The organism is Streptomyces sp. NPDC059443, assembly GCF_042750105.1.
Classification (GTDB): domain Bacteria; phylum Actinomycetota; class Actinomycetes; order Streptomycetales; family Streptomycetaceae; genus Streptomyces.
Window position 1 is genome coordinate 3,153 of the sequence record NZ_JBHYVM010000053.1, and the last position, 43,383, is coordinate 46,535.

At 69.9% G+C, this 43,383-nt stretch carries 30 protein-coding genes and 1 pseudogene; 15 read left to right on the forward strand and 16 right to left on the reverse strand.

Going from position 1 to position 43,383, the window contains the following annotated elements:
• Both ACFXDJ_RS34065 and ACFXDJ_RS34070 read right to left on the reverse strand, forming a co-directional pair.
• Positions 1 to 390 (reverse strand): annotated as a pseudogene (locus ACFXDJ_RS34065) (hypothetical protein); the annotation flags it as partial.
• 126 nt (positions 391 to 516) lie between these two features.
• Complete coding sequence (locus ACFXDJ_RS34070; RefSeq protein ID WP_384649870.1) at positions 517 to 2,430, reverse strand: amidohydrolase; 1,914 nt, start codon at positions 2,428 to 2,430, stop codon at positions 517 to 519.
• Between the two features lie 92 nt (positions 2,431 to 2,522).
• Here ACFXDJ_RS34070 and ACFXDJ_RS34075 point away from each other — a divergent pair, with 92 nt between their 5' ends.
• The 5 genes from ACFXDJ_RS34075 to ACFXDJ_RS34095 all read left to right on the forward strand — a co-directional run bounded on the left by ACFXDJ_RS34075 (position 2,523) and on the right by ACFXDJ_RS34095 (position 10,218).
• Entirely contained in the window at positions 2,523 to 3,644 is a 1,122-nt protein-coding gene (locus ACFXDJ_RS34075) for a LacI family DNA-binding transcriptional regulator (protein WP_384649868.1), read from the forward strand.
• Between the two features lie 154 nt (positions 3,645 to 3,798).
• Positions 3,799 to 6,513: an aconitate hydratase AcnA gene (acnA, locus tag ACFXDJ_RS34080; RefSeq protein WP_384649866.1), complete on the forward strand. Its 2,715-nt coding sequence runs from the start codon at positions 3,799 to 3,801 to the stop codon at positions 6,511 to 6,513.
• A gap of 322 nt (positions 6,514 to 6,835) precedes the next feature.
• The gene (gene ngcE / locus ACFXDJ_RS34085; protein ID WP_384649864.1) at positions 6,836 to 8,287 is read left to right on the forward strand and encodes an N-acetylglucosamine/diacetylchitobiose ABC transporter substrate-binding protein; all 1,452 of its coding nucleotides are present in this window, start codon (positions 6,836 to 6,838) and stop codon (positions 8,285 to 8,287) included.
• A gap of 44 nt (positions 8,288 to 8,331) precedes the next feature.
• Positions 8,332 to 9,276 (forward strand): carbohydrate ABC transporter permease, encoded by a 945-nt coding sequence (locus tag ACFXDJ_RS34090; RefSeq protein ID WP_384649862.1) that lies wholly within the window; start codon positions 8,332 to 8,334, stop codon positions 9,274 to 9,276.
• Between the two features lie 12 nt (positions 9,277 to 9,288).
• A complete protein-coding gene (locus ACFXDJ_RS34095) occupies positions 9,289 to 10,218 on the forward strand; it encodes a carbohydrate ABC transporter permease (protein ID WP_384649860.1) in 930 nt (309 codons plus the stop codon).
• On the opposite strand, the gene ACFXDJ_RS34100 is transcribed toward ACFXDJ_RS34095, so the two are convergent.
• Positions 10,211 to 10,948, reverse strand: a complete 738-nt coding sequence (locus ACFXDJ_RS34100) for an MgtC/SapB family protein (RefSeq protein ID WP_384649858.1) — start codon at positions 10,946 to 10,948, stop codon at positions 10,211 to 10,213. The genes ACFXDJ_RS34095 and ACFXDJ_RS34100 overlap by 8 nt on opposite strands.
• A gap of 30 nt (positions 10,949 to 10,978) precedes the next feature.
• Positions 10,979 to 13,699 (reverse strand): magnesium-translocating P-type ATPase, encoded by a 2,721-nt coding sequence (gene mgtA / locus ACFXDJ_RS34105; RefSeq protein WP_384649856.1) that lies wholly within the window; start codon positions 13,697 to 13,699, stop codon positions 10,979 to 10,981.
• Between the two features lie 619 nt (positions 13,700 to 14,318).
• Here mgtA and ACFXDJ_RS34110 point away from each other — a divergent pair.
• The 7 genes from ACFXDJ_RS34110 (at position 14,319) to ACFXDJ_RS34140 (ending at position 23,426) form a co-directional block, all read left to right on the forward strand.
• Positions 14,319 to 15,533, forward strand: a complete 1,215-nt coding sequence (locus ACFXDJ_RS34110; protein WP_384649854.1) for an ROK family protein — start codon at positions 14,319 to 14,321, stop codon at positions 15,531 to 15,533.
• A 118-nt stretch (positions 15,534 to 15,651) separates the two neighbouring features.
• Positions 15,652 to 16,764, forward strand: a complete 1,113-nt coding sequence (locus ACFXDJ_RS34115) for a sugar ABC transporter substrate-binding protein (protein ID WP_384649852.1) — start codon at positions 15,652 to 15,654, stop codon at positions 16,762 to 16,764.
• Positions 16,765 to 16,953: 189 nt separating this feature from the next.
• Complete coding sequence (locus ACFXDJ_RS34120) at positions 16,954 to 17,742, forward strand: ATP-binding cassette domain-containing protein (protein WP_112447331.1); 789 nt, start codon at positions 16,954 to 16,956, stop codon at positions 17,740 to 17,742.
• A gap of 26 nt (positions 17,743 to 17,768) precedes the next feature.
• Entirely contained in the window at positions 17,769 to 19,058 is a 1,290-nt protein-coding gene (locus tag ACFXDJ_RS34125; protein WP_384851206.1) for a sugar ABC transporter permease, read from the forward strand.
• Positions 19,059 to 19,344: 286 nt separating this feature from the next.
• Complete coding sequence (dxs, locus tag ACFXDJ_RS34130) at positions 19,345 to 21,261, forward strand: 1-deoxy-D-xylulose-5-phosphate synthase (protein ID WP_384652250.1); 1,917 nt, start codon at positions 19,345 to 19,347, stop codon at positions 21,259 to 21,261.
• Between the two features lie 106 nt (positions 21,262 to 21,367).
• Positions 21,368 to 22,882 carry an amino acid permease gene (locus ACFXDJ_RS34135; RefSeq protein WP_384652248.1) on the forward strand — a complete coding sequence of 505 codons (1,515 nt, stop codon included), beginning with the start codon at positions 21,368 to 21,370 and terminating at the stop codon, positions 22,880 to 22,882.
• Between the two features lie 25 nt (positions 22,883 to 22,907).
• On the forward strand, positions 22,908 to 23,426 hold the full coding sequence (locus tag ACFXDJ_RS34140; RefSeq protein ID WP_384652246.1) for a GNAT family N-acetyltransferase: 519 nt from the start codon (positions 22,908 to 22,910) through the stop codon (positions 23,424 to 23,426).
• Between the two features lie 64 nt (positions 23,427 to 23,490).
• On the opposite strand, the gene ACFXDJ_RS34145 is transcribed toward ACFXDJ_RS34140, so the two are convergent.
• Positions 23,491 to 24,558, reverse strand: a complete 1,068-nt coding sequence (locus tag ACFXDJ_RS34145) for an LCP family protein (protein WP_384652244.1) — start codon at positions 24,556 to 24,558, stop codon at positions 23,491 to 23,493.
• Positions 24,559 to 24,686: 128 nt separating this feature from the next.
• Between ACFXDJ_RS34145 and ACFXDJ_RS34150 the strand changes: the two genes are divergently transcribed.
• On the forward strand, positions 24,687 to 25,847 hold the full coding sequence (locus tag ACFXDJ_RS34150; protein WP_384652242.1) for a hypothetical protein: 1,161 nt from the start codon (positions 24,687 to 24,689) through the stop codon (positions 25,845 to 25,847).
• Positions 25,848 to 25,860: 13 nt separating this feature from the next.
• On the opposite strand, the gene ACFXDJ_RS34155 is transcribed toward ACFXDJ_RS34150, so the two are convergent.
• From ACFXDJ_RS34155 to ACFXDJ_RS34190, 8 genes are all read right to left on the reverse strand, one after another.
• Complete coding sequence (locus ACFXDJ_RS34155; RefSeq protein WP_384851200.1) at positions 25,861 to 27,462, reverse strand: glycosyltransferase family 2 protein; 1,602 nt, start codon at positions 27,460 to 27,462, stop codon at positions 25,861 to 25,863.
• A 13-nt stretch (positions 27,463 to 27,475) separates the two neighbouring features.
• Positions 27,476 to 28,282, reverse strand: a complete 807-nt coding sequence (locus ACFXDJ_RS34160) for an Ig-like domain-containing protein (RefSeq protein WP_384652238.1) — start codon at positions 28,280 to 28,282, stop codon at positions 27,476 to 27,478.
• Complete coding sequence (locus tag ACFXDJ_RS34165; protein ID WP_384851202.1) at positions 28,279 to 29,094, reverse strand: rhamnogalacturonan acetylesterase; 816 nt, start codon at positions 29,092 to 29,094, stop codon at positions 28,279 to 28,281. Before ACFXDJ_RS34165 ends, ACFXDJ_RS34160 begins: the two co-directional genes overlap by 4 nt.
• 2 nt (positions 29,095 to 29,096) lie before the next feature.
• The gene (locus ACFXDJ_RS34170; RefSeq protein ID WP_384660116.1) at positions 29,097 to 30,602 is read right to left on the reverse strand and encodes an SDR family NAD(P)-dependent oxidoreductase; all 1,506 of its coding nucleotides are present in this window, start codon (positions 30,600 to 30,602) and stop codon (positions 29,097 to 29,099) included.
• Positions 30,603 to 30,671: 69 nt separating this feature from the next.
• On the reverse strand, positions 30,672 to 32,666 hold the full coding sequence (locus ACFXDJ_RS34175) for a hypothetical protein (protein ID WP_384660114.1): 1,995 nt from the start codon (positions 32,664 to 32,666) through the stop codon (positions 30,672 to 30,674).
• Between the two features lie 159 nt (positions 32,667 to 32,825).
• A complete protein-coding gene (locus ACFXDJ_RS34180; protein WP_384660111.1) occupies positions 32,826 to 33,869 on the reverse strand; it encodes a signaling protein in 1,044 nt (347 codons plus the stop codon).
• A gap of 149 nt (positions 33,870 to 34,018) precedes the next feature.
• Complete coding sequence (locus ACFXDJ_RS34185; protein ID WP_384660108.1) at positions 34,019 to 36,157, reverse strand: 3-hydroxyacyl-CoA dehydrogenase NAD-binding domain-containing protein; 2,139 nt, start codon at positions 36,155 to 36,157, stop codon at positions 34,019 to 34,021.
• Positions 36,154 to 37,377, reverse strand: coding sequence for an acetyl-CoA C-acyltransferase (locus ACFXDJ_RS34190; protein ID WP_330299160.1), 1,224 nt, complete (start codon positions 37,375 to 37,377; stop codon positions 36,154 to 36,156). The genes ACFXDJ_RS34185 and ACFXDJ_RS34190 overlap by 4 nt, the downstream gene beginning before the upstream one ends.
• 326 nt (positions 37,378 to 37,703) lie before the next feature.
• Between ACFXDJ_RS34190 and ACFXDJ_RS34195 the strand changes: the two genes are divergently transcribed.
• Entirely contained in the window at positions 37,704 to 38,879 is a 1,176-nt protein-coding gene (locus ACFXDJ_RS34195; protein WP_384660105.1) for an alpha/beta fold hydrolase, read from the forward strand.
• Positions 38,880 to 38,913: 34 nt separating this feature from the next.
• Here the strand turns inward: ACFXDJ_RS34195 and ACFXDJ_RS34200 are convergent, their stop codons facing one another.
• The 3 genes from ACFXDJ_RS34200 to ACFXDJ_RS34210 form a co-directional block, all read right to left on the reverse strand.
• A complete protein-coding gene (locus ACFXDJ_RS34200) occupies positions 38,914 to 40,230 on the reverse strand; it encodes an HRDC domain-containing protein (RefSeq protein ID WP_384660102.1) in 1,317 nt (438 codons plus the stop codon).
• 285 nt (positions 40,231 to 40,515) lie between these two features.
• Positions 40,516 to 41,178, reverse strand: coding sequence for a response regulator transcription factor (locus ACFXDJ_RS34205; RefSeq protein WP_214956508.1), 663 nt, complete (start codon positions 41,176 to 41,178; stop codon positions 40,516 to 40,518).
• A gap of 328 nt (positions 41,179 to 41,506) precedes the next feature.
• Positions 41,507 to 42,169: a DUF3000 domain-containing protein gene (locus tag ACFXDJ_RS34210; RefSeq protein WP_384664147.1), complete on the reverse strand. Its 663-nt coding sequence runs from the start codon at positions 42,167 to 42,169 to the stop codon at positions 41,507 to 41,509.
• A 91-nt stretch (positions 42,170 to 42,260) separates the two neighbouring features.
• Here ACFXDJ_RS34210 and hemE point away from each other — a divergent pair, with 91 nt between their 5' ends.
• On the forward strand, positions 42,261 to 43,325 hold the full coding sequence (gene hemE / locus ACFXDJ_RS34215) for a uroporphyrinogen decarboxylase (protein WP_384851204.1): 1,065 nt from the start codon (positions 42,261 to 42,263) through the stop codon (positions 43,323 to 43,325).
• Positions 43,326 to 43,383: the final 58 nt, after the last annotated feature.

Here is a 43,383-nt window from a genome sequence, read left to right on the forward strand (position 1 = left end):
GCGCGGTATGAGATCCCCGCCCCCCCCCCCCCCGGGGTGGGGGGGGCCCCCCCCCCCGCGCCGCCCCCCGGCTACGGGGCGGGCGGCGCCCCGCGCCCCCCCCGGCCCGGTGGCGGCCGAGTCCGCCACCGGGCCTGCCAGGGAGTCCAGGGCGGCGGAGAAGGCGGCGCTCGCCCCGGCGAGCGGGGTCTTGGCCGGATCCCCCACGAACCGGGCCGAGGCGACGAACGCGCCCGCGACCGCGCGGACCGCGGCCCGGGGATCGGGTGCGGACGAGGCCGTCGCCAACGCGGTCTGGAAGTCCGAGGACTGGGCCAGTGCGATGCTCGGACTGACCGGGTCCTGGCTCATCGGCGGACGCATGAGCGAGATGCGGAAAAGCGGTTCCATGGTGGCCCCCCATTGCCGGTTCCTTCACTTTCTGTCACCGGCAATGTGCTCAGACCCCAGAGTGGTTACTCTCCGCTACCGCAATCTCCACCTCAAAGGGTGAGCGTATTAAGTGGAATTGACGCCTCAGTGCCCACAGGCGTGGTGGCGACCTCCGCCGTGCACCGACGCGTACGCGGCCGGGCGCGGCCCCGAAGCGGCGCCCGCCACCCGTGCCGAAGCCGCCCGTCCCGACGCCGAATCCGCGTCGTGCACCACGCGGCCACCGACCAGGGTCAGCCGGACCCCCGTCCCGCTGATGTCGGCCACCGGGCAGCGCGTCACGTCCCGGTCCAGCACCACCAGGTCCGCCGCCTTCCCTGCCTCCACCGTGCCCGTCAGCTCCTCCTGGCGCAGCTGCCAGGCCGTTCCCGAAGTGTGCATCCGCAACGTGGTGTCACGGCTCAGCGCCTCCTTCTCCCGGTACAGGGCGCCCGAACCGAAGGCGCCCTGCCGGTCGATCGCCGTCCGCAGCTGGTTCCACACCTGAAGGGCGTCCACCGGCCAGTCGGAGCCGCCCGTCAGCCGCGCCCCCGCCTTCTCCAGGCTGCGCGCCGGGTACATCCACCGGTGCCGCTCGGGCCCGATGTACGGGAGCAGCGCCTCCATCGTCCAGGTGTCCTCCGTGGCCCACTGGAGCTGCATGCACGCCGCGACACCCAGCTGCGCGAAGCGCCGTAGATCCGCCGGGTCCACGATCTGCAGGTGCGCCACCGCGTTGCGGGCGTCCTTGCGGCCCGTCACCCGCCGGGCGTACGCGTACCCGTCCAGAGCGGTGCGCACCGCCCGGTCCCCGAGCCCGTGGGCGTGCATCTGCCAGCCCGCCTGGTTGAAGGCGGCGCTGAGCCGGCCGTAGTCCGCCGCCGAGGTGTACAGCTCGCCCCGGTTCGCGGTGGGCTTGCCGTGCCCGTCGAGGTACGGCTCCAGCAGCGCGGCCGTCTGCGCCGGGTACTCGATGACCCCGTCGAGGAACACCTTGATCATCCCGAACCGGAGTCCCCGCACGCCCTCGAACTCCCGCCGCAGGCCCCGCGCGTAGGCCAGCGAGGCGGCCGGGTCCTTGGCCTGCTCCGCGTCCAGCCGGATCGCCGGCACGATCCGCTGCGGCAGCTTCCCCGCCGCCGAGAGGGCCTGGTACAGCTCCAGCTCGTGCCGTCCCACCAGGGCGTCCATCATCGTCGTGACCCCGGACGCGGCGGCCAGCTCCAGCACCTTGGCGCAGGCCGCGACCAGCTCGGCCCGGGTGGGCTCCGGTACGTGCCGCTTGACCAGGCCCTGCGCGTCGTCCTTGAGGACGCCGGTGGGCTTGCCGTCCGCGCCCTTGACCACCTTGCCGCCGACCGGGTCGGGGGTGGCCGCCGTGATCCCGGCGATGTCCAGGGCCCGCTGGTTGGCCCACAGGTTGTGCCCGTCGCCGCCGACGAGGACGACCGGCCGCCGGGTCGGGAGCGCGTCCAGCATCGAGTGGTGCGGGCTGGTGCCCGTGGGGAGCAGCCCGACCGGGTTCCAGTCCTCGACCACCAGCCAGCCGTCGGGTTCGGCGCCCGCGCCGCCGGTGTCGGCGAGGAAGCCGGTCAGGATCGCCTGGAGGTCGGCCAGGGTGGTCTCGGCGCTGTCCAGCGAGGGGGACAGCGAGCGTTCACCGGCGCCGAGCGGGTGGACGTGGCCGTCGTGGATGCCGCTCATGACGGTGTTGCCGCGGGCGTCGACGACCTCGGTGTCCCGGCCCACGTGGCGGCGGACCGCCGCGTTCGTCCCGGTGGCGAGGATCTTGCCGTCCCGGCCGACCGCGACGGCCTCGACGGGCGCCCGGCCGCCGGTCCCGGTGAACACCGAGGCGTGGTGGACCACCAGGGCGGCCGAACCCCGCCCGCCGGAAGGCGCGGCGGAGGCGGGGGCCGCGCCCAACAGACCCGCGGCGCCGGCGGCCCCGGTGGCGACCCCGGCGGCGAGGACCCTCCGGCGGGACAAGGGGGAGGAAGGGGAGGAAGAAGACTGCATGCCCACTCCAAACGTTGGTGTGGGCAGGACGCTGTTTGATTAAGGGCTTAACCAGAACCCGCCGCCGACGACGAAATCCGTACGATGACGGCGTGCCCGCCCCCGCGCCCGTCCCCACCCCCGGCCCCGTGCCCACCCCCATGCCCGCCCCCGCGCCCGTGCCCGGTCCGACGCTGGCCGACATCGCGCGCGCCGCCGAGGTCTCCACCGCGACCGTCTCGCACGCGCTCAACGGCACCGGCCGCCTCGGCGAGTCGACCCGCCGCAGGGTGCGGGAGGTGGCCGGGGCCCTCGGCTACGGAGCCCGGCGCGGCCCGCACAACCGCAGCCTCGGCGTCGCGGTGACCACGTACGCCGGGTTCGCCTGGGACTTCGCGCGGATCGCCTACTTCTCCCGGTGGCTCACCGCCGCCACCTCGGCCGCGCACGCCCACGGCTACGCCCTGACCACGCTCCCCGCCGACCGGGGCGCCGAGCCGCTGTGGCACAACCTCGCGGTGGACGGGATGCTGCTGCTCGACAGCCCGGCCGACGACCCGGTGCTGCGCGCGCTGCGGGCGCGCGGTCTGCCGGTGGTCTTCGACGGGCGCCCGCCCGATCCCCGGCCGCAGGACGTGTGGGTGGACAACGACCACGCGGCCACCACCCGCGAGGTGCTGGACCACCTCGCGGAATCCGGCGCCCGGCGGATCGCCCTGCACTCGGGGTACGGCCGGGAGTTCTACACGGAGGCCGTCACCTCAGCCTATGAACACTGGTGCGCCCTGCACGGCCAGGCTCCGCGCGTGGTCCCCTTCGACCCGAACGACGCGGCCGGGCACGCCTTCGACTCCGCCCTCGCCGGACCGGACCGGCCGGACGCCGTCTACTGCGTGTACGACCCGGGGGGCCGCCAGGTGCTGGCCGCCGCCGCGCGCCACGGCATCCCCGTACCCGGCCCGATGGACGGCGTCGCACCGGGGGGCGGAGGGATTCGGGACGAGGGGACGCGGGAGAAGGGGCTGCTGCTGGTCTGTGCCAGCGAGGACCCGGCGTACGCCGAGAACGAACCCTCCGTGACCACCGTCACCTTCGATCCGGACCGGATCGCCGTCACGGCGGTCGCAGTGCTGGTCAAGCTCGTCGAATCCGGACATGCGGAATCGACCGGCCAGCTGACGGTACCGGCGGGGCTGCGGGTGCGTGCCTCGTCCCGGGCCCCTCGCATGTACTAGAGTTATCTCGACATCGAGATATCTGCCCCGGACGTACCGCAGCCGTCCCGCTGGTAAGGGTTACCTAACTTAGCCTCACCTTAGCGGATTGGCCCGAGTGCCGCGCGGCAGGATTGCGGTAATACGCGCGAATTCATGCATGAAGGAGACTGTCGTGTCGGCGAACAGCTTCGACGCCCGCAGCACGCTGCAGGTGGGCGACGAGTCGTACGAGATCTTCAAGCTGGACAAGGTCGAGGGCTCTGCCCGCCTTCCCTACAGCCTGAAGGTCCTGCTGGAGAACCTGCTCCGTACCGAGGACGGCGCGAACATCACCGCCGACCACATCCGGTCGCTCGGAAACTGGGACTCGCAGGCCCAGCCCAGCGAGGAAATCCAGTTCACGCCGGCCCGCGTGATCATGCAGGACTTCACCGGCGTCCCCTGCGTCGTCGACCTCGCCACCATGCGCGAGGCCGTCAAGGCCCTCGGCGGCGACCCGGCGAAGATCAACCCGCTCTCGCCCGCCGAGATGGTCATCGACCACTCGGTCATCGCCGACAAGTTCGGCACGAAGGACGCCTTCGCGCAGAACGTCGAGCTGGAGTACGGCCGCAACAAGGAGCGCTACCAGTTCCTGCGCTGGGGCCAGACCGCCTTCGACGACTTCAAGGTCGTCCCCCCGGGCACCGGCATCGTCCACCAGGTCAACATCGAGCACCTGGCCCGCACCGTCATGGTCCGCAACGGCCAGGCGTACCCCGACACCCTCGTCGGCACCGACTCGCACACCACCATGGTCAACGGCCTGGGCGTACTGGGCTGGGGCGTCGGCGGCATCGAGGCCGAGGCCGCGATGCTCGGCCAGCCGGTCTCCATGCTGATCCCGCGCGTCGTCGGCTTCAAGCTGACCGGCGAGCTGCCGGCCGGCACCACCGCCACCGACCTCGTGCTGACCATCACCGAGATGCTCCGCAAGCACGGCGTCGTCGGCAAGTTCGTCGAGTTCTACGGTGAGGGCGTCGCCGCCACCTCGCTCGCGAACCGCGCCACCATCGGCAACATGTCGCCGGAGTTCGGCTCCACCGCCGCCATCTTCCCGATCGACGACGAGACGCTGAAGTACCTGCGCCTGACGGGCCGCGACGCCCAGCAGGTCGCCCTGGTCGAGGCGTACGCCAAGGCCCAGGGCCTGTGGCTGGACCCGGCCGCCGAGCCGGACTTCTCCGAGAAGCTGGAGCTCGACCTCTCCACGGTCGTCCCCTCCATCGCCGGCCCGAAGCGCCCGCAGGACCGCATCGTCCTCGCCAACGCCTCGCAGCAGTTCGCCCAGGACGTGCGCAACTACGTCGAGGACGACGACGAGGCGGGCAAGGAGTCCTTCCCGGCCTCCGACGCCCCGGCCGCCACCAACGGCGTGCCGACCCGCCCGACGCTGGTCACCCTGGCCGACGGCACCTCCTTCGAGATCGACCACGGCGCCGTCACCGTCGCCGCGATCACCTCGTGCACCAACACCTCGAACCCCTACGTCATGGTCGCCGCGGCGCTCGTGGCCAAGAAGGCGACCGAGAAGGGCCTGACCCGCAAGCCCTGGGTCAAGACCACCCTGGCCCCGGGTTCGAAGGTCGTCACCGACTACTTCGACAAGGCCGGCCTGACCCCGTACCTCGACAAGATGGGCTTCAACCTCGTCGGGTACGGCTGCACCACCTGCATCGGCAACTCCGGTCCGCTGGACGAGGAGATCTCGAAGGCGATCAACGAGCACGACCTCGCGGTCACCTCGGTCCTCTCGGGCAACCGCAACTTCGAGGGCCGCATCAACCCCGACGTCAAGATGAACTACCTGGCCTCCCCGCCGCTGGTCGTCGCGTACGCCATCGCGGGCTCCATGAAGGTGGACATCACCAAGGACGCCATCGGCACCGACACCGAGGGCAAGCCGGTCTTCCTGAAGGACATCTGGCCCTCCGAGGCCGAGGTCAACGACGTCGTGGCGAGCGCCATCGGCGAGGACATGTTCAGCAAGTCCTACCAGGACGTCTTCGCGGGCGACGCCCAGTGGCAGGCGCTGTCGATCCCGACCGGCAACACCTTCGAGTGGGACCCGCAGTCCACCTACGTCCGCAAGCCCCCTTACTTCGAGGGCATGACGATGGAGACCACCCCGGTCTCCGACATCGCCGGCGCCCGCGTGCTGGCGAAGCTGGGCGACTCGGTCACCACCGACCACATCTCCCCGGCCGGTGCGATCAAGGCCGACACCCCGGCCGGCAAGTACCTGACGGAGCACGGCGTGGAGCGCCGCGACTTCAACTCGTACGGTTCCCGCCGCGGCAACCACGAGGTCATGATCCGCGGTACGTTCGCCAACATTCGCCTCCGCAACCAGATCGCGGCGGGCACCGAGGGCGGCTTCACCCGCGACTTCACCGTCGAGGGCGCCCCCGTCGCCTTCATCTACGACGCTTCGCAGAACTACCAGGCCGCCGGCATCCCGCTGGTCATCCTGGCGGGCAAGGAGTACGGCTCCGGTTCGTCCCGCGACTGGGCGGCCAAGGGCACCGCGCTGCTCGGCGTCAAGGCCGTCATCGCGGAGTCCTACGAGCGCATCCACCGCTCCAACCTGATCGGCATGGGTGTCCTCCCGCTGCAGTTCCCCGAGGGCGCCACGGCGGCCTCCTTGGGCCTCACGGGCGAGGAGACCTTCTCGTTCACCGGTGTGGAGGAGCTGAACAACGGCACCACCCCGCGCACGGTCAAGGTCACCACCGAGACCGGCGTGGAGTTCGACGCGGTCGTCCGCATCGACACCCCCGGTGAGGCGGACTACTACCGCAACGGCGGCATCATGCAGTACGTGCTCCGCAACCTCATCCGTGGCTAAGCACCGCCGCGGCTAAGCGCATACCGGCACCAAAGGGCCGTACCTCCGTTAAGGGGGTACGGCCCTTCCGTTTCTGCGGGCGGCTCCGACGGTCCTGGTCAGGTGACGGTGAGGTCTCAACTCGGAAAAGCCGGGGCTCATACCGGTACATGATCTTGCTCACAGGAGCGGAAGTGGACTATACCTGTGCCCGTCCGGATCACCGCGAAATGAGCGGCCCCGGACGGGGGGACGGCGGGGACCTGCGGTGATGTCCGCATGCGCGGCAACAGCCGTACTTTCCTTCCTCCTTCACACTCCTGACGAAGGCGAGGACTTGAGCATGGGATCCACCTCCGCCCACGGCGAGAACAGCAACGGTGAGGGCCTCGGCCGCCGGGACCTGATCAAGCGCTCCGCGGCACTCGGCCTGATCGCCGTACCGACGATGAGCTTCCTGTCCGCGTGCGCATCCGGCTCGGACACGACGACCAAGGGCAATGAGTCCAAGACGGCCGTCACCAAGGAGAACCCGTTCGGCGTCGCCAAGGGCGGCAAGCTCGACGTGGTCGTCTTCAAGGGCGGTTACGGCGACGACTACGCCAAGGCCTGGGAGGCGGCGTTCGACAAGAAGTGGGGCACCACCACCTCCCACCTCTCCACCCAGGAGATCACCTCCAAGCTGCAGCCGCGCTTCAACGGCGGCAACCCGCCGGACGTCGTCGACGACTCCGGCGCCCAGCAGATCAAGCTGGACGTGCTCGTCAAGGGCGGTCAGGTCGCCGACCTCACCGCGGTGCTCGACGCCCCCTCGCTCGACGACCCGACCAAGAAGGTCCGGGACACGCTGATGCCCGGGGCCGTCGAAGGCGGCATGGTCGGCGGCAAGTTCGTCGCCCTGCAGTACGTCTACACCGTCTGGGGCCTGTGGTACTCCGGCAAGCTCTTCAAGGAGAAGGGCTGGACCCCGCCGAAGACCTGGCCCGAGTTCATCGAGATCTGCAAGAAGGCCAAGGAAGCCGGCATCGGCGGCCTCGCCCACCAGGGCAAGTACCCGTACTACATCAACGTCGCCATCATGGACCTGATCGCCAAGAAGGGCGGCCTGGATGCCATGAAGGCGATCGACAACCTGGAGCCGAACGCCTTCGCGGACAACCCGGTGGCGCTGGAGGCCGTCGAGGCGATCTACGACGTCGTCGAGAAGGACCTGCTGATGCCGGGCACCAACGGCCTGACGCACACCGAGTCCCAGACCCAGTGGAACCAGTACAAGGCCGCCTTCATCACCTCGGGCTCCTGGCTGGAGAACGAGCAGCTCAAGCAGACCCCGGAAGACTTCGACATGCAGTTCCTGCCGATGCCGGTGCTGCCCGGGAGCAAGCTGCCCTTCGAGGCCATCCGCGCCGGCGCCGGCGAGCCCTTCATCGTCCCGGAGAAGGCCGCCAACAAGGCCGCCGGCCTGGAGTTCCTCCGCTCGATGCTGTCGCGCGAGTGGTCGACCCTGTTCGCCCAGCAGGCCAACTCCCTCACCATCCTCAAGGACGGCGTGGACCCGGCCGTCAAGCTCCGCTCCGGTACGCAGTCGGCCGTAGCGGCGCTCAAGGCCGCCGGGGACAATACCTTCAACTACCGCTACGCGGACTGGTACAGCGAGATGGGCACGGAGATCGAGAACGCGTCCAATGAGCTGATGGCCAAGCGCATCCAGCCCAAGGAATGGATCAAGCGGGCCCAGGCTGCGGTAGACAAGGCCACCAAGGACCCGAACGCCAAGAACAACAAGCGCACCTGACACCCGCGTCCACCGGTCACCCGGAACCACCAGGGACGGACACCATGAGCCACGTAGCAAACAGCAAGGGGCGGGGCGGCTTCATCGCCGGCTTCCTCATCCTGCCCCTCGCGTTGTACCTGACCTTTGTCATCTGGCCGTACATTCAGACGTTCGGCTATTCCTTCACCAACTGGACGGGTCAGTCACCGACTTTCGACTTCGTCGGACTGGACAACTACTCGGCCCTGCTGAAGGACGAGGTCTTCCGCGGCGCGCTGCTGCACAATCTGCTGCTCCTGGTGTTCGTCCCGACGGTCACCATCCTGATCTCCCTGTTCTTCGCCTTCATGCTGAACGCCGGAGGGCGCGGCGGAGCCGGCGGGGTCCAGGGGGTGGCGGGCTCCGCCCTCTACAAGGTGATCTACTTCTTCCCGCAGGTCCTCTCCCTCGCGATCCTCGCGGTGCTCTTCGGAGCCGTGTACCGCAGTGACGAGGGAGGGCTGCTGAATGGATTCCTCAGCAAACTGAACCTGGTCGACCCCGCGCACCCGATCGAATGGCTCAACCAGCCGAACTTCGTCCTCTGGTGCCTGCTGCTCGTCGTCGTCTGGCACGGGGTCGGTTTCTACCTCGTCCTCTTCTCGGCCGCCATGCAGTCGGTGCCCAGGGACATCTACGAAGCCGCACTGCTCGACGGCGCGGGGCGCGCCCAGACCTTCTTCAAGGTCACGCTGCCCCTGCTGTGGGATTCTGTGCAGACCTCCGCGGTCTATCTGGGCATCGCCGCGATGGACATGTTCGTCCTCGTGTCGACCATGACCTCGGGCCAGTTCGGCGGCGGACCGGACCACCACAGCGAGGTCATGGCGACGGTGCTGATGCGTAACTTCCTCTACTTCGGCAAGGCCGGCTACGCCTGCGCCATGGGGGTCGTCATGCTCGTCCTGACCCTGATCCTCTCCGCCATCACGCTGCGGGCCACTCGCCGCGAGCACGTCGAGTTCTAGCGGGAGACCACGATGACCACTGTGATCAAAGCACCGGGCGAGGCGGCGGCCGAGAAGCGCTCCGCCGCCTCCGGGCAGCCCCGCGGCCGCAAGAAGAGCGGTTCCGACGGGATGGTCCTCAACGTCTTCTCGCACGGCTTCCTCGCCGTGTGGGGGATATTGATCATCCTTCCCCTCATCTGGCTGGTGCTCGGCTCGTTCAAGACCGACGTCCAGATCGGCGAATCGGCCCTGAGCTGGCCGGCCAACTGGCACTTCGACGCCTTCCCCCGCGCCTGGAACAAGGGCATCGGGAGCTACTTCGCCAACACGCTGATCGTGATGGTGTTCTCGGTTCCGCTGACGATGCTGCTCGGCTCGATGGCCGCGTACGTCCTGGCCCGCTACCCCTTCCGGGGCAACCGGGCGATCTACTACTTCTTCGTCAGCGGGGCCATGTTCCCGGTCTTCCTGGCGCTCGTCCCGCTGTTCTTCATGGTGAAGCGGCTGGACATGCTCAACACGTACCAAGGTCTGATCCTGGTGTACGTGGCGTACTCGATGCCGTTCACCGTCTTCTTCATGCACTCGTTCTTCCGGACGCTGCCGACGGCCGTGCACGAGGCGGCGGTGATCGACGGGGCCTCGCACACCCGGATCTTCTTCCAGGTGATGATGCCGATGGCCAAGCCCGGCCTGATCAGCGTCGGGATATTCAATGTCCTGGGGCAGTGGAACCAGTACATCCTGCCGTCCGTGCTGATGCAGCCGCAGACGGGATCGGACCCCGAGCGCTACATGCTCACCCAGGGCCTGATCCAGTTGCAGTACCAGATGGGCTACGAGACGGACCTGCCGGTGCTGTTCGCCGGTGTGACCATCGCGATGATCCCGATGCTGGTGGTCTACCTGTCCTTCCAGCGGCAGATCCAGGCCGGCCTGACCTCGGCCACGCTCAAGTAGCCGAAGCCGAGACCGACGGGTCGGGGACCACCGACCAGCTGACCGCCGAGACGGAGGGGTCGAGGGAGAGGTTGCTGACCGCTTCCTCCAGCATCCGGCCCCCCTCGCCCTCGGCGGTCAGCAGCGCGGACACCGTCACCAGGCCGGCCTCCGGGCCGTCCTGGCTGCGGATCGAACGCAGCTGGTAGCCCGGCCGGCCGAGCGCGTCGACCAGCCGGTGGCGGATGTGGGCCTCCTCCGCCTCCAGGCACACCGCCTCGAAGTGGAAGTCGGTGGCCACCTCGGCCCCGCCGCGCGGTTCGCGGTCCATGCGCCGGCCCAGCGGGCGCAGCAGGAGGTTGGCCCCCACCACGCCCGCCGTGCCGCAGGCCGCCAGGACGAACATCCCGGTCCCGGCGAGGCAGCCCACCGCAGCCGAACACCACAGGGTGGCGGCCGTGTTCAGGCCGCGGACGCTGAGCCCGTCGCGCATGATCACGCCGGCGCCGAGGAAGCCGATCCCCGAGACGATCTGGGCGGCGACCCGCGAGCCGTCGTACTGGACCTCCGAGACCTCGCTCATGAACCCGTACTGCGAGAGCAGTACGAAGAGCGCGGCGCCGCCCGCCACCAGGGCGTTGGTCCGCAGGCCCGCCATCCGGGCCCGCCACTGCCGTTCCAGGCCGATCGCCGCCCCGAATCCGAGCGCCGCGGCCAGGTGCCCGGCCATCTCCCATTCCGTGAGCATCATCGGCCCTCTCCCTTCTTCGTTGCGGGGCTCTTAGAGCCAGGTGCCGAACTTGCGGATGTACACGGTCTTCAGCAGCTGCGTGAGCGTGCAGTACGCGAGCAGCACGCCGATCAGCCACGGGAAGTAGCTCGCCGGCAGGGGTACGAAGCCCAGCGAGGAGGCCAGCGGCGAGAAGGGCAGGAAGAGCCCGGTCAGCACCGCGAGGACGGTCATCGCCATGACCGGCCAGGACGCCCGCGACTGGATGAAGGGGATCTTGCGGGTACGGATCATGTGGACGATCAGGGTCTGCGAGAGCAGGCCCTCGATGAACCAGCCGGACTGGAAGAGCGCGGCGTGCTCCAAGCTGTTGGCCGCGAACACGTTCCACATGATGGCGAACATCGCGATGTCGAAGACCGAGCTGATCGGGCCGATGCAGAGCATGAAGCGGCCGATGCCCTTGGCGTCCCAGTTGCGGGGCTTGCGCAGGTACTCCTCGTCCATCCGGTCCCACGGCGTGGCCAGCTGGGCGATGTCGTAGACCAGGTTCTGGACCAGCAGCATGATCGCCAGCATCGGCTGGAACGGGATGAAGGCGCTCGCCACCAGTACCGAGAAGACGTTGCCGAAGTTGGAACTGGCCGTCATCTTGATGTACTTGATCGTGTTGCCGAAGGTGGTCCGGCCCTGGATCACGCCCTGCTCCAGGACGGTGAGGTCCTTCTCCAGCAGGATGATGTCGGCCGACTCCTTGGCGATGTCGACGGCGGTGTCGACCGAGATGCCGACGTCCGCGTCGCGCAGCGCCGCCGCGTCGTTGATGCCGTCCCCGAGGAAGCCGACCGTGTGGCCGTCGGCCTGCAGGGCACGCACGATCCGGGCCTTCTGGACCGGGTTGACCTTGGCGAAGACCGTCGTACGGGCGGCCAGCTCGCGCAGCTCCATGTCGTCGAGGCCGTCGATCTCGGTGCCGCCCACCACATGGCCGACGGTGAGGCCGACATCGGCGCAGACCCGGGCGGCGACGAGCTCGTTGTCGCCGGTGACCACCTTGACCGCGATGCCCTTGTCGGCCAGGCCCTGCAGGGCCCGGGCGGCGTCGGCCTTCGGCGGGTCGAGGAAGGCGAGGAAGCCGACCAGCGTCAGCCGGTCCTCGTCGGCGACCGTGTAGGTGTCGCGCGGGCTGCTCATCGTGCGGGTGGCGACGGCCAGGACGCGCAGGCCCTTGCGGTTGTTGTCCTCGGCGATGCGGGTGACGTGCCACCGCAGCTGTTCGGTCAGCTCGACCTTTTGGCCGCGGTCCGTCATGTGGGTGCACAGGGCGAGGACTTCCTCGACGGCGCCCTTGGTGATCATGACGTGCTCGGAGCGGCCGAGCTCGCCCACGATGCTGTTGCGGTTGAGGACCACGGACATCCGGCGCCGGGCGAAGTCGAAGGGGATCTCGTCGACCATCGAGAACCGTGCGTCGACGACAACCTCCTCGGCTTCGCCCACGCGGTCGATGACCGCTTGGTCCATCAGGTTCTTCAGCCCGGTCTGGAAGTGCGAGTTGAGGTATCCGTACTCCAGGACCTCGTTGTCCTCGTCGCCGTGCACGTCCAGGTAGCGGTCCAGGACGATCCGGTCCTCGGTGAGGGTGCCCGTCTTGTCCGTGCACAGCACGTCCATGGCGCCCAGGTTCTGGATCGCGTTGAGCCGCTTGACGACCACCTTGCGCTTGGACATCGCGACCGCGCCGCGGGCCAGGTTGGCCGAGACCACCATCGGCAGCATCTCGGGCGTCAGGCCGACCGCCACGGCGATGCCCAGGAGGAAGGCGGCCTCCCAGTCGCCCTTGGTGAAGCCGTTGACCATGAAGACGATGGGGACCATCACCAGCATGAAGCGGATCAGCAGGAAGCTGACCTTGCGCACGCCGGTGTCGAAGTTGGTCTCCGGGCGCTCGCCGACCAGGGAGCCGGCCATCGAGCCGAAGTAGGTGTCGGAGCCGGTGGCGACGACGACCCCGGTGGCGGTGCCGGAGGTCACCGAGGTGCCCATCAGGCAGATGTTGTCGGCCTCGACGGGGTCGGTGGTCTCGCGCTGGCCGAGGTCCTCCGCCCGGGTGTCGGCCTTGGCGACCGGCAGGGACTCGCCGGACAGCGCGGCCTGGCTGACCATCAGGTCCTTGGAGGTGATGAGCCGCAGGTCGGCCGGGATCAGGTCGCCGGCCGCCAGCTTGACCACGTCACCGGGGACCACCTGGTCCATCGGGATCTCGAAGGTGGTGGGGCCCGAGCCGCTGCCGGCCCGGCGCTGCACCGCGCAGGTGGTGGTGACGAGTTGCTTCAGCGCGTCGGCGGCGCGGCCCGAGCGGTATTCCTGCCAGAAGCGCAGCAGTCCGCTGATCCCCACCATCACCGAGAGGATGATCACGCCGGGATCGGCGGGGTCCTGCCAGTACATGACGGCGGCGAGGAAGACCAGGACCCCGATGAAGGGGTTCCAGTACGCCTTGGCGAGCTGGACGAACCACAGGGGCGCGCGCTCGTGGGCCACGACGTTGGCGCCGTGGCGCTCCAGGCGCAGCGCGGCCTCGGTGTGGGTGAGGCCGGCCGGGGAGGCGTCCACTTCCTGGAGGACCTGGACGCCCGGTCGGGCGCTGACCTCGGCGAGCCGTTCGCCGACGATCCGGGTACGGGCCTCCAGTTCGGCGGCCTTGCGCTCGCGGCGGGCCTTGCCCGGGGGTGCGAGCTTCGTGGGGGTGCGAGGGGTGAGCATGGTCATGACGAATCCTCCCTCCACGGTGTCCGGGCAGCGCGAAGCCGCCCGGTCACGTGGAGTGATCATGGGTCGGCGCGGCGGGGCACGTAAGGCCACGGGGCACGCCGATGGGCATGGATGACGCGTGTCCGGCACGGGGGCCGGGACATGCGGAAGGGGCTGGGAATTACGAAGATGAATGCAGGGACACACGGGGGCGGCGAAGGGCCGCGGCCGTGCACACTCGAAGAGAGATCAGCAGGTCAGGAGGGCAGAACGGGTCTGGACGCCTCGGGATCGGCTGATCAGCTGAAGAGAGCGCTGCAAGGACTTCGATCGGGACTCATCCCGAACACCTCCTTGCGTAGCGCTGTCATGACAGAGGGCGCCCGATCCGGCCGGAAAGGCCGTAGAAGATCGGCGCCTCACCGACCGTAACACGATGCCTATGGATATTTCTCTCGTACTTATGGACGGTAGTGGCCGATTCGTGCCGCGTCGGCCTCTTGACGTCGCGGGGACCAAAGGCTCGACTTAAGGTTCACAAGTTGGAGAGACGCCGGGGTCTCGGAGCGCACAGCCCTGAGGGCACCGGCCGGGGGGCGACGGCTTGCCGTTGCTTATGGGCAGGAGTGGATGAGTCGTGCAGACTCCCGGATCGCAGTCTTCACTGCATCGCGCGAATCTGGAGCGCGTCGTACGGGCGGTGCGGCTCGCGGGTTCGCTGACCCAGGCGGAGATCGCCCGGACCACCGGACTGTCGGCGGCCACGGTCTCCAACATCGTGCGCGAGCTCAAGGAGGCCGGGACCGTCGAGGTCACGGACACCTCGGCCGGCGGCCGGCGGGCGCGCAGCGTCTCGCTCAGCGGTGACGCGGGCATCGTGATCGGCGTCGACTTCGGGCACACCCATCTGAGGGTGGCCGTGGGCAACCTCGCCCACCAGGTGCTGGCCGAGGAGGCCGAGCCGCTGGACGTGGACGCCTCCTGGGTGGACGGCTTCGACCGGGCCGAGGCCCTGGTCGGACGGCTCATCGCGGGGATCGGGGTCGGCCGGGACAAGGTCATCGGCGTCGGGCTCGGCGTCCCGGGCCCCATCGACGTGGAATCCGGAACCCTCGGCTCCACCGCGATCCTGCCGGGCTGGGCCGGGATCAACCCGCGTCAGGAGCTCTCGCAGCGCCTCGGCGTGCCCGTGTACGTGGACAACGACGCGAACCTCGGAGCGCTGGGGGAACTCGTTTGGGGGAGTGGCCGGGGAGTGAAGGACCTGGCGTACATCAAGGTCGCCAGCGGGGTCGGCGCCGGGCTGGTGATCAACGGTCAGATCTACCGCGGACCCGGTGGCACCGCCGGCGAGATCGGCCACATCACGCTGGACGAATCGGGCCCGGTCTGCCGCTGCGGCAACCGCGGATGCCTGGAGACCTTCGCCGCCGCCCGGTACGTGCTGCCGCTCCTGCAGAGCAGCCACGGACCGGAGTTGACGATGGAACGGGTGGTCGAGCTGGCCAGGGGCGGGGACCCCGGCTGCCGTCGGGTCATCACCGATGTCGGCCGCCACATCGGCAGCGGCGTGGCCAGTCTGTGCAACCTCCTGAACCCGAGCCGGGTGGTCCTGGGCGGCTCGCTCGCGGACGCCGGGGAGCTGGTGCTGGCCCCCATCCGCGAGTCGGTCGGAAGGTACGCGATTCCCAGCGCGGCCCGGCAATTGTCGGTGCTCACAGGGTCGCTGGGCGGGCGTGCCGAGGTGCTGGGGGCCCTGGCACTCGTACTGAGCGAGATGGGCGATTCGACGCTTTTGGCAGAAAATGGGAGTGGAGTGCGAGCACCAGCCGTCTTGTCTTCAGTTAGATAACGGATGGCACCGTTGTCATCTCGTTAAGGATTCACTCCTTGACGGCAAACTTGCGGCCGGGGTTGACTCACATCCACCTCGGCCGCAGTGTTGCGGCCTCGTCAGGGAGGTTCAAGTAATGAACACGCAGATGCGCAGAGCCGCCGTAGCTGTCGCCGCCGGAGCCATGGCCGTCTCGCTGGCCGCTTGCGGCAGTGCGAAGGAGTCCGGGGACAAGGCGAACTCCACCGCCACCGTCAAGGGCAACGCGATCAAGGTGGGTCTGCTCCTGCCGGAGAACCAGACCGCGCGTTACGAGAAGTTCGACAAGCCGCTCATCGAGAAGACGGTCAAGGACCTCACCGCGGGCAAGGGCGAGGTCGTCTACGCCAACGCCAAGCAGGACGCGACCACGCAGAACTCGCAGGTCGACACGATGATCACCAACAAGGTGAACGTCCTGATCGTCGACGCGGTGGACTCCAAGGCCATCGCCGGCTCGGTCAAGAAGGCCAAGGACGCGGGCATCCCCGTCGTCGCCTACGACCGACTGGCCGAGGGCCCGATCGACGCCTACACCTCCTTCGACAACGAAGAGGTCGGCAAGGTCCAGGGCAAGGCTCTCCTGGAGGCCTTGGGCGACAAGGCCAAGGACGGCCAGATCGTCATGATGAACGGCTCCGTCACCGACCCGAACGCCGCGCTGTTCAAGAAGGGCGCGCACTCCGTCCTCGACGGCAAGGTGAACATCGGCAAGGAGTACGACACGGTCGAGTGGAAGCCGGAGAACGCCAACACCAACATGGCGGCCGCGCTCACCGCGCTCGGCAAGGACAAGGTCGTCGGCGTCTACTCCGCCAACGACGGCATGGCCGGCGGCATCATCACCGCCCTCAAGGCGGCCGGTCTGACCACCCTGCCCCCGGTCACGGGCCAGGACGCCGAACTCGCCGGTGTGCAGCGCATCGTGGCGGGCGAGCAGTTCATGAGCGTCTACAAGCCGTACGCTCCCGAGGCCGAGGCCGCCGCGAAGATGGCCATCGCCCTCGCCAAGGGCGACCGCATCGAGACCATCGCCACCGCCAAGGTCGACAGCCCCACCACCAAGGGCGTCCCGTCCCTGCTGATCCCGGTCGTCTCGCTGACCAAGGCGAACATCAAGGACACCGTCATCCGGGACAACGTCTACACGGCCGACGAGATCTGCACCGACAAGTACGCGGCCGCCTGCGCCACCCTCGGCCTGAAGTAAGGCCCCCGCCGCTCGGCGCGATCCGAGCCGGCCCCCCATTCCTGTCCGGCGTTCCCGCCTCCATCCCGCCACTGGCGGGGCGCCGGACAGAATCGTTTCTCCATCCCGGTTTTCATTCGGGTCTTCATCCCAATACCCCTGTGGTCCTGCTCTTTTGCACGACATCCCCGCCGGTCAGGCGGCAAGGAGATGGTTCATGTGTCCGCTGCGCCCGTACTGGCGTTGCGAGGGGTCTCGAAGCGGTTCGGCGCCGTTCAGGCCCTCACCGACGTAGAACTCGAGATTCACTCAGGCGAGGTGGTCGCCCTCGTCGGCGACAACGGCGCCGGTAAGTCCACGCTGGTCAAGACGATCGCCGGCGTGCACCCCATCGATGACGGAGTCATCGAGTGGGAGGGCCGCCCGGTTTCGATCACCAAGCCCCACGACGCCCAGAACCTGGGCATCGCGACGGTCTACCAGGACCTCGCGCTGTGCGACAACATCGATGTCGTCGGCAACCTCTTCCTCGGCCGCGAGCTCAAGAGGCGCGGCATCCTCGACGAGGTGGAGATGGAGCGGCGCGCCCGCGAGCTCCTGACCACCCTGTCGATCCGGATCCCCAGCGTCCGCATCCCCATCGCCTCGCTCTCCGGCGGCCAGCGCCAGACCGTGGCGATCGCCCGCTCCATGCTGGGCGAGCCCCAGCTCGTCATCCTCGACGAGCCCACCGCGGCCCTCGGCGTCGAGCAGACCGCACAGGTCCTCGACCTCGTGGAGCGGCTGCGCGAGCGCGGTCACGCCGTCATCCTCATCAGCCACAACATGGCCGATGTGAAGGCTGTCGCCGACAAGGTGGCGGTACTGCGGCTGGGCCGCAACAACGGCGTCTTCTCCGTGAAGGACACGTCGCAGGAAGAGATCATCTCCGCCATCACCGGGGCCACGGACAACGCCGTGACCCGCCGGGCGGCCCGCACCGGGGAGGCCCGCAAGTGAGCACCCACAAGCATGCCGCCGGTCCACTGGGCAAGGTCCCGGCAGGCCAGGCGCAGCACATCGACCCGGTGAACCCGGCCGCCGCGCACGACGCCATTCCGGCCGTCGACCCCCGGCTGCTCGTTCGCGAACAGGGCCTCGCCGGGTACGTGAGCGAGTTCGGCCGCAAGCTCAAGTCCGGCGACCTGGGCTCCGTACCCGTCGTCCTCGGCCTGATCATCATCTGGAGCATCTTCCAGAGCCTGAACTCGAACTTCCTCGGCCCCGAGAACCTCACCAACATCGCGATCACGATGACGGCCACCGGCATGATGGCCGTCGGCATCATCTTTGTGCTGCTGCTCGGCGAGATCGACCTCTCGGTCGGTTCCGTCAGCGGGGTCTCCGGCGCGATAGTCGCCGTCCTCGCGGTCACCCACGGGGTCAACGAATGGCTCGCCATCGGCGCGGCCGTCGCCGGAGGCGCCCTGATCGGCTCGCTCCACGGCTTCTTCTTCGCCAAGATCGGTGCCCCGGCCTTCGCCGTCACCCTTTCGGGCCTGCTCTTCTGGTCCGGCGCGATGCTGCAGATCCTCGGCAGCAACGGCACGGTCAACATCGACTCCGAGGGCGTGGTCGGGAAGCTGACCACGTACTTCTTCTCGGACGTGGCCGTCGGCTACGGGCTCGCCGCCGTCGCCGTGGCCGGGTACTTCCTCGCCACGTTCTTCGACGCCCGCCGCCGCGAGGTCGCCGGGGTCCCCTCCCGTCCGCTCGGCGAGATCGTGCTGCGCACCGGGCTCCTCGCGGTGTTCACCTTCGGCCCCGCGGTCGTGTTCAACCAGTACAAGGGCCTGCCGCTCGCGGTGGTGCTCTTCCTGCTGGCCCTGGTCGCCACGGACTTCGTCCTGCGGCGCACCACCTTCGGCCGCCAGGTCTTCGCCCTCGGCGGCAGCGTCGAGGCCTCCCGGCGCGCCGGCATCAACGTCAACCGGGTCCGGATCACGGTCTTCGCGATCGCCGGCACCTTCGCGGCGATCGGCGGCCTCTTCTGGGCCTCCAAGATCGCGGCGGCCAACCAGAGCGCCGGCGCCGGCGACCTCCTGATGAACGTCATCGCGGCGGCCGTCATCGGCGGCACCAGCCTCTTCGGCGGCCGCGGCCGGACCTGGAACGCGCTCCTCGGCGTCATGGTCATCACGTCCATCCAGTACGGTCTGGCCCTGGAGGGAATCGCGACGCCGATCCAGTACATGATCACCGGCGCCGTGCTGCTCGCCACCGTGGTGATCGACTCGGTCACCCGGAAGACGCAGAAGACGGCCGGCCGCGCCTGACCGGTCCGGCGGTGGTCACCGCCCGACCGGTCGAGCGGTAAGAATCAAGCGGTAAGAAGCGGTAAGAACCGTCACAGTGCCCGGTGCCACCCCGTGTGGCGCCGGGCACGTGTGCGTGTGTGCGTATGTACATCTGTACGGGTATACGCCCGTTTGGTGGGTGTGACTTCGTGGCGGGGTGTACAGGTATGACAAAGGTGTGACCCGACCGGGACCGCCCGATGATGCCCGCCGCGAGCGGAACATTAGACTCGACAGACCAGCAAGCAACTGCAAGGAGGCACGGGTGCTGCTGACCCGCATCAAGGGACCGCGCGATCTGGACCGGCTCAGCCAGGAGGAGCTCGACCAGCTCGCCGCCGAGATCAGGTCCTTCCTCGTCGACGCCGTCTCCAAGACCGGCGGGCACCTCGGCCCCAACCTCGGTGTGGTCGAGCTGACGATCGCCCTGCACCGGGTCTTCGACTCGCCGAAGGACAAGGTCCTCTTCGACACCGGCCACCAGGCCTACGTCCACAAGCTGCTCACCGGCCGCCAGGACTTCGCCGGCCTGCGCACCAAGGGCGGCCTCTCCGGCTACCCCTCGCGCGCCGAGTCCGAGCACGACGTGATCGAGAACTCGCACGCCTCCACCGTGCTGGGCTGGGCCGACGGCATCGCCAAGGCCAACGAGGTGCTCGGCAAGGAGGACCACCACGTCGCCGCGGTCATCGGCGACGGCGCCCTCACCGGCGGTATGGCCTGGGAGGCGCTGAACAACATCGCCGCCGCCAAGGACCGCCCCCTGGTGATCGTCGTCAACGACAACGAGCGCTCGTACGGCCCCACCATCGGCGGCCTCGCCAACCACCTGGCCACCCTGCGCACCACGGACGGCTACGAGCGCTTCCTGGCCCGCGGCAAGGACATCCTGGAGCGCACCCCGGTCGTCGGGAAGCCGCTCTACGAGACCCTGCACGGCGCCAAGAAGGGCCTCAAGGACTTCATCGCCCCGCAGGGCATGTTCGAGGACCTGGGCCTGAAGTACATCGGGCCCATCGACGGCCACGACATCGAGGCCCTGGAATCCGCCCTGCAGCGTGCCAAGCGCTTCAGCGGACCGGTCATCGTGCACTGCCTCACCCAGAAGGGCCGGGGCTACGAGCCGGCCGTCCAGGACGAGGCGGACCGCTTCCACGCGGTCGGCGTGATCCACCCGGACACCGGTCTTCCGGTCACCACCGACGCCGCCAGCTGGACCTCCGTCTTCGCCGACGAGATGGTCAAGCTCGGCCGGGACCGCAAGGACATCGTCGCGATCACCGCGGCCATGCTCCAGCCGGTCGGCCTGAAGAAGTTCGCCGACGCCTACCCGGACCGCATCTTCGACGTGGGCATCGCCGAGCAGCACGGCGCCACCTCGGCGGCGGGCCTGGCCACGGCCGGCGCCCACCCGGTCTTCGCGGTGTACGCGACCTTCCTCAACCGCGCCTTCGACCAGGTCCTGATGGACGTGGCCCTGCACAAGTGCGGGGTCACCTTCGTCCTGGACCGGGCCGGTGTCACCGGCACCGACGGCGCCTCCCACAACGGCATGTGGGACATGTCCATCCTCCAGGTCGTCCCGGGCCTGCGCCTGGCCGCCCCGCGCGACGCCGAGCAGCTGCGCGCCCAGCTGAACGAGGCCGTGCTGGTCAAGGACGCGCCGACCGTCGTGCGCTTCTCCAAGGGCGTCGTCGGCCCGGCCGTCCCGGCCGTCGGCAGGATCGGCGGCATGGACGTCCTGCGCACCCCGGCCCCCGAGGTCACCCGGCCGGACGTACTGCTCGTCTCGGTCGGCGCACTGGCCCCGATGTGCCTGGAGATCGCCGACCTCCTCGACAAGCAGGGCATCTCCACCACCGTGGTCGACCCCCGCTGGGTCAAGCCGGTGGACGAGGCCCTGGCCCCGCTGGCCGACCGCCACCGCGTGGTCGTCACCGTCGAGGACAACAGCCGCGCGGGCGGCGTGGGCTCCGCCGTCTCGCAGGCGCTGCGGGACGCGGGTGTCGACGTACCGCTGCGCGACTTCGGCATCCCGCAGCGTTTCCTGGACCACGCCACGCGCAAGGAGGTCATGGCCGAGATCGGCCTGACCGCCCCCGACATCGCGCGGCAGGTCACCGGTCTGGTGTCCAAGCTGGACGGGCGCTACGAGAGCGAGCCGGCGGCCACCGTCGACTGATCGCTCCGACCGATTCGTGCGGTTGCACGCGACGGGCCGGGAGGGTCACCCTTGAAGGGTGGCCGACCCGGCCCTTTCGCTACGCCCACCGTTCGGAGGTGCGTCGGTGAGTTCGGATCTGAACAGCCCCTTCCGTACCAAGTCGGTCGAACAGTCCATCCTCGACACGCAGGAGCCGGAACACGCGCTCAAGAAGTCGCTGTCCGCCTGGGACCTGACCGTCTTCGGTGTCGGCGTCATCATCGGCACCGGCATCTTCGTCCTCACGGGCAAGGTCGCCAAGGAGAGTGCCGGACCCGCCACCGCCCTCGCGTTCGTGGCCGCCGGCGTGGTGTGCGCGCTGGCCGCCCTCTGCTACGCCGAGTTCGCCTCGACCGTGCCGGTCGCGGGGTCCGCGTACACCTTCTCGTATGCCTCGATCGGCGAGCTTCCGGCCTGGATCATCGGCTGGGACCTGGTGCTGGAGTTCGCGCTCGGCACCGCGGTCGTCGCCGTCGGCTGGTCGGGCTACGTCCGCTCGCTGATGGACAACGCCGGCATCCACCTGCCGGCCGGCCTCCAGGGCCCCGACGTTCCGGGCGGCACCTTCGACCTGCTCGCCTTCATCCTGGTCCTGGTCCTCACGGCGATCCTCGTCATCGGGGTGAAGCTGTCGGCCCGGATCACCGCGGTCGTCGTCGCGATCAAGGTCACGGTGGTGCTCATCGTGATCATCGCCGGCGCGTTCTTCATCAACAGCGCCAACTACCACCCCTTCATCCCGCCGGCCGAGCCCCAGCCGGGCGGCTCCGGACTGAGCGCCCCGCTCGTCCAGCTGATCTTCGGCTACCAGCCCACCAACTTCGGAGTCATGGGCATCTTCACCGCGGCCTCCGTGGTCTTCTTCGCCTTCATCGGCTTCGACGTGGTGGCCACCGCCGCCGAGGAGACCAAGCTGCCGCAGAAGGACATGCCGCGCGGCATCATCGGCTCGCTGGTCATCTGCACCGTGCTCTACGTGGCGGTCTCGATCGTGGTCACCGGCATGGAGAACTACCGGAAGCTGTCCACCAGCGCCCCGCTGGCCGACGCCTTCAAATCCGCCGGGCATCCGATCTACGGAGGCATCATCAGCTTCGGCGCGGCCGTGGGCCTGACCACCGTGTGCATGATCCTGCTGCTGGGCCAGACCAGGGTGTTCTTCGCGATGAGCCGCGACGGACTGCTGCCGCGGTTCTTCTCGCGGACCCACCCGAAGTTCCGTACGCCCTACCGGCCGACGATCCTGCTCGGCGGGATCATCGCGGTCGTCGCCGGATTCACCAGCATCAACGAACTGGCGACCCTGGTGAACATCGGCACGCTCTTCGCCTTCGTGGTCGTGGCCCTCGGCGTGATGGTCCTGCGCCGCACCCGGCCCGACCTGCACCGGTCCTTCCGCACCCCGTGGGTGCCGCTCGTCCCCGTCCTGTCGATCGCCGCTTCGGTCTGGCTGATGCTCAACCTGCCGGCCGAGACCTGGCTGCGGTTCGGGATCTGGATGGTGATCGGCTTCTTCGTCTACTTCCTGTACGGGAAGAAGCACAGCCGGCTGGGGCGCGGCGAGGGCATGACGGCGAACCCGGCCCGCGAGGGCCGCTGAGCACCGCGACCCCTATGGTGGCGGCATGGAGATCACGATAGCCCTGGAGCCCTGGGCGGAAGACGACTTCTGGCTGCTGCTGCGCAAGAACGAGCCGGCCATGACGGAGCACCTCGGGGGTCCGGAAACCGAGGCCAAGCTGGAGGAACGGCACCGGCGTTACCTGGCTCTGAGCGCCCGGGAGCCGGCGGCCGGACGGATGTTCCGGGTCGTCGCCGACGGCGAGAGCGTGGGCAGCACCGGTTTCTGGGAGCGGGTCTGGCAGGACGAGGAGGTCTACGAGGCCGGCTGGGGGATCCTCCCCGAGTTCCAGGGGCGGGGGCTCGCGGCCAAGGCCGCCCGTGCGCTCATCGCCCACGCGGGCGTCCACGGCACCCGCCGTCACCTGCACGCCTTCCCCTCCGTCGACCACGCGGCCTCCGGCGCGGTCTGCCGAGCGGCCGGCTTCGTACTCCTGGGCGAGGTCGAGTTCGAGTACCCGCCGGGGCAGTGGCACGCGAGCGGGAACTGGCGCGCGGTGCTCGGCGGAGCCGAAGGAGTCTAGGAACAGCGCGGTCCCGGAGCCCGTGAAGGCTCCGGGACCGTGTCGCGCGGGTGTGCGCCGGGGCTCAGCCGCCGGTGGCGGGGGACTTCTTGGCCGCGGCCGGGATCGGCTGGTCGTTGCGCAGGGCCTCCCACAACTGGCCGGCCTGTGGCTCCGCGACGATGACGCGGTTGGGGTCCACCTTGTCGTAGGCGACCGGCATCATGATCGTCTCCATGGTGTCCGGGTCCACGCCCTTCATGCTCTGGGCGAAGTCGGCCAGGCCCTTGAGGGAGCCGAGGTCGGAGTCGGTGGTCAGCGACTTGGTGCCGGCGTCGGCGAGCTTGTAGAGCCGGGCCGGGTTGCCGAGGGCGTCCTGCTTCTTGATCTCGGCCAGCATCGCCATCATGAACTGCTGCTGCAGGCCTATTCGTCCGAGGTCGCTGCCGTCGCCGTAGCCGTAGCGCGTGCGCACGAACTTGAGCGAGTCCGTGCCGTCGAGGCGGTGCGTGCCGGCGTCCAGCTGCAGGCCGCCCTTGCCGCCGCTGATCGGCTTGTCGATGGTGATGCTCACCCCGCCGAGCGCGTCCACCAGGTCCTTGAACCCGGCGAAGTCCACCTCGACGAAGTGGTCCACGCGGATGCCCGACATCTGCTCGACGGTCTTGACCACACAGGCCGGGCCGGCGATCGAGTAGACGGAGTTGAACATGACCCGGTTCGCGGTCTTGACCGTCTTGCCGTCGCCGTCCTTGCACTCGGGCCGGGTGACGAGGGTGTCGCGGGGGATGCTCACCGCGGTGGCCTTCTTGCGGCCCTCGGGGATGTGCACGAGCATCGCGGTGTCCGAGCGGGCCCCGCTGACATCGCCGTGGTCGAGGTCGGCGTTGGCTCCGGCGCGCGAGTCCGAGCCGAGGACCAGGACGTTCTGCGCGTTGGGAGCCACCTTCGCCGGGCGGTTGTCGACACCGATCGCCTGGTCCAGGTCGACGCTGTCGATGTTGCCGTTGAGGTGGCTGTACGCCCACCAGCCGACGCCGCCGCCCGCGAGGACGAGGACCGTCAGGGCCAGCAGCACGATCCGAAGGACGCGCCTGCCGCGCCTCGGCCGACGCCGGTCTGAGCGGGAGGGAGCCGGGGACTGGTCGGTCATGGGGGCAGCGTCCTTCTGTTATTGATGGGGTGCATCATAAGACATACTTTCTAGTGGCTGAATTCATTGGGGTGAATTACCCCCCGCTCGCACGGCGGACAGCACTCGTCGGAAGGGTGGAAAGCGGTGTGAACCGAGGCAAGGGTGGTGGCCGGGCCTCCTATCCCGCTCGCGGGACCAGGGATTCCGGCTCCGGTGGACCGGACCCCTCGTGGTCCTCGCCCCCGTCCGGGAACTGGCTGTTCCAGGGAACCGACGGCCGCCTGACGGCCTACGCCTCCGGGCCGCGCGGCCTCCTGCGCTGGACCGAGGCACCCGCCCCCTTCACCGGCTGGACGGGCCCCGAGACCTTCGAAGTCCCCGGCTGGACCGGCCCCGTGGCCATGGCGCAGAGCCGCGAGGGGTACGTGCACTTCGTGGCCGCGACGCAGGCGCCGGACGGCTCGGGCGCCACGGAGATATCCGTGGCCACCCAGTTCCAGTCCGGCCGCGGCATCACCGAATGGCACCGCCTCGGCACCCCCGCCGTATCCGGCGGCCCCGCCGGCGACGGCCTGGCCGGCCCGCCGCGCATCGCCGTCAACCAGAACTCCGGCTCCACGCACGTCATCGTCTCCCTGCGGTACGGCGGCATCCTGCGCCGCAGCCGCAACGAGGCGGGCGTGTGGGGTGGCTGGAAACAGCTGTCCCCGCAGTCCTACGAGGGCCACGTGACCCCGCTGATGCCCGCCGGCGGCCCACTGGAGCTGCTCGCCCTCGGACCGGCCGGCGGTGACCGCTGGACGGGCATCAGCGGGGGCCGGTTCCAGCTCGCCGACCGCGTCTCCTCGCCCGTGGTCCCCGGCAGCCCGGCCGTCTGCGAGACGGGCCCGCGCAGGGTGACGTACTTCTGGCGCTACCCGGGTGACGACTCGCTGGTCGCCTGGCGGGCGGCCGGGCCGGGCATCCAGGGAGGCCTGATGGGCCTCGGCGGCGCCGGGGGCCGGGGCGCGCCGGGCGTGGTCCGGGCCTTCATCGGCGGCTACGACTGCACGGTGATCGCGCAGACCGGCGCGGACGGCGGCGTCGAACTCACCGCCTACGTCACCGAGAACGAGGGCTACGGCACCTGGTGGGCCCCCCTCGGAGGCCGCGGCGCCGAGGCGCCCCAGGTGGCCGTCGACCCGGCCGGCCGCATCGTCGTGGCCGCCTTCGACGAGGACGGCGCACTGGTCGTCGCCCGCCAGGACACCACCCGGGAGGGCCTGGCGTTCGGCCCCTGGCACACCGCGGGCCGAGCCGGGGGCTGAGCCGGCCTAGGGGTCAGGAACCGCCCGGCAGCGGTGTGCGCTGGGCGACCTCGATGCTGAGACCGCCGGACTGCTCGTAGTAGGGGGTGGCGACCAGCTCCATCCCCGGGGCACCGGGCACCGGCGCGATCCGTACCGGCATCCGGGCCGTCGTGTCGACGTCGGCGGAGCGCCGGGGGCCGAGCCGCACCTCCCGGGTCACCCCCTCGAAGCCGACCGCGAGGTACAGGTCCCAGACGCCCGGCGGGACCGGCCAGCCGCCGGAGGTCTGCGCCAGGTTGACCCGGGTGGAGAAGCGGCCCATCGCCCGGGGGTTGCCCTTGGCGTTCTTCAACGTCTCGTCGCGGCGGGCGGTCACGGAGAAGCTCTCCGACGCGCCGCTGACGCGCTCCCGCAGCACCAGCCGGGTGGCGCGGTCCTTCGTCGACAGCTGCTCGAAGAAGCCGAAGCCGTCCAGGAGCAGCGTCGGCCCGTCCCAGCTCATCTTCTGTAGCTGGTGGGTGACCGTCATGTCGCCCGTGATGTCGAACAGTTCGTCGGGCAGCCCGACCTGCGGATCGCGGAAGAACGGCAGCGTCGTGTACACCCTGCCGTTCTCGACCGTCTTGCGTACGCCGGGTCGGTCCTTGTCGGCTTCGAAGGCGGCCATCCGCTCCGCCTCGGCGAAGCGGCCCAGCGCCAGCAGCGCGAAGCGCACCGCCACCATGCGCGGCAGCAGCGCCAGCGCCCCGGGGGAGACCTGGGTGCGCAGCACCTCGGCCGCGGCCCACAGGGTCTGCTCCCGCTCGGCCGGGTCGACGGCGGTCAGCAGCGCGGTGGAGGTCGCCTTGCCCAGCTCCACCTCCAGGTGCCGGGAGTGCAGCCGGTCGCGGCGCGGTCCCTCCGGCAGCCGCGAGCTGACGAGCGCCAGCAGCCGCGAGACCAGGGCGACCCGGTCGGTCAGGGGCACCTCCGGCGTCTTCGCGGGGCCCTTGACGACGCAGGTCGCGCTGCCGATCACCGAGACGTTGTCGGCCGCCATGTACGCGGCCGCGGTGAACACCTGGTCGTCGCCGATCCGCAGATCGGTCGGGAAGGCCAGGCCGCGCCGCTGCAGGAGACTGGTGCGGAACAGCTTGTCCGGGGTCAGCGACCAGTAGGCGCGCGAGGCGTACACGTCGGTGTAGGCCTGGTCCTTGCGGAACATGGCCGTCGCGACCGTGTGCCGGCCCGAGCTCTCCAGCTTCCCGAGCACGATGTCGGCCTCGTACGCGTCGGCCGCCGCGACCATCCGCTCCAGCGCGTCGGGCGCCAGCCGGTCCGCGGCCTCCAGGAAGATGACGTAGCGTCCGGTGACCTGGCTGAGCGCCCAGTTGCGGGCCCCCGCCGGGCTCAGTCCGCGCGAGAGGTGCCCGACGCGCAGCAGCGCGGGGTACTGGTGGGCCGCGCGGGCCAGGAGCTCCCCGCTCTCGTCCGTAGAACCGTCGTCGACGGCGATGACCTCCAGCCGGTCGGTCCCGATCGACTGGGCGAGGAGGGAGGACAGACAGGCTTCGAGCACCCCGCCCTGGTCGCAGACCCGCAGTGCGACCGTCACGTCCTTGACGCCGGCGGCGAACCCTGCTGCTTCGTTCATGTTCGGTCGGTCCTCATCGGTTCCGCGCGGAGGGGCCGGGCCGCGGCCACGGCATCTCCCCGCTGAGCTCGGGCCACTGCCAGGGGCGGAAGGCGACGTCCGCCGTGTGCTGCGGAAACACGCCGGGGGCGTGCGCGGTCGACCCCACGAAGACGTTCACGTGCGAGGTCAGCTTCGCCGCCGCGGGGGTGACCACCTCGTAGTCGAAGCGGTCGTAGCCGGTGAAGCCGGGGGAGGGCGTGTAGGTGACCCAGCCGTCGTGCGACAGCTGGGTGTCGCCGCCCCGTGGCTGCGCCACCGAGACGGCCCTGCTGCCCACGGGGGCCGCCGACAGCACGTTCACCGTGCACGGCCGGCCCGGCTCGGTCAGGGCGCGCAGACTCCGGGCGGCCGGCGGACGCAGCACCAGCGCCGCGTCGGCCAGCTTGCCCGTCCGCACGAGCTTGCGGCCGCTCGCGTCGGGGACGCCCACCACCATCTGGGGCCGGAGCAGGGGCGCGGTCACCGAGTCGTGGACCCGCAGGTGCACGACGCCCGTGACGGTCTCGCCGGCCTCGGCCCGGGCCCGGAACCAGCCCTGGCGGGGGAAGAACTCCAGCCCCTCCACGGCGAGGATGTCGGCCACCGCGGTGAGCGGCGCCCCCGGCAGGTACGCGCAGCCGCGCGAGGCGCCGCGGTCGGGCATCACGGACAGGGCGAGCTGAAACGTCTCGCCGGTCGCGACGCCGTGCCGCGGGTCGGCCGAGCTGTACAGGGCCGCGTAGACCGCGCCCAGCGAAGGGTCGTTGCCGAGGGCCTGGCCCCTGCACAGGAGATTCACGCGCCGGACTCCTCAGACCGCATGGAAACACGGGACTTGGTGCGATGGGCGAAGGTCTCCTCGTCCAGCCAGCCCATCTCCTCGTAACCGAACGAGCGGCGGTCGAGGTCCCGGCCCCAGTGGGACGGGATGACGCCCTGTTCGAGCATGCTGCGGGCGACGAACCGGGCGCACTCGATCGCGCCCTCGGCCCGCAGATGGACGTTGTCCCCGTCCTGGATGTTCTGCTGGAGGGGCTCACCGGGCCGCAAGTACGTGAAGACGCGCTTGGACGCCTCGGGCCCGAGCTCCTCCCACCACCGCACGCTCTGGCCGTACAGGTCGACGACCGGCACGTGCTCGTCCTCGGCCAGCTGCCGGGCCGCGAGCGGGTAGTCGCCCAGGAAGCGGGCCACGTTGCCGTGGCGGTCGATGCGCCGGCGTTCGTACGGCAGCAGGATCACCGGGTGGCCCTGCCGCGCGCGCACGCCGTGCACGTAGGCGGCCAGCTGCTCCTGGAACGTGGAGAACGGATCGGTGTGCAGACCCGGGTCCGGCTTCCAGTCGATCTGACCGAAGCCGAACACCAGGTAGTCGCCCGGCTCCATGCTGTCCAGGATCCACTGGAGCCGCCCGCGCTCGCGGAAGCTCTTCGAGCTCGCGCGGGCGCGGGCGCAGTTGACGACCTCGACCGCGTCGGTGAGGAAGAGCGGCAGCGCCTGTGCCCAGCCCGCCATCGGCAGGTAGCTGTAGGGCCGGTCGACCGCGATGGAGTCACCCGCCACGAAGATCCTGTGGCGGGTGCCGCGCTGCTGCCCGGGTGCGTAGGTCATGCCTAGAGTTCCTGCTCCTCTGTGGACTGGACCAGAACCGAGGCCAGCGCCGCCTCGAACGCGGAGCGCTGCGCCGCGTTCGTGGTCGGGTCCTGCTTGCGCACGTCGATGACGTGGCCGGTCATCTCCGACAGCAGGACGTCCAGGGAGGTCAGGGCCACCGCCTCGGAGGTCAGCAGGGAGTCCGTGGGCTCCTGGCCGAAGGCCTTGGTCCGCATCGGGGTGGCCGTGCGCTCCGGGTTCACGCAGTTGACGCGGATGTGGTCCTCGGCCCATTCGTCGGCGAGGGCCTGGGTCAGGTTGACCATGGCGGCCTTCGTCGAGGAGTACAGGCTGTACTTGGCACGGCCGCGGGTGTAGCTGCTGGAGGTGAACAGCAGCAGCTGGCCCTCGGTCTCGCTCAGGTACTTGTACGCGGTCCGCGCGATGTTGACGGGGGCGAGGTAGTTGACTTCGAGCGCCTCGCGGATCGTTTCGTTGTCGGTCTCGGCGAGGCGCCCGACGCGCAGCACGCCGGCGGTGTTGACGACGAAGTCGATGCGGCCGGTCTCGGCGTAGGCCGCGGCCATCGCCTCCTCGATGTGGTCGAGGTTCTCCACGTGGGTGCCGGTCGTGGAGCGGCCCAGGGGGAAGACGCGGGCCCCGAAGCCCTCGGCGATGCGCGCGATGTCCGCGCCGATGCCGTACGAGCCGCCGAACACGATCATGGTCTTGCCGGCCAGCTGCTCGCGGTAGGCGGCCTCGCCGGCCTGCGCGGGGGCGGCGTGGGAGGCCAGCTGGAAGAGCTTGTCGGCGATGAAGACGTCGACCGGCTGGGTGACCTTCATGTTGTACTCGTCGCCCGTGACCACGTGGACCGGGACGTCGGGCAGGTACTTGACCACCACGGAGCAGTCGTCGGTCGCCTGGAAGAACGGGTCCGAGGCGGCCCGCTCGTACGCGGCCCGGATGGTGGAGAGCCTGAAGCCCTGCGGGGTCTGGCCGCGGCGCAGCCGGGAGCGGTCGGGCACCTCGGTGATGAACTCGCCGTCGTCGCCGTGGGTCCGCGTCACGATGACGGTGTCGGAGGACGGGATGGCGACGTCGACGGCCAGGTAGCGCTCCAGGGACTCGACGCACTCGCGGACCACGCGCTGCGAGAGCAGCGGGCGCACCGCGTCGTGGAAGAGGAGGTTGCAGTCCCCGCCCTCGCCCAGTCCCTCGGCGGCGGCGCGGATGGCGATGCGGGTGGTCTCGCTGCGGGTGGCACCGCCGGCCAGCACCCGGGTGACCTTGTTCAGCCCGGCCCGCTCGACGATGCGCCGCGCGTCCTCCACGTAGTCGGGGGTCATGAGGAGGATGACCTCGTCGACGTCCGGCGCCGTCTCGAAGACGTGAAGGGTGTGCTCCAGGATCGGCTTCCCGGCGATCTTGAGCAACTGCTTCGGTATCTCAAGCCCGATGCGCTGGCCAGTGCCCCCGGCGAGAACGACGGCGATGGTACGGCGGGGAGTGGGGCTGGACGACACGGTCGCCTTCTTCCTGAGCTGAACGGGCCATGGCGGTGGAGAGCGTCGGGCGGAGTGCGGAGCCGCCGGTCATGCGAGGTGGTGCGCCCCGTCGGGCTCTTCGATGGGGAAGTCGAGGAGCCCGCGCCGGTAAAGGTTGTTCGCGGCGGCGTCGAAGCGGACGATCGAGGGCGGGTACTCCTCGCCCAGGAGGTACTCCTTGAGCTGCTCCCGGTAGGGCGCCATGAAGTCCTCGGCCGGTTTCAGCATCGCCTCGATGGCCTGGGTCAGACCGTCGCAGTCGGCGTCCAGGAGGTACGAGGCGTACGCGGTGCGCTGCTCGTTGCGGAACTCCTGGTCGGGCAGGCCGTCGAGGTTGAAGATCGCGTACGGCTTCAGGGTGGCGATGAAGTCGGACACGACGCTCGACATGTCGCCGATCAGCAGGTCGGAATGGTTGAAGCAGTCGTACAGGCTCGGGATCCGCTCGGTCACCACGTGGTGCGCGCCCTCGGGAATCGCGCTCCAGTACAGTGCTCCGGCCTGGTTGCGGCTCCGCCGGATGCGGGCGGTCCGCTCCTCTTCGGTGAGGTCCGGGTACTTGGAGCGGACACCGCGCTCGGAGAGGTCCGCGATGCGCTGGTCGATCCGGGCCAGCTTCTTGGCCGCGGCCTTGGAGTCGGTGACCTTGCGGCCGAAGCGCCGGGCGTTGTCCTCTTCGAGGAGGGCGATGACGCGCCGGTGCGCGGCGGCGGCCTCGGCGGAACGCGAGCCGGTGAGCGGGTGCGGCTTGTAGATGATTCGGATGTCGAGCTCGTGGTCGAGCAGGGCCTTGATCAGCTTCTCGCCGGCGGGGATGACCGAGGTGTAGCAGGAGTCGTCGGTCCAGCCCTCCCAAGTGGGGGCGTAGATGACGGTGGGCACGGGGTTGGTGGCCTTGCCGGTCCAGCGCTGGAGGGGCATCAGCTGGGGGCGGCCGACCTCGACGATCTGGTTGTGCGTGACGGCGTGCTTGATGCGCTCGTAGCGGTCGCGTCCGGCGCGGCCGGCCACCCAGATCTCGTCGAAGACCTTGCTGACGCGGTTGCTGCTGGCGAGCTTGTCGCTGTCTCCGTGGCCGATGAAGACGTGCTTGACCTCGGCGCGCTGGAGCATGTGCACGTTCTTGCCCGCGTTGCCGGGGTAGAGGGCCACACGTAGTTCGTTCATCTCTATACGTGCGAGATTGTCCGCTTTCGGGACGCAGATCACCGGCACGGACGTCGCGTCGAGGTAGCGCAGGGTGGCCCGCTCGCGCAGCACGATGATGGGCCGCAGCTCCAGCGACTCCAGGGACTCCAGCCACATGTTGACCTGGTACATGAAGTCTTTGGAGATGGCGGCGAAGGTGAAGTAGAGCGCTACCTGAGGGCGGTATTCGGCCAGCTGGAGGTTGAGCTCGTCCAGGGCCTCGTCGTGGGTGGGCAGCTTGAGCGCGTTGCGCGCGTCGGGCACCAGCACCAGCAGGGAGAGGTACGCGAGGAAGACGGTGGCGATCATGCCGTACGTGACGAAGCGCCAGTTGTCCGTCTCGATGGTGGCGAGGGCGCCGCCCACCAGCGGGATGTCCAGGTGCAGGGTCTTGCGCACGTGCTTGTCCACCAGGAACGGGTGCGGCATGCGGCGGATGCCGAGTGCTTCCAGGTCCAGTCCGCGGGTGGTGAAGGGCAGATCGTTGCGCTGCTTGCGCACGTGCTTGAGGAGCGCGCCGTACGCGAGCTGGAGCACGAAGAGGAGGAGCAGGCCGATGGTCGTCATCTGCGCCACGAACGACTCGATGTTGGCGATGGCCCCGCACAGACCCAGCAGCAGGAACTGCCGTATGAGGAAGCGCATGGTCAGGCCGAAGCGCGAGTCGCGCAGCCGGACCAGGGTGGTCGAATCGGTGTTGTGGAGCAGCAGGTCGGCCAGGTAGCTGGCGGCCGCGCAGTAGGCGAACAGCGTGACGGACGTCAGTGCGACGGCCACCATCATGCCGAGGAAGCTGAGGATGAGCGCAGAAGTGATCAGTACGCCATTGGTGGCGTGCAGTCTGCTCGAGCCCATCGTTGGGAGCCTCTCCCATGGAGGTATAAGGATTCTGCTGGAGTGTCGGAGTAGTATAAGCAGCCAAATGGATGGCTTAAGAACGTCGGGTGAACCTCAGGTCAAGGATTTCTGGGGCGTGTCGCAAGTGGTGACCTTGGCCCTCGGGATTGGGGTCCTTCAGGGGGCGAAGCCGTACACCGTCAGCTCTCTCGCGTCCCTGGACTTTACGGAAAACCCCACGCACAAAGCCGGGCCCGGCCCCGTCGTGCTGACCGCGATTCCCTCCGGCTCCCGGTAGGGGAGGTGTCGCGCCACCGTTACGAGGTGGCGGCCCTGGGCCTCGCCCGTGCGGACGTCAATTGCGGACACATAGGTATTGCCGTCCGATTTGGGTGGGTTATCGCCGTTCTTTCCGGTGTACGGCTCGCCGGTCAGTACGTAGACGAAGTCGCCGTGCAGCGCGCAGCCCTGGAACCACTCCTCTTCCCTTACCTGCACGCCGGCTTCGAGGGTGTGCGCGGCCTCGAAGCGGCCCGCCAGGAAGTCCGTCATCCCGTACACCGAGAACCGGTGCTCCTCCCCTTCCTGGTGGCTCACCAGGACCCGGCCGCCGGCCAGGTCGAGCGCGGGGGAGACCTCGGAGGAACCCGGGACCGGGTCGTAGTGGGCCACGGTCGGGTCGTCGCCGTCGAGCAGGGCGCCGTCCCTGAAGAGGACGCGGGCCACCGAGCGGCCGTAGCCGCTTTCGGGGTCGGGCTTGCTCTCCACCCATATGAGCGTGGACTTGCCCACGGGCTCGACGCCGAAGGAAATGCCGTGTCCGAAGCCGCGCAGATACATGTGGCCGAGCGGCTCCCCGGAACTGCTCATCCGGGTCAGGCACATATCGCCCGCCGCCTTGCGGTCGGCGGAACTGGCCGGCTCCTTCTCGCCGTCGAGCCGCAGGCCGCCCTGAATACCCTGAAGGGTGTAGATCATTCCCTTTGAGTCGTCGAACGCGAACGACTGCGGCCCGGTGGTGTTGAAAAGCGGCGAAGGCGCCAGCCGTTCGGCGGCCGTCCGCATGTCGAACACTCCGGCCATCGGCGGAGAGTCGTCTTCGGGAGAGCCGGTCTCGGTACGGAGCTTCCAGCCGAGGCCGCCCACGGCCACCCCGGCGGCCACCGTACCGCCCGCGAACAGGAGGGTCCGGCGGCTGAAAGGTGCTCTGGTGCCCGCCACGCCGATATTCTGCCAGCCCTTCGAAGACGGTTCGGACCCGGCTCCCTCCGTCCCCCGGCGGCGGCGCGCCGCCCGAAACGGCGGGCGCCCGCCCCCCGGTGAGGGGGACGGGCGCCCGGAGCGCGTCGGCATCATCGCGCGCGGAGACCTCAGACCGGGACGCTGGCCAGGCCCGGAGCCAGGAACTTCTTGCCGTTCACGCGCTCCGAGACACCCTCGCGGTCCAGGTACGGCGTGACGCCGCCCAGGTGGAAGGGCCAGCCGGCGCCCGTGATGAGGCAGAGGTCGATGTCCTGGGCCTCGGCCACGACACCCTCCTCCAGCATCAGGCCGATCTCCTGCGCCACCGCGTCCAGGACGCGGTCGCGGACCTGCTCCTCGGTCAGGACGACATCGCCCTGGACGAGGAGGGCGGCGACCTCGGGGTCGAGCTCCGGCTTGAAGCCGTTCTCGGCGTTGTAGACGTAGAAGCCGCGCTTGCCGGCCTTGACCACGGCCGCCAGGTTCGCCGAGACGGTGAAGCGCTCCGGGAAGGCGCGGTTCAGGGTCTCGGAAACGTGCAGACCGATCGCCGGGCCCACGAGCTCCAGCAGCACCAGCGGGGACATCGGCAGGCCGAGCGGCTCGATGGCCTTCTCGGCGGTGACCACCGGGGTGCCCTCGTCGATGACGTTCTGGATCTCGCCCATGAAGCGGGTCAGGATGCGGTTCACGACGAACGCCGGGGCGTCCTTGGTGAGGACCGCGGTCTTCTTCAGCTTGCGCGCGACGCCGAAGGCCGTGGCCAGCGAGGCGTCGTCGGTCTGCTCACCGCGGACGATCTCCAGCAGCGGGAGGATCGCGACCGGGTTGAAGAAGTGGAAGCCGACCACGCGCTCCGGGTGCTGGAGCTTGGAGGCCATCTCCGACACCGACAGCGAGGAGGTGTTGGTGGCGAGGATCGCGTGCGCCGGGGCGACCGCCTCGACCTCCGCGAACACCTTCTGCTTGACCGACATCTCCTCGAACACGGCCTCGATGATGAAGTCCGCGTCCGCGAAGCCCTCGGCCTTGTCCAGGACGCCCGTCACCAGGGCGGTCAGGCGGTTCGCCTTGTCCTGGTTGATGCGGCCCTTGCCCAGCAGCTTCTCGATCTCGGCGTGGACGTAGCCCACACCCTTGTCCACGCGCTCCTGGTCGATGTCGGTGAGGACCACCGGCACCTCCAGGCGGCGCAGGAACAGCAGCGCCAGCTGCGAGGCCATCAGGCCCGCGCCGACGACGCCGACCTTGGTGACCGGACGGGCCAGCGACTTGTCCGGAGCACCGGCCGGGCGCTTGGCGCGCTTCTGGACCAGGTTGAAGGCGTAGATCCCGGAGCGCAGTTCGCCGCCCATGATGAGGTCGGCCAGGGCCGCGTCCTCGGCGTCGAAGCCCTTCTGGAGGTCGCCGTCCTTGGCGGCCTCGATGATCTCCAGCGCGCGGTAGGCGGCCGGGGCCGCGCCGTGCACCTTGGAGTCCGCGATGGCACGGCCGCGGGCGACCGCCGCGTCCCAGCCCTCGCCGCGGTCGATCTCGGGACGGGAGACCTCGGTGGTGCCGTTCAGCACGCCGGCGGTCCACAGGAGCGACTGCTCCAGGAAGTCGGCACCCTCGAACAGCGCGTCGGCGATGCCGAGCTCGAAGACCTGCTTGCCCTTGAGCTGGCGGTTCTGGTTCAGCGAGTTCTCGATGATCACCGAGACCGCGCGGTCCGCGCCGATCAGGTTCGGCAGCAGGGCGCAGCCGCCCCAGCCGGGAACCAGGCCGAGGAAGACCTCGGGCAGGGAGAACGCCGGGATGGCCTTGGAGACGGTGCGGTAGGTGCAGTGCAGACCGACCTCGACACCGCCGCCCATCGCCGCGCCGTTGTAGTACGCGAAGGTGGGGACGGCCAGCGCCGCGAGGCGCTTGAAGACGTCGTGGCCGCCCTTGCCGACGGCGAGCGCCTCGTCGTGCTTCTTCAGCAGCTCGACACCCTTGAGGTCGGCGCCGACCGCGAAGATGAACGGCTTGCCGGTGATGCCCGCGCCGACGATGGAACCGGCCGTGGCCTCCTGCTCGACCTGGTCGATCGCCGCGTTCAGGTTGGCGAGGGACTGCGGGCCGAAGGTGGTCGGCTTGGTGTGGTCCAGGCCGTTGTCCAGCGTGACGAGCGCGAAGCGCCCGGCGCCGAACGGCAGGTCCAGGTGGCGCACGTGCGCCTGGGTGACGACCTCGTCCGGGAACAGCTCGGCCGCGCCCTTCAGGAGCTCAGTGGTGGTGCTCACTTGGACTCTCCCTCGGTGAAGTGCGGGTTCTCCCAGATGACCGTGGCGCCCATGCCGAAGCCGACGCACATGGTGGTCAGGCCGTAGCGGACCTCGGGCTGCTCCTCGAACTGGCGGGCCAGCTGAGTCATCAGGCGCACGCCGGAGGAGGCGAGCGGGTGGCCGAAGGCGATGGCGCCGCCGTACTGGTTCACGCGGGCGTCGTCATCGGCGATGCCGTAGTGCTCCAGGAAGGCCAGCACCTGCACGGCGAAGGCCTCGTTGACCTCGAAGAGGCCTATGTCCTCGATCGTCAGACCGGCCTGCGCGAGGGCCTTCTCGGTGGCCGGGATCGGGCCGTAGCCCATGACCTCCGGCTCGACACCCGCGAAGGAGTACGCGACCAGGCGCATCTTGACCGGGAGGTTGTTCGCGCGGGCGAAGTCCTCGGAGGCGATGATCGCGGCGGTGGCACCGTCGTTGAGACCGGCGGCGTTGCCCGCGGTGACGTTGCCGTGGACCCGGAACGGGGTCTTGAGGCCCGCCAGGTTCTCCAGCGTGGTTCCCGGACGCATCGGCTCGTCGGAGGTGACCAGGCCCCAGCCGGTCTCGCCGGCCGCAGGGTTGGTGTTGCGCACCGAGATCGGGACCAGGTCCGCCTGGATCTTGCCGTCGGCGTACGCCTTGGCGGCCTTCTCCTGCGAGCGCACGGCGTACTCGTCGGCGCGGAGCTTGGTGATCGTCGGGTACCGGTCGTGCAGGTTCTCGGCGGTCATGCCCATGAACAGGGCGGACTCGTCGACCAGCTTCTCGGAGACGAAGCGCGGGTTCGGGTCCACGCCCTCACCCATGGGGTGGCGGCCCATGTGCTCGACACCGCCGGCGAGGGCGACGTCGTACGCACCGAAGGCCACGCCGCCCGCGACGGCGGTCACGGCGGTGAGCGCACCGGCGCACATGCGGTCGATGGAGTACCCGGGCACCGACTGCGGGAGCCCGGCGAGGATCCCGGCCGTACGGCCGAGGGTCAGCCCCTGGTCACCGATCTGCGTGGTGGCGGCGATGGCGACCTCGTCGATCTTCGCGGGGTCCAGTTCCGGGTTGCGGCGCAGCAGCTCCCGGATGGCCTTCACGACGAGATCGTCGGCGCGGGTCTCGTTGTAGATGCCCTTCGGGCCCGCCTTGCCGAACGGGGTGCGGACGCCGTCGACGAAGACGACGTCCCTGACGGTACGAGGCACGTTGGCTCTCCTCCAGGTGCGGGTGTGCACTGCTGCGCGGGGGCGTGCCCATTACTGAGCGCCCGCTCACCTCTCCATGCTACTTGCCAGTAACCGGCATGCACAGCCCTCCTGGAAGGAGCGGCGAAGGTCACACCGGCCCCGCACCGCGTGTGCCCCCTCGCGCCCCGCCGTGCGCCCGGCCGATCGGAGCGACCGGGGTTACTCGAACGGGTCGTACATCTGTCCCCACGGCCGCGTCGGCGCCGCAGGGCCCGCACCCTTGCGGATTCTGGCCCGGTCCCGGGCGCCCGCCCCGGACCCGACCGACGGAACGGACCACAGCGATGGCGGCCATCACCCCCAAGAACCACCTCGTGGACCACAAATCGACCATCCCGGCGAACGCCGGCGACCTCGTCCAGCTCTACGTACGGGAGTACAAGGGCACGCACACGGGCCATCCGCGCAGGCCCGTCCTGATGCTGCACGGCAGGAGCGTCCCGGCCATGGCGGGCTTCGACCTGCCCGTCGGGAAGTACAGCTGGGCCCAGGAGCTGGCGAAGGCGGACTTCGACGTCTTCGTGATGGAACTCCAGGGCTCCGGGCAGTCGACCCGCCCCATGATGGACGACCCGAGGAACGTCAACCCGGCACAGCAGAAGCTCCTCGTGCCCAACCCGAACGCGACGCTGTACACGGGTCCCCCGAACTATGCCGCCCAGCTGAACAACTCACAGAGCGACTGGGACGAGGTCGACAGCGTGGTCGACTACGTCCTCTCGGAGACCGGCGCCTCCAAGATCGACCTCATTGGCTGGTCGGCGGCCTCCCAGCAGCTCGGGCCCTACGCCATCCAGCATCCCGGCAAGGTCCGCAGCCTCTTCCTGCTGGCGCCGATCTTCCCGCCGAAGGGCAGGGCCAGCGCGCCGGGCACCGACTTCGACGCACCGGTGCCGCTGCCGGTGTCCACCCCGGCGGCGGCCTTCGGCTACCCGATGACCGTCAGTACGAAGGCCGGCCTGGAGGCGGCGTGGGCCAAGGACCTGAAGTGCCCGGGCCAGCGCGAGCCCGGCATGGTCGACGCGGTCTGGACGGCGATCATGGCCACCGACGCGGTGGGCGCCACCTGGGGCCCCGCTGTGGGCGGAGCCCCGGAGGGGCTGAACCGCGTCCGCAACTCGTACTGGTGGGGATGGAACTCCACCACCGTGCCGCTGCACGGGATCCTCGGCGGATCGGTGCCCGTGTGCCTCGTGTACGGGGAGCACGACTCGATCGTGAACACCGCGCCGGACCTGGGCCTGCTGTACTTCTCGGTCCCCGAGCTGTACAAGGCCATCCCCGGGCCGAACAAGCTGATGATCCGGATGGCCTGCATGGGGCACCAGGCACCCTGGGAGAGCCAGGCGAAGCAGCTGCACACCATGTCCGATCACTGGCTCAACCAGGGCAAGATCGAGGGTGCGACCAGTGGGAGCTACGCCAGGGACGAGGACGGGGTCCTCACTCCCCTGGAGTGAGGACCCCGCACACGCTTGCCGAGGACCGGCCGCGTCAGTCGGTCTCGGGCAGGGGCTCTGCCGAAGGCTCCGGCAGGGTCGTGGCCAGGGCCGCGACCAGGGCGTCCGTCACCAGTTCGATCTGCCACGGGCGGGCCCCGTAGCCCGCCAGGGCCTCGGCCACCTCGTCGGCCTCCGGCCGCAGCGGCGGCTCCCAGCACAGCCGGCGGACCGTGTCGGGGGTGATCAGGTTCTCCTGCGGCAGGTTCAGACCCTCCGCGAGCGCCGACACGGCCGTGCGCGCGGCCGCCAGCCGGGCGGCGGCCAACGGGTCCTTGTCCGCCCAGGAGCGCGGCGGCGGCGGACCGGCCGGGGTCGCGCCCGGCTGCGGCAGCTCGCTCTCGGGCAGGGCCTTCGCCCGCTCCACGGCGGCCATCCACTGGTCCAGCTGGCGGCGGCCCATGCGCTGCCCGTAGCCGGGCAGGGCGGAGAGGGCCTGCGCGTTCAGCGGCATGGCCAGGGCGGCCTCGACGATCGCCGCGTCACCGAGCACCTTGCCCGGTGAGACGTCCCGCCGCTGCGCGATCCGGTCGCGGGACTCCCACAGCTCCCGCACGACGGCCATCTGCCGGCGCCGGCGCACCTTGTGCATGCCGGACGTACGGCGCCACGGGTCCTTGCGGGGAGGCGCGGGCGGCGCCGCGGCGATGGCGTCGAACTCCTGGCGGGCCCATTCCAGCTTGCCCTGCCGGTCCAGCTCCTTCTCCAGCGCGTCGCGCAGGTCCACCAGCAGCTCCACGTCGAGCGCGGCGTAGCGGAGCCACGGCTCGGGGAGCGGACGGGTGGACCAGTCGACGGCGGAGTGCCCCTTCTCCAGCGTGTAGCCGAGGACGCTCTCCACCATCGCGCCGAGTCCGACGCGAGGGAAGCCGGCGAGGCGGCCGGCCAGCTCGGTGTCGAAGAGGGAGGTGGGCGCCATGCCTATTTCACGGAGGCACGGCAGGTCCTGGGTGGCGGCGTGCAGGATCCACTCGGTGCCGGACAGGGCTTCGCCCAGGGCGGAGAGGTCGGGGCAGCCCACCGGGTCGATCAGCGCGGAGCCCGCGCCTTCGCGGCGTAGCTGTACGAGGTAGGCGCGCTGGCCGTAGCGGTAGCCGGAGGCGCGCTCGGCGTCGACCGCGACGGGGCCGGTGCCCGCGGCGAAGGCCGCGACCACCTCGGCGAGCGCCTCGGCGTCGGCGACCACCGGGGGGATGCCCTCACGCGGTTCGAGCAGGGGAACGGGCAGCCCATCGGACGAAACCTCGTCGTCCGGGGGGCCGCCCCCGGTGGTGGTGCGCAGGTCTGCTGCGGTTTCTTGGGCGTCGGTCACCGGTCAAGGGTATCCGTGGATACGACGCGCCCCGGGGCCCGAACGTTGCGCGGCCGGCGGGCGGGGGGAGGGTGGGGGGGTTGCCCGGGGTTTAGGGGGGTGGGCGCGGGGGCGCCCGGGGGGTTGGGGGTGTTGGGGGGCGGGGGGTGTGTCTCTTGTTTGTTCGTGTTTTCCGCCCCCCGCGGGGGTGGCGGGGGCGGCGCCGGGGGCGCGAGGGGGAAGTGTGGGCGTTTCCCCGGGTTTTCCGGGCGTTGGCCCGGGGTCCTCCGGGGGGTATCGGCGGGGTCAGTGGATGATCCCGGTGCGCAGGGCGACGGCGACCATCCCGGCCCGGTCGCCGGTGCCCAGCTTGCGGGCGATCCGGGCGAGGTGGGACTTGACGGTCAGGGCGGACAGGCCCATCGAGACGCCGATGGCCTTGTTGGACTGGCCCTCCGCGACGAGGCGCAGGACCTCGACCTCGCGGCCGGAGAGCTCTCGGTAGCCGCCCGGGTGGCTCGGGGCACCCGGGGGGCGGCGGTGCATACGGGCGGCGGCAGCGCCGATGGGGGCGGCGCCGGGCCGGGAAGGGAGCCCGATGTTGGTCCGGGTGCCGGTGACGACGTAGCCCTTCACTCCGCCCGCGAGGGCGTTGCGTACGGCGCCGATGTCGTCGGCGGCGGACAGGGCCAGGCCGTTCGGCCACCCGGCGGCGCGGGTCTCGGAGAGCAGGGTGAGACCGGAACCGTCGGGCAGGTGTACGTCGGCCACGCAGATGTCGCGCGGGCTGCCGATGCGTGGACGGGCCTCCGCGATGGACGACGCCTCGATCACGTCGCGTACTCCGAGGGCCCACAAATGGCGGGTCACGGTGGAACGCACGCGCGGGTCGGCCACGACGACCATGGCCGTCGGCTTGTTCGGGCGGTAGGCGACCAGGCTTGCGGGCTGCTCGAGAAGAACGGACACCTAGGCCTCCTGGGGGGAGTGGCGGGACGGCCGGCTCGGGGAAGAGGAGCCGGTGCGAACCGTGCGGATGGTCACTGACTCCTTCGGCACGTCACCCGCCCGGCTTTAGGGAATGATCACGATTTGGTGAGTAACAATTCGGGCAATTCGGACGCATGATCGATCATAGGGTGATCAGAAGCCCGCAACGGGTGTCCCGTTCCGACACTCCGGTGCCGGTTTGGTCGCATCTGCGGGGGTGCCGGAGCGGGCCCGTGGGAGACGGGATGCCGGGGGCCCGTACGGCCGTGCGCGCACGGCCGTACGGGCCCCGTGGAGTCCTGCGGTCCTACCCCTGCGGGTGGTGCGGGCCGCGCCGCTGTGGCAGGGAGACCACACCGGTCACCGCCTCGGTCGGCCCGACCGGCGGCAGCCCCGCGATCTGGCACAGCAGTTCGCACCACGCCGCCAGGTGCGCCGAGGTGTCGGGCACCCCGCCCACTCCCTCGCGCGGCGTCCAGGACGCCCTGATCTCGATCTGTGTCGCCGGACGCCGCTCGCCGAGCCCGCCGAAGTAGTGCGAAGCGGCCATGGTCACGGTCCCGCTCGCCTCCCCGTACGTCAGCCCGCGCGCGTCCAGCGCCCCCGTCAGCCAGGACCAGCACACCTCCGGGAGGAGCGGGTCCACGGCCATCTCCGGCTCCAGTTCCGCCCGTACGAGCGTCACCAGCCGGAAGGTGCCCTGCCAGGCGTCGTGCCCGGCCGGGTCGTGCAGGAGGATGAGCCGGCCGTCGGCCAGATCCTCCTCCCCGTCCACTACCGCCGCCTCCAGTGCGTAGGCGTGCGGTGCCAGTCTCTGTGGCGGCTTCGTGGGGTCGATCTCGATCCCCGCCCGTAGCCTCGCTTTCTTCAAGCCGTCGACCGCCCGCCGGAACGGGAGCGGGACGGAGCTCTCCTTCGCGCTGTCCGTACCGTCAGCGCCATCTGAAAATCGTCCCTGAGCCGCAGCCATGCGGGGAAGACTAGGCGGAACGAGCGCCCGTACGGCGCAGGGACACCCGGGCAGGGCCGGGCACTTCGTCATACGTGCGAAGATTTGAGTCGTGAGCGCCAACGACCGCCCGACGGGCACGCCGAGCCAGACGTACGATTCCGCCTTCCTCAAGGCGTGCCGGCGCGAGCCGGTGCCGCACACCCCCGTGTGGTTCATGCGGCAGGCGGGTCGCTCGCTTCCCGAGTACCGCAAGGTCCGCGAGGGCACGCAGATGCTGGAATCCTGCATGCGGCCCGACCTGGTCACCGAGATCACGCTCCAGCCGGTGCGGCGCCACAACGTGGACGCGGCGATCTTCTTCTCCGACATCGTGGTCCCGCTGAAGGCCATCGGCATCGACCTGGACATCAAGCCGGGCATCGGCCCGGTCGTCGCCCAGCCGATCCGCCGCCGCGAGGACCTCGCACAGCTGCGCGACCTCACCCCGGAGGACGTCTCGTACGTCACCGAGGCGATCGGCATGCTCACGGGTGAACTGGGCTCCACGCCGTTGATCGGCTTCGCCGGCGCGCCTTTCACCCTCGCGAGCTACCTCGTCGAGGGCGGCCCGTCCAAGAACCACGAGCACACCAAGGCCCTCATGTACGGGGACCCGGAGCTCTGGGCCGACCTGCTGGACCGCCTCGCCGAGATCACCTCGGCCTTCCTCAAGGTCCAGATCGAGGCCGGCGCCTCGGCCGTCCAGCTCTTCGACTCCTGGGTCGGCGCGCTCGCCCCGGCGGACTACCGCCGCTCGGTGATGCCGGCGTCGGCGAAGGTCCTGGAGTCCGTGGCCTCGTACGGGGTCCCGCGCATCCACTTCGGCGTGGGCACGGGCGAGCTCCTCGGCCTGATGGGCGAGGCCGGTGCGGACGTCATGGGCGTCGACTACCGGGTCCCGCTGAACGAGGCCGTCAAGCGGGTCGGCCCCGGCAAGGCGCTCCAGGGGAACCTGGACCCGGCGGTCCTCTTCTCCACGGAGGCCGCTGTGCGCGCGAAGACGGACGAGGTCCTCGCCGCGGCGTCCGGCCTGGAGGGCCACATCTTCAACCTGGGCCACGGCGTCCTCCCGACGACCCCGCCGGACGCCCTGACCCGCCTGGTGGACTACGTCCACACGCAGACGCAGCGCTAGCCCCTGCGGGCCCGGGTGCGGGGGGCCGCCCCGGGATCTTTTTAAAAACAGTCGCAGC

Excerpts from the sequence above, each read along its gene's own strand:
- ACFXDJ_RS34070 (WP_384649870.1), bottom strand. The coding sequence starts at position 2,430 with ATGCAGTCTTCTTCCTCCCCTTCCTCCCCCTTGTCCCGCCGGAGGGTC.
- ngcE (WP_384649864.1), top strand. The coding sequence starts at position 6,836 with ATGGGATCCACCTCCGCCCACGGCGAGAACAGCAACGGTGAGGGCCTC.
- ACFXDJ_RS34090 (WP_384649862.1), top strand. The coding sequence starts at position 8,332 with ATGAGCCACGTAGCAAACAGCAAGGGGCGGGGCGGCTTCATCGCCGGC.
- ACFXDJ_RS34095 (WP_384649860.1), top strand. The coding sequence starts at position 9,289 with ATGACCACTGTGATCAAAGCACCGGGCGAGGCGGCGGCCGAGAAGCGC.
- ACFXDJ_RS34100 (WP_384649858.1), bottom strand. The coding sequence starts at position 10,948 with ATGATGCTCACGGAATGGGAGATGGCCGGGCACCTGGCCGCGGCGCTC.
- mgtA (WP_384649856.1), bottom strand. The coding sequence starts at position 13,699 with ATGACCATGCTCACCCCTCGCACCCCCACGAAGCTCGCACCCCCGGGC.
- ACFXDJ_RS34115 (WP_384649852.1), top strand. The coding sequence starts at position 15,652 with ATGAACACGCAGATGCGCAGAGCCGCCGTAGCTGTCGCCGCCGGAGCC.
- ACFXDJ_RS34120 (WP_112447331.1), top strand. The coding sequence starts at position 16,954 with ATGGTTCATGTGTCCGCTGCGCCCGTACTGGCGTTGCGAGGGGTCTCG.
- ACFXDJ_RS34140 (WP_384652246.1), top strand. The coding sequence starts at position 22,908 with ATGGAGATCACGATAGCCCTGGAGCCCTGGGCGGAAGACGACTTCTGG.
- ACFXDJ_RS34145 (WP_384652244.1), bottom strand. The coding sequence starts at position 24,558 with ATGACCGACCAGTCCCCGGCTCCCTCCCGCTCAGACCGGCGTCGGCCG.
- ACFXDJ_RS34155 (WP_384851200.1), bottom strand. The coding sequence starts at position 27,462 with ATGAACGAAGCAGCAGGGTTCGCCGCCGGCGTCAAGGACGTGACGGTC.
- ACFXDJ_RS34165 (WP_384851202.1), bottom strand. The coding sequence starts at position 29,094 with ATGACCTACGCACCCGGGCAGCAGCGCGGCACCCGCCACAGGATCTTC.
- ACFXDJ_RS34175 (WP_384660114.1), bottom strand. The coding sequence starts at position 32,666 with ATGGGCTCGAGCAGACTGCACGCCACCAATGGCGTACTGATCACTTCT.
- ACFXDJ_RS34195 (WP_384660105.1), top strand. The coding sequence starts at position 37,704 with ATGGCGGCCATCACCCCCAAGAACCACCTCGTGGACCACAAATCGACC.
- ACFXDJ_RS34210 (WP_384664147.1), bottom strand. The coding sequence starts at position 42,169 with ATGGCTGCGGCTCAGGGACGATTTTCAGATGGCGCTGACGGTACGGAC.